This is a genomic window from Streptococcus sp. HMSC057G03 (genome assembly GCF_001808745.1).
GTDB classification, from domain to species: Bacteria; Bacillota; Bacilli; order Lactobacillales; family Streptococcaceae; genus Streptococcus; species Streptococcus parasanguinis_Z.
The window spans coordinates 121,126-178,261 of record NZ_KV794416.1; the positions used below are offsets into that span (position 1 = coordinate 121,126).

A 57,136-nucleotide genomic window follows, 5' to 3' on the forward strand; every position below is an offset into this window, starting at 1 on the left:
GATAGCTTTTTTGTTTTTCGTAATCAGAGATGTCTGGAAAGATTGCTCATAAAAAAATGTGGGGCAAATGATGGGGCAAATCAGTTATAGACAAGCAAAAAAGCCTTATAAATCAAGGCTTTTTCCTGTTGTATGTAGATGCCCCCTACAGGGCTCGAACCTGTGACCCATAGATTAAGAGTCTACTGCTCTACCAACTGAGCTAAGGAGGCAAATATAAAAAGCTGTATTGGTGCCGATACTTCACGATTTGTATTGAACCCGCGCAATTAAGCAGGTGGGCAACTCGCTCTGACTTAGCTGCTTCCGCGTGAAACGGCCTGCATACTGCCAGAAGTCTTTTGTTTCCCTAATAATACAAAAAATAGTCGGTCAACACTTAAGTGTGAAGTCGTACACCACAGCGTTTCTATATGTATATGATACCACATTTTGAAAATATTTCAAGGAAAAATCTCAATTTTTTGAAACCGATGTCACTTTTTCTTAAATTGATCAATCTTCTCCTTGGTGGCTCCGAGAGCACGCTCGTACTTGCCATTTTCATTGGGAATAAAGTAGGAAGCGTGTTTGAGCTTGTCTGGCAAGTAGTCCTGATTGACCCAGTTGCCAGGGTAGTTGTGAGGGTATTTATAGTTTTGCGCATTTCCCAGTTCCTTGCTTCCAGCATAATGACCATCGCGGAGGTGGCGAGGAATAGGAAGGTTGCCAGAACTTCTAAGATCAGCCAGCGCCTTGTCCATGGCAACGTAGGCTGAGTTGGATTTCGGCGAAAGGGCTAGATCGATGACGATGTTGGCGATGAGAATGCGGGCCTCAGGAAAGCCGATGCGCTCAGCTGCTTGTAACGCTGTCACGGTATGAATCTGCGCATCTGGATTGGCCAGACCGATATCCTCATAAGCGATGACAGTCAAGCGACGAGCTAGGCTGGGTAGATCTCCGGCTTCGATCAAACGAGCTGCATAGTGGAGACTAGCATCGACATCCGAACCACGGATAGATTTTTGCAGAGCAGAGAGCACGTCGTAGTGGCCGTCTCCATCTTTGTCCATGGTGATGTAGCTGCGCTGGAGACTGTTTTCCATGATCTCTAGCGTAATATGGCGAATTCCTTCTGCATTTTCAGAGGTCGACAGCACCGCCAGATCGAGAGAATTAAAGGCAGAGCGAAGATCTCCATTGGTTGAGGTAGCGATGAAATCCAAAGCGTCCTCATCGAGCACGACTGGAAAATCAAAGCCACGGTCGGGATCGTCCAGCGCCGTTTTTAGAGCTTGCTTGACCTCCTCCGTCGTCAACGGTTCCAGCTCAAAGATTTGTACGCGGCTACGAATAGCGGGTGTGACAGAGAAAAAGGGATTTTCAGTCGTTGCACCGATCATGATGACCAGACCACTTTCGAGCAAAGGCAGGAGAAAATCTTGTTTAGTTTTATCGAGGCGATGGATCTCGTCCAAGAGCAGGACCAAGCCACCAGAAAATTTGGCCTCCTCTGCGATTTCTTGTAGGCGTTTTTTACTGTCAACTGTTGCATTAAAGGTCCGAAAAGCATACTTGGTCGTTCCTGCGATCGCAGAAGCAATACTGGTCTTTCCGATCCCCGGAGGTCCATAGAGAATCATAGAGGACAGACGATTGGCCTCGACCATGCGACGAATGATTTTGCCTTCTCCAACCAGGTGCTGTTGACCGATGACTTGATCGATCGTTCGTGGTCGCATACGGAGTGCGAGATTGTCGGGCATTTCCTTCTCCTTTCTAGCTTTGTCTCCTTTCAAAGAGACGGTTTTTATGGTAAGATTGTAGTAACTATTGTATCATATTCCGCTCTAAGAGTGGGAAATTAGAAAGAGGACGCTATGTCTAAATACGGATTTTTGGATATTTTAGAAGAGGAGATGGACAAGGTTTTTCCTTTTGATTTTGAGATCAATTGGGATAAAAAAAACCATGCGGTAGAAGTGGCTTTTCTCTTGGAAGCACAGAATACGGGAGGGGTTGCACTGGTTGATGAAGCTGGCGAAGAATCTGACGAGGATATCTTCTTTGAAGAAGCCGTCATTTTCTACAATCCAGCCAAGTCTCATGTGGAAGAAGATGCCTATTTAACAGCGATTCCTTATGAGCCTAAAAAAGGATTGTCTCGTGAATTTCTAGCCTATTTTGCGACTTTCCTTCGGGATACAGCTGAGTTGGCCTTGGATGAGCTCATGGATTTTTTAGCAGACGAAGAGGCAGAGAGCTTTGAGATCGTCTGGAACCAAGAAGTTTTTGAAGAAGGCAAGGTTGGCCTAGAAGAAAGTACTTTTTACCCTTACCCGAGGTATTAGAAAAGATTCTAAGTGGACATTTTTAAATAATGAATTCAAGGAGAAGGGGGAGACTATGCTAGAAAAAGTCAAACAGTTTTTCAGGAGAAGGTCAGCTAAAACTGAGCCGTCAGTTGATATTCTTCCCCGCAATCGCTTTGCGGATCTAGATTTCGAGCGAATATTGAAGTCTGGAACTCGTCGCCTTGTCGATGAGGAGGGGCGCTATGCAGAAGATGGTACAGTCACAGAACTTGAATTTCCTGAAGACTTTGCGGAATTTGAATTTCTAGTTGGTTTTAATACGGAAGAGGAAGACCAGTTTAAGCAACTATTAGCTCGTTTAAATAGTATTGACAATGCTATTCAGTCCCATTTGGAAAGTGAGATGCAACAACCCATCCCTCAGTATGCCAAGGATCTCGGCTATACTCAGAAGAGGTGGGAGAAAACCTTTTACTTCCATCCTTGGATATTAAGCGGTGAGGAAAACCCGCCAAATCTTCGCTATGTTGCAGATTATGTAAACGATGAGTTTACGGTTTATTTTGCGAAAAAACATGGCAGATGGCAAGCATACTGGGATGCAGAGTGCCAAAAAGTAATCGAAGAAAGCTAGCTCGTATTTTCCTAGAGAGTAATTGTTATCATAGAAAAGAGTAAATATCATGGAATTATTGGATAGCAGAATGGATTTCCAAGGTTGCAAGATTGCCTTGATTTGTGGGGATAAGGTCTTGACTATCTTACGTGATGACAAGGATGATATCCCTTGTCCCAACATGTGGGAGTTGCCAGGTGGTGGTCGTGAAGGAAACGAAAGTCCTTTCGAGTGCGCAGCGCGTGAAGTTTATGAGGAACTGGGAATTCATTTAGATGAAGACTGTCTGCTTTGGAGCAAGATTTATCCTAGCGTAATCTTTAAAGACAAGCAATCGGTCTTTATGGTTGGTCAGCTAAGGCAAGAACAATTTGACAATATTACCTTTGGGGATGAAGGACAGGCCTATAAACTGATGCCTATTGAGGAGTTTTTGAAGTCTAAACAGGCAGTTCCTCAGCTACAGGGTAGATTGAGGGATTATTTGGAGGGAAGTTTATGATAAGACTTGAACGAGCAGGAGCAGAGGATTTAGAAACCATTATTGCCATTCAAAGAGCCAGTTTTAAAGCAGTCTATGACAAATACCAAGATGAATATGATCCCTATCTAGAAGATCGCGAGCGAATCAAATGGAAATTAGTTGAGCGGCCCAATAGCTATTACTACTTTGTGAAAGAAGACGAAGAGAAGATTGGTTTTTTACGAATTCATACCAATGAAGAGTTAACGGAAGCTTGGTTGGGGACCGCAGCGATTCTGCCTCCGTATCAGGGAAAAGGGTATGGATCTAAAGGTTTGAGCTTGCTGGAAAAAGAATTTCCAACCATCACACAATGGGATTTGTGTACGGTGTTACAAGATGCAGGCATGGTCGCCTTCTACGAGAAGAATGGCTACCATCAAACCCATATCGAGCCTGAAAAAGAAGGCATGGATATGGTCTACATGAAAAAATTGATAGAGAAATAGAAAGGACGGTTCGGTTAAATTTCTAAACTGAACCCGCCCTAAACACTATACCAAAAAGATAAAATTCTCATAGACACAAGTGTCTTCAGAGAGTTTCCTATTTTGGCTTTGTGTTTTACGGGCTTGGTATCTTAATGATGGAAACATGGCAAGAGTTAAAAGTTACAGTGAAGCGTGAAGGGGAGGAGCTGGTCTCCAACCTCTTGATCGAGTTAGGTGCCCAAGGGGTCGCAATCGAAGACAGCATGGACTATGTGGGGAATGTCGACCGTTTCGGGGAGATTTTTCCTGAGGTCGAGCAGCAAGAAGAAATCGTGGTGACGGCCTACTACCCGGAAACGGTTGATGTAGCAGCGGTTGAAGCGGATTTGCAGGCTCGCTTGGCAGAATTGACCGACTTTATGGATCTGGGTGAGGTCAAGATGGGTACGACTGCCTTGGCTGAGGAAGACTGGGCAGACAACTGGAAGAAATACTATGAACCAGCTCGTATCACTCATGACTTGACCATCGTGCCGTCATGGACGGACTATGAGGTGACAGCGGGAGAAAAGATTATCAAGCTGGATCCTGGTATGGCCTTCGGAACAGGAACCCACCCGACAACCAAGATGAGCCTCTTTGCCTTAGAGCAGGTTCTCCGTGGTGGCGAAACGGTGCTAGATGTAGGAACTGGTTCAGGTGTCCTTTCCATTGCTAGCTCCCTTCTTGGTGCCAAGGAAATCTTTGCCTATGACTTGGATGACGTAGCGGTTCGCGTCGCTCAGGAAAATATTGAACTCAACCCAGGCATGGAAAACATCCATGTAGCCCCAGGCGATTTGCTGAAAGGCGTGGAGATTGAGGCAGATGTCATCGTGGCCAACATCCTGGCGGATATCCTTATCCATCTGACAGATGATGCTTATCGCTTGGTCAAGGATGAAGGTTATCTCATCATGAGTGGCATTATCAAGGACAAGTGGGACATGGTGCGCGAGTCGGCTGAGTCAGCAGGATTCTTCCTTGAAACCCACATGATCCAAGGGGAATGGAATGCCTGCGTCTTCAAGAAGACCAAGGATGTCTCCGGTGTGATTGGAGGCTAGCATGCAGCAGTATTTTGTAAAAGGTTTGGCTAGCTCACCTGTCGCCATTGAGGACAAGGAAACCAGCAAGCACATGTTTCAGGTCATGCGCTTAAAAGAAGATGATGAGGTGACTTTAGTCTTTGATGATGGGATCAAGCGCTTGGCGCGCGTGGTCAATGTAGAAGCCCGTCAGTTGGAGCTGGTTGAGGAATTAGCTGACAATGTGGAACTGCCAGTCCAAGTGACCATCGCATCAGGCTTTCCCAAGGGAGACAAGCTGGAGTTCATCACTCAGAAAGTAACAGAACTGGGTGCTAGCCAAATCTGGGCCTTTCCTGCAGACTGGTCCGTTGCCAAGTGGGACGGCAAGAAGTTGGGTAAAAAGGTCGAAAAACTAGAAAAAATTGCCCTTGGAGCAGCCGAGCAAAGCAAGCGGAATTTGGTCCCAAGCATTACCCTTTTTGAGAAAAAGGCAGACTTTCTGGCTCAGTTAGAACAGTTTGATCGGATCGTGGTGGCTTATGAAGAGTCGGCTAAAGAAGGAGAGGCAGCAGCTTTACTTCAGTATCTGACCGGATTGGAAGCTGGAAGCAAATTGCTCTTTATCTTTGGGCCAGAGGGAGGCCTCTCCCCTGCAGAAATTGAAAGTTTTACAGTTAAAGGAGCCATTCTTGCAGGACTTGGTCCTCGCATCCTGCGAGCAGAAACAGCGCCACTCTACGCCCTCAGCGCCGTGAGTGTTGTCACAGAATTAATGAACTAACGAAGTGAAGGAATCGCTTCGTTAGTTTTTTTACAAGAATGATGAAAGCAAGGTGGATCCCAGAATGATCTTCGAGAAGTATCCGTATATTAAAGTAGCTTCATTGGTTCCCATCTGCTTCTAAAAGTGTTAAAATAGTATCCAAGAAACTGGAGAAAATACATGCCGAAAGAAGAGAATTTAACAGGGGACCAAGTCGTTGCCCTTACAAAAAAATATTTATCACCTGAAGATGTTGCTTTTGTGCAAAAGGCTTTGGTCTATGCGGTTGATTGCCATAATGGGCAATTCCGTCAGTCTGGCGAGCCTTATATCATCCACCCAATTCAAGTGGCAGGAATCCTTGCCAAGCTGAAACTGGATGCTGTGACGGTCGCCTGTGGCTTTTTGCATGATGTCGTGGAAGATACGGATGCGACTTTAGATGATTTAGAGCGCGAATTTGGTCATGATGTGCGCGTGATTGTCGATGGGGTGACCAAGCTCGGGAAGGTCAAGTACAAGTCCCACGAAGAGCAGTTGGCGGAAAACCACCGCAAGATGCTTATGGCCATGTCTCAAGATATCCGTGTGATTTTGGTTAAATTGGCTGACCGCTTGCATAATATGCGCACCCTCAAGCATTTGCGCAAGGATAAGCAAGAACGCATTTCTCGTGAAACTATGGAGATCTATGCGCCACTAGCCCATCGTCTCGGGATTTCCAGTGTCAAGTGGGAGCTTGAGGATTTGTCTTTCCGTTATTTGAATGAGACAGAATTCTACAAGATTTCTCATATGATGAAGGAAAAACGTCGCGAGCGAGAAGAGTTGGTCGAAGAGGTTGTCCACAAGATTGAGACCTATGCTGGGGAACGCCACTTACATGGGAAAATCTACGGTCGACCAAAGCATATCTACTCGATCTATCGCAAGATGCAGGATAAAAAGAAACGCTTTGATGAAATTTACGACTTGATTGCCATTCGCTGTATCCTGGATACTCCAAGCGATGTCTATGCCATGCTGGGATACATCCATGAGCTCTGGAAGCCAATGCCGGGGCGTTTTAAGGACTATATTGCCAACCGGAAGGCCAATGGCTACCAGTCCATCCATACGACTGTATATGGCCCTAAAGGACCGATTGAATTCCAGATCCGAACCAAGGAGATGCACGAGGTTGCCGAATACGGGGTTGCGGCTCACTGGGCTTACAAAAAAGGCATCAAAGGTCAAGTCAACAGTAAGGAATCTGCTATTGGGATGAACTGGATCAAGGAGATGATGGAACTCCAAGACCAGTCAGGCGATGCCAAGGAATTCGTGGAAAATGTAAAAGAAGACATCCTGGCAGAAGAGATTTACGTCTTCACTCCAGATGGAACTGTGCGCTCGCTTCCCAAAGATTCCGGACCGATCGATTTTGCCTATGAAATCCACACCAAAGTTGGGGAAAAAGCGATTGGTGCTAAGGTCAATGGCCGGATGGTGCCCCTCAATACCAAACTTCGGACGGGAGATCAGGTGGAGATTATCACCAATGCCAATTCCTTTGGTCCGAGTCGTGACTGGTTGACCCTTGTTAAAACTAGCAAGGCACGCAACAAGATCCGTCAATTCTTTAAAAATCAAGACAAGGAATTGTCTATTAACCGTGGCCGTGACCTCTTGATGGCCCAATTCCACGAGCATGACTTGGTAGCCAATAAGTTCATGGACAAAAAGCACATGGACAAAGTGCTACAAAAATCAAGCTATAAGACAGAAGAAGCCTTGTTTGCGGCGATTGGTTTTGGAGAGATTGGGGCTATTACCATCTTTAACCGCTTGACGGAGGATGAACGCCGAGAAGAAGAGCGGGCTAAGGCACGCGCAGAAGCAGAAGAGCTAGTCAAAGGTGGCGAGGTCAAGGTTGAAAATAAAAAAGACACCCTCAAGGTCCGTCACGAAGGTGGCGTGGTTATCCAAGGAGCTTCTGGCCTCTTGATTCGGATTGCTAAGTGCTGTAACCCAGTTCCAGGCGATGAAATCGTTGGCTACATCACCAAAGGACGCGGTGTTGCGATTCACCGTCAGGACTGTATGAATCTCCGAGCTCAAGACAACTACGAGCAACGTTTGATTGATGTGGAATGGGAAGATAACAACACGACCAAGGACTACATCGCTCACATCGATATTTACGGACTCAACCGTGCCGGACTTCTGAACGATGTACTACAAGTCCTCTCCAATACAGCTAAGATGGTCTCAACCGTCAATGCCCAACCAACCAAAGACATGAAATTTGCCAATATCCACATTTCCTTTGGAATTCCAAACCTGTCTATGTTGACAACGGTTGTGGATAAGATTAAGAGTGTGCCGGAGGTGTACTCTGTTAAGCGTACCAATGGCTAGTCGGCTGCTCAGTTATCTTTTATTGCTTCGTTAGCTCGCCTTGCCGTACTTCAGTACTGTCTTCGTCTCGCTGTCTCGCCCTAAAAGCAACTGAACAGCCTTTACTTTTCAGATAGTATGCCTGCGTCTCACTGCCTTGTCTGAGGTTGATGTTCTTTCAAGGTCAGCAGTGAATGCTCAATAGATTTATAAATAGGATAATAAAATGAAATTAGTGATTCAACGGGTCAAGAGTGCCTCGGTTTCCATTGATGGTCAAGTCTACAATGCGATCCAGCAAGGCTTGTTGCTCCTAGTGGGAGTGGGGCCTGAGGATGACCAGAAGGATTTGGATTATGCGGTTCGCAAGGTATCGCAGATGCGTATTTTCTCAGATGAGGAAGATAAGATGAATCTTTCGGTCAAAGATGTCCAAGGGGAAATCTTGTCGATCTCTCAATTTACCCTCTTTGCGGATACCAAAAAAGGCAACCGTCCTGCTTTTACAGGGGCTGCCAAGCCAGATATGGCCAGTCAGTTATATGATGCCTTTAATGATCAATTAGAAAAAGAAGTCCCTGTCAAACGAGGGATCTTTGGGGCCGATATGGCGATTGAATTGATCAATGATGGTCCAGTGACGATTTTGTTAGATACAAAAAATCCATAAGTAAGAAAACATGCAGTCGGATTAGACTGCATGTTTTTCAATATAGAGTTGTTGGGCGATCACTTGGTTGATAGAAAATTCTTGTCCATGGATGACTAAGTGATAGAGGCCTGTGTAGTCATCATATCGTTGAAACGCGATAGTATCCCCAATCTGGAGATGGATCTGGTCTAAGAATTTTAACAATTCATAGGTGTCATGGACCCTTTGCAGAATATACAGACCAGGTTGGGTCGCTTCACTGAGACGGTCTTGGTAGGCTTCGACAAGCCTTTCGCCTTTCTTTGGAATTGTCCCACCGTGAGGGCAGGTCTTAGGAGTTCCAAGCATGTGATCCAGCTGGTCAATGAAATGTTCAGAAACAGTATGCTCGAGAACTTCTGCCTCTTCATGGACTTCTTCAGTTGTGTAGCCAAGTTTTTCCAGCAGAAATACTTCGATCAAGCGGTGCTTGCGGTAGAGATCAGAGACCAATTGCGACCCCAGATCTGTTAGTAGATAACCATGGTTCTTATCTTTTACCAAGAGGCCCTCAGAGACCATGCGCTTAATCATCTCGGTCACAGCAGGCGGAGAGACCTGCATGCGACTGGCGATTTCCTTATTACTGATTTTTTCTACTTCTGTGCCAATTTCATAAATGCACTTGAGGTAATCTTCTTTGTTTGGTGTCATGCTTTCCTCTTTTCTTCGCTCACTTCTAGTATATCAAAAAAATCCTCAAAAACGCTAGTGGAGTAATGAGAATTGTCTCAAGCTCCAAAAGATGGTAGTATAGAAGCATAGAAAGGATGGCATCATGAACAGACGGGAATTAGCGAGACTAGGCTGGAGAGAAAATAGTTTAGCCTATCTAGAGAAGCACTTGCAGGGATACAAAGATCCACAAGCCTACCAAGAACAATACCAGTCTGTCTTTTTCTTTGCCAGTCCTCTGTTTCAAAACATGTGGTTTCAAGAGATCAAGGATCTAACGGAGACTGCTGCCCAAGACTTGCTGAGGGGCGTCATGAAAATTCTCCTAATGCCAAGTGACCTGTCTGGAACTTGTGAAGAAACAGCCTTTCTTCTGAGTAGAATGGCTCCAGATTGTCCACCAGGTTCCGACTTTTGGACGGCTTTTTCACGCGTCGTGCAGGTCGCCTTTGAAAGGGATCTCTTGGCGGATCAGTCGGGAGATCAGCTTTTGAAACGCCAGGTTCACCAGTTGCGTTACCTACTTTCAAGTTACCAGGCACAATGGATTCGGACGCATAATGCGAGAGCTGGACAGACTGACGAAGAGGCCTTACAAGCTTACCTACAGGAGGCTAGAGCTGTCACGGTGGATGCTTATGCGGCTGCTCGTCTTCACAACAAGGTCTCCCTAAGGCCAGATGGTCACCTTCATTATCCATCAGGGGCCTCCCAACAAGTCAATTTCAAGGTCTTGTTAAATTTTCATGCGGAGTATATTCTCGATCAAGCTGGGCATTTCCTCAATGAAGTCGATCCAGTAGAAGTTTCTGAAAATGGCATTGTCAATGGTGCCAGTTTTAACTACGGGCTGGCTAGGGGACGGACCCATAAGGACTTAGATATTGACCCCGTCAAAGCTTGGGATCCAGCCTTTCGCAAGCATGTCCTCTATCAGCAAGGTGTTCGCTATCTAGCCCCTAAAAATGATCGCAGTGTCGAAGGCTACTGGAGTCGAAAAGGGGTCTTTGCACAAGGAGGCAAGAGCTACAAGCAACAAGTGGCACAGCGCGTGCGGAGTTTCCTCAGAGGCATCCCTCGCTTACGCTGGCGCGTCCTCCTACAGAATGGACTTCATCGGATTTTATAGCAATGGAAAAGAGGTCGCAGACCTCTTTTTTCATTTATCCAAGCGCATTGACGGCTTCGATTGCAGCGTCGTAATTTGGTTCGCTGTTGATATTTTCTAGGTATTCAACGTAAGTAACCTTGTTATCCGCATCTAAGACCAAGACAGCACGCGCAAGTAGGTGCCATTCATTGATCAAGAGGCCGTATGCTTTCCCGAAGGAATGGTCGTAGTAGTCTGAGAGCATGATGGCATTGTCGAGCCCTTCAGCAGCGCACCATTTACCTTGAGCAAAAGGAAGGTCGACAGAGACCGTCAAGACGACAGTGTCTTCCATATCCGATAAGGTTTGATTGAAGTGACGTGTTTGAGTGGAACAGATACCAGTGTCAATAGATGGGATGATGCTGAGGACTTTTTTCTTGCCAGCGAAATCAGCTAAAGATTTCTTCTCAAGAGCTGGAGTGATCAATGAAAAATCATGGGCCATTTCCCCTACTTGAAGTTGAGATCCGGTAAAGGTCACAGGGTTTCCTAAAAATGTTGCCATAAAAAGACTCCTTTTTTGTTTTTATTGTACCGCAATACCGGTGGAGGGACCACTGATTTGTTTAGAAATCTGAATGGTCTACTGACTCAATCCTTCTGCGATCTTGTCTAAGTTCCACTTCATCATGCTGTAGTAGCTATCGCCCTTTTCTCCTTCTTTGGCAATCGAGTCAGTGAAGATCTTTGCATAGATCGGGATATTGGTATCCTTAGACACAGTTTTCATAGGACGCTCATCGACACTGGATTCGACAAAGAGGGCCGGTACTTTGGTTTGCCGGAGCTTTTCTACCAGCGTTTTGATTTGGTCAGGTGTCCCTTCTTCTTCCGTATTGATTTCCCAGATATAGGCAGATGGGACGCCGTAGGCTTTGGAGAAGTACTTGAAGCAGCCTTCACTGGTTACAATCATCTTCTTCTCTTCTGGGATATTGTTGAATTTTTGTTTGGCTTCTTGGTCGAGCTTACTAAGTTTTTCAGTATAGGCTGCTAGATTTTTTTCGTAGAAGTCCTTATTTTTGGGATCTTTTGCGATCAATTGTTTGGCAATGTTTTTAGCGTAGAGGATCCCGTTTTCGAGATTGAGCCAAGCGTGAGGGTCTTCTTTTCCAGCTTGGTTTTGGCCTTCCAAGTAGATGACGTCGACTCCGTCGCTAGCTGCGAAATAGTCTTTGTTTTCAACTTTATTGGCATTTTTGACCAATTTAGTAAACCAAGCATTGCCACCGGTTTCGAGGTTGATCCCGTTGTAGAAGATGAGGTCTGCTTGCGAAGTCTTTTTGACATCTTCTGGAAGCGGTTCGTACTCGTGAGGATCTTTGCCGACAGGAACGATACTGTGCAGCTCGATCTTATCCCCAGCTATATTTTTGGTGATATCTGCAAGGATGGAGTTGGTGGTGACCACTTTCAATTTACCAGAAGCTCCAGAAGAAGAGCCTTTGCTACAGGCCAACAGACCAAATAAGAGCGCCACAAAGAGGGCGAGGATAGAAGCGGTTTTTTTCATGTGTTTCTCCTTTAATGAGATGAAAGAGCGTGCTTATTCTTTCTCTGCTTAGGAGCGATAAAGAAGCTGATGAGAAAGAAGACAGCAGAAGTGAGGACAATACAAGACCCGACGGCGATGTTCAAACTATAGCCAATAAAGAGTCCCAGGATGGATGCAAGAGCACCTAATCCGGATGAAAGGAGCATCATGGACCAGAGACTATTGGTATAGAGATAGGCCGTCGCAGCGGGTGTAATGAGCATGGCGACGATGAGAATGGTTCCGACACTCTGCATAGCAGTGACAGAAACCAAGGTCAAGAGCACCATAAGGAGGTAGTGATAGACCTTGACCCGGACGCCCATGGATTGAGCCAGAACAGGATCAAAAGATGTGAGCAGTAAGGGTCGAAAGAGTAGGACAATCACCAGCAAGACCGCAGCACCAACACCGATGGTTATCCACATATCCCGGTCTTGGACGGCCAAGATATTCCCAAAGAGGATGTGGAAAAGGTCGGTGGAACTTTTAGCGACTCCAATCAGGATGACTCCTAAGGCGAGGAAAGAAGAAAAGGTAATCCCAATTGCAGTGTCGCTCTTGATGATGGAGTTGCTCTTGATATAGGTGATAAGGACGGACGCCAGGAGGCCAAAGACAATAGCGCCAATAAAGAAATTGATGCCCAGGATAAAGGAGAGAGCCACACCAGGAAGAACTGCGTGTGAGATAGCGTCTCCCATGAGAGACATGCCTCTTAAAATAATGAAGCATCCAACGGCTCCAGCGACAATCCCGATGGCGATGGCTGTGATCAGGGCATTCTGTAAGAAGTGGAATTGCTGTAATCCATCGATAAATTCTGTAATCATCCGACGCCACCTCCTATAAAGAGTTCATGCCCATAGGCTGCATGCAGATTTTCTTTGGTAAAGGTTTCCTCTGTTTTCCCAAATGCAATCAGTTTACGATGAAGGAGGAGGACTTGGTCAAAGTAAGCTGGGACCTTGCTGAGGTCGTGATGGACGATCAGGATGGTCTTGCCTTCTTTTTTCAAGGTTTTTAGTGTCTGCATAATGATGTCTTCGCTAACGGAGTCAATCCCTACAAAGGGCTCATCCAAAAAGATGACATCTGCTTCTTGGACCAAGCAGCGGGCGATCAGGACCCGTTGGAATTGCCCTCCTGAAAGTTGGCCAATCTGGCGATCCGCTAGATCAAGAAGATTGACAAGTTTCAAGGCATTTTCCACTTTTTGGAGATCCTCTTTGCTTTTTCGCTTGAAGATAGAAAGGTGGGGATAAAGACCCAGTGAGATACACTCTCTCACCGTGATGGGGAAGTGGAAATCAATAGCGGATTTCTGTTCGACGTAGGCCACCCGTTGAAGAACTTGGCTGAGATCTTTTTGATCGAGCTGGACTTTTCCCGAATGAGGGAGAAGTCCTAGCATGGCCTTGATCAGGGTTGATTTTCCTGCTCCATTGGGTCCAAGAATTCCTAGGATGGTTGGACCCTGGATGGTGAGGGAAAGATCCTCCAAGGCCAGTGTTTGCTGGTAAGCAACACTGAGATGTTCAATTTGAATCATGATTTTGCTCCTTTACTATTAATATACATGAATAAAAAAATTAAGTCAAGTTAATTTTTAAAATAATTATACATGAATAAAAAGTTAAGTCAAGTTAATTTTTAAAATAATTCAACTTAATTCTCTTGAAATCATTGAAAAAAGTTCCTATTTTTGATAAGGTTATTACAAAAGAATGAAAGCGAGAAGATCATGGTACGTTTACAAGATGATTTTTATGATTACGTCAATGGGGCATGGGCTGAGACAGCTGTGATTCCAGATGACAAACCGTCAACCGGTGGTTTTATGGACTTGATCCAAGATATCGAAAACTTGATGTTGGATATTACTGGAAAATGGCAAAGAGGAGAAGAATTGCCTGAAGATAGCATTCTGCAAAACTTTGTCAAATACCACAAAATGGTGGCAGATTTTGATGCACGGGAAGCAGCTGGTGTGGCTCCAGCTATGCCCTTGATCAACGAAATCAAGGCCTTATCTTCCTTTGAAGACTATACCAGCAAGTTGGGCACCTATGAGCTAGCTGGCAAACCAAATCTCTTGCCATTTAGCGTGTCACCAGACTTTATGAATGCCCAAATGAATGTCTTGTGGGGAGAAGCACTCGGTTTGATTTTGCCTGATACAACCTACTATGAAGAAGACAATGAAAAAGGACCAGAGTTATTAGCTGTTTGGCGTCAAATGGTTGAAAAACTCTTGGCAAAATTCGATTTCTCAGAGGAAGAAATCAAAGATATCCTAGATAAGGTCATTGCGGCTGATGCAGAATTGGCCAAATATGTCTTGTCAAACGAAGAAAAATCAGAGTACAACAAACTCTACCATCCTTATGAATGGGCAGATTTCAAGGCCTTGGTTCCAGAATTGCCACTCGATACTTTCTTTACAGAAGTGATCGGACAAACGCCAGATACTATCATCGTGCCAGAAGAGCGGTTCTGGAAGGAATTCGCACCAACATTCTACTCAGCAGCCAACTGGGAAACCCTTCATGCTAAATTGAAACTTGGTGCAGCTTTAGATTGGACGTCTTTCTTGACGGAAGAAATCCGTGTCTTGTCTGGTGAATATGGACGGATGATCACGGGGATTCCAGAAGCACGTCCGAAAGAAAAAGCCGCTCTGGCCTTGGCAGAAGGACCTTATAGCCAAGCACTTGGACTCTGGTATGCGGGCGAAAAATTCTCACCAGAAGCAAAAGCAGACGTAGAGCATAAAGTAGCGACCATGATTGACGTCTATAAGGAGCGCTTAGAAAAAGCAGACTGGCTCGCTCCTGAAACTCGTGAAAAAGCCATTGTCAAACTCAATGTCATCACACCACATATCGGCTACCCTGAAAAATTACCAGAAACATACGCCAAAAAGATCATCGACGAAAGCAAGACCTTGGTTGAAAATGCTCAAGCCCTTTACGAAATTTCCATTGCCCATACTTGGAGCAAGTGGAACCAACCGGTTGATCGAAGCGAATGGCACATGCCAGCCCACCTGGTCAATGCCTACTATGATCCGCAACAAAACCAAATCGTCTTCCCAGCAGCGATTTTACAAGCACCTTTCTATGACCTTCACCAATCATCATCAGCCAACTACGGCGGAATCGGTGCAGTCATTGCCCATGAAATCTCCCACGCCTTTGACACCAATGGTGCTTCCTTTGATGAGCACGGTAGCTTGAAAGACTGGTGGAAGCCAGAAGATTACGAAGCCTTTACCGCTCGGACTCAAAAAGTCATCGATCAGTTTGAAGGACAAGACTCTTACGGTGCCAAGATCAACGGGAAATTGACCGTTTCTGAAAACGTAGCAGACCTCGGTGGTATCGCTGCAGCCCTTGAAGCCGCTAAGAAAGAGGAAGATTTCTCAGCAGAAGAATTCTTCACCAACTTTGCTCGCATCTGGCGCATGAAAGCTCGGACAGAGTACATGCAACTCCTCGCAAGTGTCGATGTCCATGCACCAGGAAAACTTCGCACCAATGTCCAATTACCAAACTTTGACGAATTCTTTGAAACCTTTGATGTCAAAGAAGGCGACGGCATGTGGCGCGCACCAGAGGATCGTGTGATTATTTGGTAAACTAAGATAGGAGAGACGATTCGGTTTACCGAAACTTCCTGCAGAAAAATAGGAAATCAATGCCGCATTCCCTGAATGCCAATTGATTTATCTTTTTTCCAAAGGAAGTAGTCTCGACTTCAGTTAAGCAATTGATTGATTTTCTTGACCATGTGGGCCATGCCCACCAGGCAATCTCTCTTTTTCTCGACGCTTTTAGGGCGAGTTCAATTTCGTGATAGTAGTTTTGTTGATCAAAGGAAGTAGTCTCGACTTCAGTTAAGCCATTGATTGATTTTCTCAATACTTGTAAAAAAATAAAAATCCCCAAAGTCAAGTTTCAACCTACTGAAACTAGCTTTGGGGATTTTTGATAATAAGATTCATCAAATAAAAACGAAGCGCTTCCAATGACTGCGTGAACAGATAAATTTAATTGAGTGGAGCCTTGTATAATTCTTTGAATTTCATAGAAATAAATGCTACTATAGGTGTGAACTAAATAAATTTTAAAGGAGCAGACTATGAGAAATTTTGCAAGTCCGTCACGTTACATTCAAGGTGAGAATGCCTTATTTGAAAATGCGCAATCTATTTCAGAATTAGGGAATCACCCTGTTTTGCTATGTGATTCAGTGGTCTATGATATCGTAGGGAAGCGTTTTGAAGAATACCTTGGTCAAAATGGGCTCACGGTTTTGCCAGTCTTCTTCAATGGAGAAGCTTCTGACAACGAAATCAATCGTGTGGTTAGTCTGGCAGAAGAAAATGGCTGTGATTTGGTCATTGGACTTGGTGGAGGAAAGACCATCGATAGTGCAAAAGCTATTGCTGATCTTCTAAAATCACCAGTTGTGATTGCTCCGACCATCGCCTCTACAGATGCTCCCATTTCCGCCTTGTCGGTTATCTATACGGATGAGGGTGCCTTTGAGCGCTATATCTTCTATTCTAAGAACCCAGAATTGGTCTTGGTGGATAGCAAAGTGATCTCTCAAGCACCAAAACGCTTGCTCGCTTCTGGTATCGCAGATGGCCTAGCAACTTGGGTAGAAGCGCGTGCAGTGATGCAAGCGAATGGAAAAACCATGTTGGGTCAACGACAAACTTTAGCGGGTGTCGCCATTGCACAACGTTGTGAAGAAACCTTATTTGCAGACGGTCTTCAAGCCATGGCTGCTTGTGAAGCCAAAGTTGTAACACCTGCTCTTGAAAACATTATTGAAGCTAATACCCTTCTCAGTGGTATTGGATTTGAAAGTGGGGGATTAGCTGCTGCCCATGCCATCCATAATGGCTTTACAGCCCTTACTGGGGACATCCACCATTTAACTCACGGTGAAAAAGTAGCCTACGGAACGCTCGTTCAATTGTTCTTGGAAAACCGTCCGAAGGAAGAATTGAATAAATACATTCGTTTCTATCAACAAATCGGTATGCCAACAACTCTGAAAGAAATGCATCTTGAAACTGCAAGTTATGAAGATCTTCTCAAAGTTGGTCAACAAGCCACCATCGAAGGAGAAACCATCCATCAAATGCCATTTGAAGTGAAGGCTTCTGATATTGCCCAAGCCATCGTAGCAGTAGATGCCTACGTTCAAGGTTTAGACTAAATCAATATCTGTCATTCACAGATAATGTAGACAAACTGATTTTTTACATCAAACAAACTAATGGATGCCTAAAAAATTAAAATTAGATACTTTTTAAGGCTCATTAAAAAATGCTTAGGAACTTTCCGCCGTGAGAAAAGTGCTAGAAACACTATTGTTTCTAGCACTCGGGAGTTTTGGAACCTTAGGTCCAAAACTAAGTCATGGAACTTCTTCGAAGTTCGCTGACGTCCGTACTCACCTAAGGAAAGTTTCTAAGACGGCTTTGTCGACAAACCAAGAACTCCCATACCTTATGGTAATGGGAGTTCTTTTCCTATTTTCTTCTTTTTGGATCGGTTTGTTTAAAGATCAGGTATAAAATTCCGGCAGGCAGGAAGCAGAAGAGCCACATGACATCGAGTCCCTTGCTTTTACTGCTAGAGGTCGTTGTTTTAGACTCACTTACAGCCACTCCCGGTTTAATGCTTGGAGATACCTGTTGCAAGCCGTTCTGAACGACTAGGCGGTTGTCTTCCAGTTTTAGCGCTGGCTTCGTCCCCTTCTTAACGGTCGCATAGAAGTCTTGCTTCAAGTGAATGGTCTGCCCGTCGATGGTATGATCGCCTGCAGAAAGGATTTTTTTATACTGGTAGTCTGCGAACATTTTCTCAGCCAAGGTATTCCCGATTTGATTGCGGTAACTTTCGGCGATCTCGACATCGTAGTTTCCAACCCCCAAAATGACTTCGATAATCCGCTGTTTACCCCGCTTGGTTGTCGCGGTGTAGTTGTAGTCAGCAGTCGGGCTGGATCCAGTTTTGAGTCCATCTGTTCCTTTAAGGGCGAATTTTCCACCTTCGAGGGAAGTATTGTAGTTATCGTAGCTTTGCTCGTAGGGGGTTCCTTCCATGATCGTAGTGTGAGCTTGCTTGGTGTATTCCAACATTTCTGGCAGGTCGTTTACGATGTGATAAGCCAGAATAGACATGTCCCGCGCTGTGATTTCGTTATTGGCATTGACATCGTAGCGCTGAGGATTGTAGTAGCCCTGAAGGACCGAGATCATCGCCCCATTTGGATTGTGCCATTTGGTATGGCTCATCCCCATTTCTTGCGCGTACTGATTCATTAAGTCCAAAAACTTATCGGGATCATTGTCAGTGACGGCGTTGGCGAGCATAATCACGGCCGCACTGGAAGATGGAACAAAGAGCATCTTGATCAATTCAGATACTTTGTAGTCTACACCAGCTACAATAGGTGAGTTACTTAACAGATTGTTTTCTGAGATGGCTTGGTCTGCCTCTGTTGCTGTGACTACGGTATCGTACTTGATCTTGCCTTCTTTAAGAGCCCGAAAGACCACATAGGCACTCATGAGCTTGGCCATGCTTCCTGAGTCCCGGACCGTGTCGATATTGTCTCCGTACAATATAGCTCCAGTATTGGCGTCGATGACGATGTCAGCCTTGGGCTTGTAAAAATCGTCCAATACCAGTCCAGCGTCGGCTGCGATTTTCATGACATCTTCTTGCTGGTAGATGTCGTCCGCAAAAGCAGTGGAAATAGGGCCTAATGCCAAGACTCCTACAAGGAGGGACAAGAGGCTGTGTTTTAGTCGTTTGTGTAAATGTCTCCAATAATTCATAGATTCAATTATATCATACAGGCCAGGGATTCAACTTGAAAAAATTTTAGAAAAAGTAGAAATTGAAAAAATAAAGAAAAAATAGAATAATTTCGCAGTAAAAGCGTTTACATTTCCCTAGAAAGTGCTATAATTTAAATTGAGTATAACATTTTTTACAATGAGGTGATTTATATGAACAAAGGGAAGGTACTCTTAGCTACCAGCGCTCTGCTTTTATCAGCTGGTGTACTGGCAGCCTGCTCAGGAGGAAAATCTGGAAGTTCCGGCGATCAGACTTTTAGCTATGTCTATACCCAGGATCCGGATACTCTCGACTATTCGATTTCTAATAAAAAATCGACTTCCGAGTTTACAGGAAATGCGATAGATGGCTTGTTGGAAGTGGACAAGTACGGGAACTTGATCCCATCGCTTGCTAAAGACTGGACTGTTTCCAAGGATGGCTTGACCTATACTTATAAACTCCGTAAAGGGGTCAAATGGATGACTTCTGAAGGGGAAGAATACGGAGAAGTCAAGGCCAAAGACTTTGTCACAGGTCTCAAGCACGCAGCAGACAAGAAATCACAAGCGATTTACTTGGTCCAAAAATCTGTCAAAGGCTTGGATGACTATGTTTCAGGGAAAACATCTGATTTCTCAACCGTTGGTGTGAAAGCGATTGACGATTACACGGTTCAATATACCTTGAGCCAGCCAGAAAGCTTCTGGAATTCTAAGACTACGATGGGGATCTTGATGCCGGTTAACGAAGAGTTCCTGAAATCTAAAGGAGATGACTATGGTCAAGGAACTTCTCCATCTAGTATCCTATACTGCGGTCCTTATTTGATCAAATCTATCACTTCTAAATCTTCTGCGATATTGGAAAAGAACCCAACATACTGGGATGCGGATAATGTTAAGATCAGTAAAGTGAAGCTGACCTATTATGATGGACAAGACTCAGAATCCTTGATTCGTGGGTTTGATAACGGCGACTATACAGTTGCCCGTGTCTTCCCAAATGGTTCCAACTATAAGAGTGTAGAGAAGAAGCATAAGGACGACATTGTCTATACTGACCAAGGTTCCTCTACCTACAACCTTTCCTTCAACATTGACCGTCAGGCCTATGAAATCACAAAGAAGACCACGGATGCTCAAAAGACTTCAACTAAGAAAGCAATCTTAAATAAGGACTTCCGTCAAGCCATTATGTTTGCCTTCAACCGCAAGGCTTATGTAGCGCAAACTAACGGGGAAGCGGGTGCCAATAAGGTTATCCGTAATACCTTTACGCCACCAAACTTTGTCCAAATCGATGGCAAACAATTTGGTGATGCAGTAGAAAAAGACTTGGAAGCTTATGGGGATGAATGGAAAGGGGTCTCTGTCGCAGATGGAAAAGACACCCTCTACAATCCAACCAAGGCCAAAGAAGAGTTTGCCAAAGCCAAGGCAGATTTGCAAGCTCAAGGAGTTGAATTCCCAATTCATTTAGACCTTCCAACTTCTTCGACTTATACGGAAGGGATCAAACAAGCTCAATCCTTTAAACAGTCAGTTGAATCTACACTAGGAGCAGAAAATATTGTCATCGATTTGAATATGATTTCTGAAGATGATCTGCAACGGGTTACCTACTTTGCTGAAAGTGCTTCGCAACAAGACTGGGATTTGAACAATAACTTGGGTTGGGGACCAGACTATACGGACCCATCTTCTTACATCGACATCACTAGTGGTAAATCCGGCGAAAACGCCAATTCTTACTTTGGATTCGATGCTGGTACGGATAATGCAGCCGCAAAAGCAGCTGGTTTTGATGAATATGATCAATTGATCGAAGATGCGCACAATGAAACCAAAGATGTGAACAAGCGTTACGAAAAATATGCTGCCGCTCAAGCTTGGTTGACCGATAGTGCCCTCTTGATTCCGATCCATTCAGATGGAGCTTCTCCAGTCGTTCGTAAGACTGTACCATACTCTGCAGCCTTTGCTTGGACAGGCCACAAGGGTCAATCCTTCAACTATAAATATTTAGAAGTTCAAGACAAGGTCGTATCGGCTAAAGACTACGACAAAGCGCGTGATCAATGGAAGAAAGAAAAAGAAAAATCCAATAAAAAAGCGCAAGAAGAACTTGAAAAGCATGTGAAATAGACTTTTCTTGAAGAAAACAGGAGAGACAGGTCCCGTATGGGACCTGTCTTTTTCTTTGTCTGAACCTTTAAAAATCGCCTAAAAATGGTATAATAGGAGCATCACGAAAATTGGAGAGACGCTATGAGTTTTTACAATCATAAAGAAATCGAGCCTAAGTGGCAAAAATACTGGGCTGACCATCACACCTTTAAGACAGGAACAGATGCTTCAAAACCTAAGTTTTATGCATTGGACATGTTCCCTTACCCATCTGGAGCGGGTCTTCACGTAGGGCACCCAGAAGGCTACACAGCGACTGATATCCTTAGCCGTTTCAAACGTGCCCAAGGCTACAATGTCCTTCACCCAATGGGCTGGGATGCCTTTGGTTTGCCTGCAGAGCAATACGCTATGGATACAGGGAATGACCCAGCGGAATTCACAGCAGAAAACATTGCCAACTTTAAACGTCAAATCAATGCGCTTGGCTTCTCTTACGACTGGGACCGTGAAGTCAATACGACAGATCCGAACTACTACAAGTGGACGCAATGGATTTTCACCAGGCTTTACGAAAAAGGCTTGGCTTATGAAGCTGAAGTGCCAGTAAACTGGGTTGAGGAACTAGGAACAGCTATCGCCAACGAAGAAGTTCTTCCAGATGGAACCTCTGAGCGTGGGGGCTATCCAGTTGTCCGCAAACCAATGCGCCAATGGATGCTTAAAATCACTGCCTATGCGGAACGTTTGCTCAATGACTTGGACGACCTTGATTGGCCAGAGTCTATCAAGGACATGCAACGCAACTGGATTGGGAAATCAACTGGTGCCAATGTCACCTTCAAAGTGAAAGGAACAGACAAGGAATTCACCGTCTTTACCACTCGCCCTGACACCCTTTTTGGTGCGACCTTCACTGTTTTGGCTCCTGAGCATGACTTGGTAGATGCTATCACAAGTCCTGAACAAGCTGAGGCTGTGGCGGACTACAAACACCAAGCTAGCCTTAAATCAGACTTGGCTCGTACAGACCTTGCCAAGGAAAAGACAGGGGTTTGGACTGGTGCTTATGCCATCAACCCTGTCAATGGTAAAGAAATCCCAATCTGGATTGCCGACTACGTTCTTGCTAGTTACGGAACAGGTGCCGTCATGGCCGTACCTGCCCACGATGAACGTGACTGGGAATTTGCTAAACAGTTTGGCCTTCCAATCGTAGAAGTGTTGGAAGGTGGAAATGTAGCAGAAGCTGCTTACACAGAAGATGGCCTTCACGTCAACTCAGACTTCTTGAACGGTCTTAACAAAGAAGAAGCAATTGCTAAGATTGTGGCTTGGTTAGAAGAAAAAGGTTGTGGCCAAGAGAAGGTGACTTACCGCCTTCGCGACTGGCTCTTTAGCCGTCAACGTTACTGGGGTGAACCAATCCCAATCATTCATTGGGAAGATGGCACTTCAACAGCCGTTCCAGAAAGTGACCTCCCACTTGTCTTGCCAGTCACCAAGGATATCCGCCCTTCAGGTACTGGGGAAAGCCCACTAGCTAACTTGACAGACTGGCTGGAAGTGACTCGTGAAGATGGCGTCAAAGGTCGTCGTGAGACCAATACGATGCCACAATGGGCAGGTTCAAGCTGGTACTACCTCCGCTATATCGATCCACATAACACAGAAAAATTGGCTGATGAGGACCTCCTCAAACAATGGTTGCCAGTGGATATCTATGTGGGTGGTGCAGAACATGCCGTACTTCACTTGCTTTACGCTCGTTTCTGGCATAAATTCCTCTATGACCTTGGTGTTGTACCGACTAAAGAGCCATTCCAAAAACTCTTTAACCAAGGAATGATCTTGGGAACCAGCTACCGTGACCACCGTGGTGCTCTTGTGGCGACTGACAAGGTTGAAAAACGTGATGGTTCCTTCTTCCATGTGGAAACAGGAGAAGAATTGGAGCAAGCACCAGCTAAGATGTCGAAATCCCTCAAGAACGTGGTGAACCCAGACGATGTGGTGGAACAATACGGTGCAGATACCCTTCGTGTCTATGAAATGTTCATGGGACCACTTGATGCTTCTATCGCTTGGTCAGAAGAAGGATTGGAAGGAAGCCGTAAATTCCTAGACCGTGTTTACCGTTTGATCACAAGTAAAGAAATCGTTGCGGAAAACAATGGCGCTCTAGACAAGGTCTATAACGAAACTGTTAAGGCTGTCACTGAGCAAATCGAGTCGATGAAATTCAACACAGCCATTGCTCAGCTCATGGTCTTTGTCAATGCGGCTAACAAGGAAGACAAACTCTATGTGGACTATGCCAAAGGCTTTATCCAATTGATTGCCCCATTTGCGCCTCACTTGGCAGAAGAACTCTGGCAAACTGTGGTAGAAACAGGTGAGTCTATCTCTTATGTAGCTTGGCCAACATGGGACGAAAGCAAATTGGTTGAAGACGAAATTGAAATTGTCGTTCAAATCAAAGGAAAAGTCCGTGCTAAACTCATGGTCGCAAAAGACCTGTCACGCGAAGAATTGCAAGAAGTCGCTCTGGCTGACGAAAAAGTCAAGGCAGAGATTGATGGCAAAGAAATCGTGAAAGTGATTGCGGTACCAAATAAATTGGTTAATATTGTTGTAAAATAACCAATTTATTTGCTGATTTCCAACCTCAAACAGTTTCCCAAACTGTTTGAGCCAACCAAGCTTGTAAATATCGTAACGAAATAAATTTAAAAGTCCTTCAGAGTTCAGCTCTGGAGGATTTTTGTATTGCTATATGCTATAATAGTTCCAACTAAGATAAAAACACAGTTCTGGTTGGTAGTCCAGACGTAGGCAAGCCTATCAGTAACCTTCCTCCGGTTGTCCATTCTTAGGGATAGATTTAAGGAGGTGCTGTCGTGGAAACAATTTCAATTGGATTGACAGTTTATTTTGAAGATGGATTTTGGCATGGTTTGTTCGAACAAGTGTATCGAGAAACTTATCAAGTTTGTCGTGTGACATTTGGTCAGGAGCCAAAAGATGATGAAATTCTAGAGATGTTACAGACTCAGTTTACTCATTTATCTTTTAGTCCAGAAGCTACAGTTAAGCAACCTGTAAAAATCAAGAATCCTAAACGATTACAGCGAGCTGTGAAGAAACAAGTAAAGAAGAAAATTTCTTCCAAGTCGAAAGAACTATTGCAGTTGCAGTATGAGGAAAGGAAAAAGATTTCAAAACATCAATCTAGTGTCCAAAAGCAATTGCTCAAACAAGAGAAATTCGAACGCAAACAGCAAAAACGAAGAGACAAGCATAAAGGACATTAACCCTTATCTCTTTCATCAAAAAAGCTTCGGTAGGAAGAAACCTACCGAGGCTTTTTAACATGTCGAAAACGATTGTTGAATATCTGGATGATGTTCCCAATCAGCTCGATCGTAGCTTCCTGTAATGGTGTGTTCCTCTGAAAAGAGCAGAACCCGTTCCACAATCGGAGCGATTTGGTCGAAATGGTGGGAAGAAATCACAATTGTTTTTCCTGCTGTCTTGAGATCTTGAAGTAAGACGGCGATCAGTTTTTGGTATTTGGGGGAGAGGCCGTTAAAGGGCTCATCAAATAGCAAGAGACTAGGATTCATAGTGAGGACACTGGCGATAGCGACTAGCTTCTTCTCCCCTCCGGAAAGATGATAGGGAATGCGATCTCTCAGGTGTTCAATCTCTAAAAGAGCGAGTGTGTCATTGACGCGTTGGTCGATTTCAACTGCAGCTAAGCCGAGTTGACGTGGGCCAAAAGCGAGTTCATCATAGACACTTGTGTTGAAGAGTTGCGTATCGCTATTTTGAAAAATGAGTCCCACCTGTTGAAATAGCTGACCAGCACGATGGGGATCTTTTAAGAAAGTGTCATCTATCGTCCAATCCTTAAAGTGGTAGTGACCAGAAGACAGGGGTAAAAGTCCCACCAGAATTTTGAAAAGTGTGGATTTTCCTGCTCCATTTGGTCCCATCAAAGCGATCGTTTCTCCTTGCTTGATCTGTAGTTGGATATCGTGGATTCCAATATCATCTGTGTAGTGGTAATTTCCATCTTGAATGGTAATCATAGGCTATCCTTTCTAACGGAGTAGAGTGGTGACGGCAATAAGGAAGACTAATTCCAGTAGTAAAAGTCCATCTTCTTTTTTCCAACAGAAGGGCTCTTTTTGTTTCCTGTCTATGCCATATCCTCTCAGCAACATGGCCTCGTAGACCTCTTTGGTATGGTTCTTCGTTGAGAGATACAAGAGACCCAGCAGAGAGCCAAAAAGATGGAGGCTCACTTTTTGACCAACGGTCCTAAGTTGCACACACTCAATTTGTTGGTGAAGGTGTTTTCCCAAAATATAACTATATTTTAGCGTAATATCAATGGTCTGGACAAAGGTATTGGGGACATGCAACTGCCTTAGGGCCTCCACCAGTTGGATGCTTGTGGTAGTGGCTAAAAAGAGGGAAATATTGAGGACAATGATCCCTGCACGCAACAAAAAGAGTCCACCATTTTGAAATCCTTGAAATAAGATACTCGGTAAAATCACAATTGTGGAAATGAACAGCACCTTGAACAGGACCTTAAAGAGGTGGAGTAGGACCTCTCCAGGAAGCATGGCAATGTGAAGTAGTAAGAGGATACCGAGGATCCAGAGCTGGATCGTATGGTGGGCTGTTGTAATGAGAATGGCTAGGGTTAAAAAGTAAACAAGCCGCATCCAAGAGGAAGTTTTGGCCTTGAATGCGGGCGTCGTTTGTTTCATTTTGCCAAGAAAGTGGCGCAATGTTTGAAGATTCATTTGTAAATAGTGATGGCTTTTGGATGCTTCAAGAGTCGCTTGCTCTTGATGAAGCCAGTCAGGGAGTTTACGCATGAGAAGTCTTTTCTCCGTTCATTGATCGAATGATTTTACTGATGATATAGAAAATGAGAACAGCTGTAATGGCTGATAGAATATAGCCGATCGCAATTTTCGTTCCAGGAATGGTGTAATCACTAAACAAGGCTTCAAAAGAGAATCCATTTTTGATCCCTGTTGGGACTTTGCCATGAAGCAGGCTACCCAATTCTTCAGTAGACCATTCACCAAAGGCTGTCCCATCTGCGAGAAGTCCAAGTGGGCTGAGGACGATCAAAGCAAGGAGCACCCAGCGAATTTTTTTAACGAATGAAGTTGTATTGACTGAACTTGGTGTGTACAACTCTGTAGGAGCGACTTGTTTGACAAAACGGTAAATCACAAAGGTGAAGAAGGCTTCGACCCAACCTGCTACAAGGAGGTGAGCTCCCAACATGGCAGGTACGGTAATACTCAATCCATAAGGGTTATAGAGCGGCTGACCAGCTTCTGAAGCGATGAGTGGTTGCAAGCCCAATTCAACACCAGCTAAGAAGGCTGCAGCATTGATCGAAAGATAAGAGCCGACAATGACGCCAAGCGTTTCCTGATGGTGCTTGCGGAACAAGCTATAAATAGCATAACCAACGAAAGGCATCACAATGGCCATGTTGAAAATATTGGCCCCAAGAGCGAGAATACCTCCATCCCCAAATAAGAAGGCCTGTAGCAGTAAGGCGACTGTCAGCGCCAGAGAGGCTGCATAGGGACCTATGAGAATGGCAAGAAGGGTTCCTCCGACAGCGTGAGCGGTCGTTCCGCCAGGGACAGGAACATTAAACATCATTAATAAGAAGGACAAAGAAGCAGCGATCCCAAGCATCGGAGCCAGCTCTTTATTTTCTTTTAATTGCACCTTGACTTTTTTGACAGATAAGACAATAACAGGTGCAGCAGCAACCGCTAAAACCGCACAACTTGCAGGACTAAGGTAATTATCTGGTATATGCATAACAAATTCTCCGTTAGTATGAATTATTTTCGTTAACAGATTACCACATTATAAAATCAGGTGTCGTTACAAAACGAGTCCAACATTTGTTACACATGCTAGAAAGAGGGCTATCTTGCTAAAAGAAATTAGTAGAAAGAAGAAGAAAAAACTAGTTTGAAGGGCTAGAAAGGCTTTTTTAAGGTGAATTTGGATAAAATTATTGGTTCCATATCGAAATAGTTGACAGATGTAACAAGCAGTGGTAGAATGATTTTGATATTTCGATATAGAAATAAAAAGGAGACAAAATGGACAAGATGTTAGGGGGCTACCAAGCTTTACAGATACGCTTATTAGACGGGCGACTTTTTCAAAAACTCTTGAGCAAGGAACCAGATGCCCAATACCGAAGTGAACAGGGGAAAATTTTAACGATTTTGTGGAAGCAAGACTTGGGGTGCGCTACTGCGACCGATATCGCTCTTGCGACGGGCCTAGCCAATAATACATTGACCAGCATGGTTAAGAAACTGGAAGAACAAGGCTTGGTTACGATTCAACCTTGTACGCAGGATAAAAGGAAAAAATATATTTCTTTGACAGACCTCGGTTGGGCACAAAAGGAAATTGGGGATCGTGTTAGTAAGGAACTGGGTGAGATTTTCTATCAAGGATTTTCGGATCAAGAAATTCGAGAATTTGAAGCCTATCAAGAGCGGATAATCTCAAATCTAAAAGCTAAAGAGAATGACATCTAGGGAAAGGAGGCAACAGTTATGATTGGAATTACAGGGGTAACAGGGAAATTAGGTTCTTATGTGGCTAATCTTGTCGATAAAAAAGGAATTGCTTCTATCCATCTGGCAAGAAGTCCAGAGCGGGCAATAGTCTACGCGTCAGCGGAAATTCGTAAGATGGTGTATGCCAATACTCCAGAGGTGGTTGAGGCCTTAAAGGGTATCGATGTCTTATTGATGGTCTCTGCTCGGGAAAATCCAGAGCGTGTTGAGGAACACACGAGTTTTTTAAATGCCGCAAAGCTAGCGGGGGTGCAGCATATCGTCTATACCTCCTTTTACGGAGCAGATGAAAAAGCAACCTTTACCTTGTCTCGAGATCATGCCCAGACGGAAGCCTATATCAAGGAGTTAGGATTCACCTATACATTTTTGAGAGATAATTTTTACTTGGACTTCTTGATAGATATTGCTCTTGAAAATGGAGAGATTCGTGGTCCAGCAGGAAGTGGGAAGGTTTCAGCAGTTGCCCGTAAGGACACATCTAGTGTTGCAGCAGAGATTCTTTTACATGCTAAGAAATGGGAAAATCAAACCTTGAATCTAACAGGACCAGAGGAACTTTCCATGGAAGAGATCGTAGCGCTTCTCTCAAAAGAGACCGGTAAGACCATCGCGTATGTGGATGAATCAGTAGAAGAAGCCTATGAGTCACGGAAAAAATGGCCAGCACAAACTTGGGAGTATGATGCCTGGGTCAGTACCTATACAGCGATTAAAGCTGGAGAACAAGCTGGAGTTTCAGCAGATGTCGAAAAAGTCCTAGGGCATCCAGCAAGTAGCTTATTGGATATTCTTAGAGACAGAAAACTTATTGAGGAAAAATATGATTGAATACAAACATGTAGCCTTGCGCTACACGGAAAAGGACATTTTGAAAGATGTCAATCTCCGCATTGAAAATGGAGAATTCATGGTGCTAGTGGGTCCTTCAGGATCTGGTAAGACCACCATGATCAAGATGATTAACCGTCTTTTGGAGCCGACAGATGGCAATATCTATATGGATGGGAAACGTATCAAGGACTATGATGAACGGGAGTTACGTCTCAGTACCGGCTATGTCCTTCAAGCCATTGCCTTATTTCCTAACTTGACCGTTGCTGAAAATATAGCATTGATTCCTGAGATGAAGGGCTGGACTAAAGAACAAATCACTTCTAAGACAGAAGAACTCTTGGATAAGGTGGGTCTCCCTGCTGCAGAGTATGCAAATCGCATGCCTAGTGAATTATCTGGTGGGGAGCAACAGCGGATTGGCATTGTGCGCGCTATCATTGGAGAACCAAAAATTCTATTGATGGACGAACCTTTTTCAGCCTTGGATGCCATCTCTCGCAAGCAGTTGCAGGCTCTTACAAAAGATTTACATAAAGAATTCGGCATGACGACCATCTTCGTAACCCATGATACGGATGAGGCCTTAAAATTAGGGGATCGCATTGCGGTGCTACAGGAAGGAGAAATTCGTCAGGTGGCAGACCCTGAAACAATTTTACAAGCGCCTGCGACAGACTTTGTCGCAGATTTGTTTGGAGGTGCTCACCATGTCTAAACTACTTACAACTTTTCAAGAACGTTTTGGGGACTGGCTTACAGCCCTTGGACAACACTTACAATTGTCTCTCTTGACCTTATTGGTCGCTATTTTTCTGACGATTCCGCTGGCAGTTTATCTAAATAGCCATAAAAAAGCAGCGAACTGGGTGTTACAAGTTGCGGGTATCTTCCAGACCATTCCCTCAATGGCTTTGTTGGGGCTCTTTATTCCTTTCATGGGGATTGGAACCTTACCGGCCCTTACAGCTCTAGTCATTTATGCTATTTTCCCGATTTTGGAAAATACAATCACAGCCTTGAACGGCATTGATCCTAGTCTTGAGGAGGCAGGGATTGCTTTTGGAATGACCAAGTGGGAGCGACTCAAGAAGTTTGAAATTCCACTGGCCATGCCTGTTATTGTATCAGGGGTTCGTACAGCAACCGTTATGATCATTGGGACAGCGACTTTAGCCGCTCTTGTTGGAGCTGGTGGATTGGGCTCCTTTATCCTTTTGGGGATTGATCGTCGAAATGCTAGTCTCATTTTAATCGGCGCAATCTCATCAGCCATTTTGGCCATTCTATTTAATGTTATTCTCAAATGGTTGGAAAAGGCCAAGTTGCGTACGATTGTTGCGGCCTTTGCGGTGATGCTCCTTGGTTTGGGAGCGAGTTATGCTCCAAGCATGATTCCTCAGAAAGAAAAAGAAAACCTAGTCATAGCTGGGAAATTGGGGCCTGAGCCTGAAATTCTCATGAATATGTACAAACTTCTCATTGAGGAAAATAGTGACATGACGGTGACCGTTAAGCCTAACTTTGGGAAGACAGATTTCCTTTATCAAGCGCTTAAAAAGGGTGATATCGATATCTATCCAGAATTTACAGGGACCATTACAAGCTCTCTCTTGCAACCAGCTCCTAAAGTCAGCAACGACTCCAAAGAAGTTTTCGAGGTTGCGCGTGATGGTATAAAGAAACAAGATCATCTAGCCTTGCTCAAACCCATGGCTTATCAAAACACCTATGCGATTGCTGTTCCGAAAAGTATTGCGAAAGAGTATAATCTGAAGACGATTTCTGATCTCAAGAAAGTTCAGGACAAGCTCAAAGCTGGTTTCACGTTGGAATTTAACGACCGTGAGGACGGAAACAAAGGGCTTCAATCAGTTTATGGACTAAATTTTAATGTAGCTACCATGGAGCCGGCCCTTCGCTATGAGGCAATCCAACAAGGCAATATCCAAATAACAGATGCCTATTCAACAGACCCAGAAATTGCTCAATATGATCTAGTTGTTCTAGAGGATGACCAACACCTCTTCCCACCTTACCAAGGAGCACCCCTCATGAAAGAAGCTCTTCTTAAGAAACATCCAGAATTGGAAGGTATTCTTAATAAGTTATCTGGTAAAATCACAGAGAGCCAAATGAGTCAAATGAACTACCAAGTGGGAGTAGAAGGAAAACCTGCTGCCAAAGTAGCGCGTGACTTTTTGGTCAAACAGGGATTATTGAAGAAATGATGCAGCAAGAGGAAATACAAGAGACTCTTTTGCGACTCTGTGAGCACTATGGAGAACAAAATTGGTGGCAATCGGAGAACAAACTGGAAGATCTGGTATCGACTATTTTGATCCAACGGACAACAGAGAAGAATGCTAAGTTGGCTTTAGCTGGTTTGATGGATGTCATGACAGTAGAGAGGATCCTGGCTTTACCGCTAGAAGAGTTACAGGAACGTATTCGGCCTGCCGGATTTTTTAAGCAAAAATCTCAAACGATTAGGGGACTTCTGATATGGTTAAGAGAAGTTGGTGGTTTTGAGGTTCTGTCCAAGATTGGAACAGAAGATTTACGGAAGCAACTGTTGGAGTTAAAAGGGATTGGACCAGAGACTGCAGATGCACTTTTACTTTATCTTTTTGATCGTCCAGTTTTTATTTCGGATGAATATGCGAGAAGACTTTTTCGACGCTTAGGATTTGGAAACTATGATACCTATAATGACATGCATGCTGTTTATGGTAACGTCTTGGAAGGGCTCGCTCTCAAACAATGCCAGGAGATCCATGCTGTCATTGATGAACATGGGAAAGCTTTTCGCAAAAGTAAAGGCCAGTTAGACGAAAGTTGGTTACGATAAAAAAGAGCCCGGGACAGTCGTTCCCTGACTCCACAAAAGCAACGGATTTGCCGTTGCTTTTTGCATGGTTTCGATAGCCTTAGTAAAATAGAATTGGTCAATAAGTCATTTAGAAAATCGATCTCATGCATATGAAAAAGTGATGAATACAGTAGAGAATAGTCACTTCTACACTCTCTATCATCACTTTGGCTGCCCTTTTTAACCCCTAAAATGCTTTCAGCAAGCTTTTGGGTTAGAAGGGGAGACCTTCTCTTCAAAAAAAACTCCATTGAGTCTGGCTTAAAATTATGTTACAATAAGCCTTGAAAATGAATGAAAGTATATGGAAAAAAGTATGAAAAAACGACCAGTAATTGGAATTACAGGAAATGAAAGACCCTTCCCGGATGATCCAGACGCGAATATGAGCTATGCGGCGACTGGTTTTGTCGAAGCGGTCAAAGAGGCAGGAGGGATTCCCTTGATCTTGCCAATTGGAGATGCAGCCTTAGCCAAAGACTACATATCGATGATTGATAAGCTCATCATTACCGGTGGACAAAATGTCTTGCCCAAGTTTTACGGAGAAGAAATCACCATCGACAGTGATGACTACCTCTTGAAACGCGATCTCTTTGAGTTGGCCTTGATTGAAGAAGCGCGTGCGGCTAAAAAAGCGATCTTTACCGTTTGCCGTGGGACCCAGCTCTATAATGTCGCTCTAGGGGGAACTCTGTATCAAGACATTGAACACCACTGGCAGGACAATCCAGGTCAGTACACCAGCCAAGAGTTGGTGACCAAGGATCAGACGATCCTGCAAGAGATCTATGGTAAGACCAGTCGCATCAATTCTTTCCATCATCAAAGTATTAAAGACTTGGCAGATGGTTTAGAAGTGATCGCGCGGGATCCTAAAGATGACATCATAGAAGCCGTTCAATCCACAGATGAGAGTCGTTTCCTCGGCGTTCAGTGGCATCCGGAATTTCGTTTTGACAAGAGCCCAGCAGATCGCAAGCTCTTTGAATATGTCGTGACTCAATTGTAAAGAGGACCAGCTTCCTTAGGAATTTTTCCTAAGGGGCTTTTTCTTTAATCTGCGTAAGAAAGACTGTAAATTGTGCCTAGGTTTTGGGGGAGGATTCGCTACAATAGAGCTAGTAGAATGAGGAGGATTAGGACATGTATCAATTTCCAAAGGATTTTTTATGGGGGAGTTCGACCTCGGGCCCTCAAACAGAAGGGCGTTTCGCCCAGGATGGAAAGGGAGACAATCTCTGGGATTACTGGTATAAGATCGAGCCCAACCGCTTTTATCAAGGGCAAGGACCAGAGAAAACATCGACTTTTTATGAACACTGGGAAGAAGATTTGGACCTCTTGTTAGAAACTGGCCACACGGCCTTTCGGACCTCTATTCAGTGGTCACGTATTTTCCCAGAAGGACGAGGAGAGATCAATCAAGCAGGCGTTGATTTCTACCGTCGTGTCTTTGAAAAGATAAAGGAGAAAGGGATTCACCTCTTGGTCAACCTCTATCATTTTGATTTACCGATGGCTCTTCAAGAGCAAGGGGATGGTTGGGAAAATAAAGAAACTGCCTATGCTTACCAAGAATATGCGCGTTTTTGTTTCAAGACCTATGGAGATCTGGTCGATCAGTGGATCACCTTTAATGAACCCATTGTCCCTGTGGAGTTTGGTTATTTTTATGATGCCCATTTTCCTCATAAGGTAGACGCAGTAGCAGCAGTTAAAGTAGCCTACCACACCCAGTTAGCAAGCTCTCTAGCAGTGAAGGCCTGTCACGAGGTGGATCCTAATTTCCGTATCGGAATTGTGCTCAATTTGACACCAGCCTATCCTCGGAGCCAGCATCCAGAAGATGTGAAAGCCGCGCGCATTGCCGAGCTCTTTCAAGCCAAATCCTTCTTAGATCCATCTGTTCTTGGTCATTATCCTGAAGAATTAGTGGAGATCCTACGGGAGCGTGATCTCTTACCGGATTATGATCCCTTTGAATTGCGCTTGATCGAGGAAAATACGGTGGATTACCTAGGGGTTAACTATTACCAACCACTCCGTGTGGCAGCTCCTCGTTATGCTCCAAATCCAGCATCTCCCCTACTCTTTGAACAATTTTATGAACCTTATGTTATGCCAGGCCGCAAGATCAATCCCCACCGTGGTTGGGAAATCTATGAGCAAGGCTTGTATGACATTGCCCAAAATATCAAGGAAAACTATGGCAATATCGAGTGGATCCTGACCGAAAATGGGATGGGGGTTGAAGGAGAGGAAAAATTCCGCAAGGATGGCGTGATCCAAGACGACTACCGGATTGACTTTGTCAAAGACCATCTTCGTGAGCTCCACCGGGCTATTCAAGATGGTGCTAACTGTAAAGGTTATTTGATCTGGACCTTTATTGACTGTTGGTCATGGCTCAATGGCTACAAGAACCGCTATGGCTTGGTTGAATTGGATCTCGAGAGTCAAAAACGTACCCTCAAAAAATCCGGCCATTGGTTTAAAGAACTAAGCCAAGCCAATGGATTTGAAGACTAAATCAAAATCCGCAGCCTGTGTTCAATTCGTATGGAGACTCCTCAAATCGTCATATTAAAGCTTGGAGTCAAATAGTTCCCCGGACGATTTGACTCTCAATCATTCCGAATGTCTGAAACCATTATGTTTCAGGCATTTTTCTTACAGTGGAAATTTTCTCAAATGACTTCGTCTTCAATCTTAACGCTAACTTAACTAGACCAATTTTCTTGAATTTCCTAGTTGACAAACTAGAAGAAGCATTGTATACTGACTCCGCTGGTTGCTTTTTGGTCAAATTAGACTAGACCAATTTTAAAGTAGCTGAGAAATCGACCATGGGTCGTTTGACTAAGTAAAGGGGAAAGTATAGCAAGGCTATATCGTAAAAATTATGTGCGGAATCGTTGGTGTTGTAGGAAATACAAATGCTACAGATATTTTGATTCAAGGACTTGAAAAACTCGAATACCGAGGCTATGACTCTGCGGGTGTTTTCCTGGCTAGTGAAGGCAAGAGCCAATTGGTAAAGGCAGTTGGCCGCATTGCAGAATTGTCGTCTAAGGCAGAAGGTGTCGAAGGAACAGCTGGGATCGGACATACCCGCTGGGCCACTCACGGAAAACCAACTGAGGACAATGCTCACCCACACCGCTCGGAAACAGGTCGCTTTGTTTTGGTCCACAATGGGGTCATTGAAAATTACCTTGAAATCAAGGAAGAATACCTAGCAGGTCACCATTTCAAGGGGCAAACAGATACAGAAATTGCTGCCCACTTGATCGGAAAATTTGCTGAAGAAGATGGCTTGTCTACGCTCGAAGCCTTCAAAAAAGCCCTCCACATCATCCGTGGGGCCTATGCTTTTGCTTTGATGGATGCGGAAGATCCAAGCACCATCTATGTGGCAAAAAATAAATCACCACTCCTGATCGGTCTTGGTGATGGCTACAATATGGTCTGTTCTGATGCCATGGCCATGATTCGTGAAACTAACCAATATATGGAAATCCATGACCAAGAGTTGGTCATTGTCAAGGCTGACAGCGTTGAAGTGCAAGACTATGATGGCAACGTCAAAGAACGGGATAGCTACACGGCTGAACTCGACCTTTCTGATATTGGAAAAGGGACTTACCCATACTACATGCTCAAGGAAATCGATGAGCAACCAACTGTCATGCGTAAGTTGATCCAAGCCTATACAGATGAATCTGGACAAGTAGTGGTAGATCCAGCTATTATCAAGGCTGTTCAAGAAGCAGATCGAATCTATATCCTTGCGGCTGGTACCTCTTACCATGCTGGATTTGCGTCTAAAAAAATGTTGGAAGAGTTGACAGATACTCCAGTAGAACTCGGTATTTCATCTGAGTGGGGCTATGGTATGCCACTTCTCAGCAAGAAACCACTCTTCATCTTTATCAGCCAATCTGGTGAAACAGCCGATAGCCGCCAAGTATTGGTCAAAGCTAATGAAATGGGCATCCCAAGCTTGACAGTGACCAATATCCCAGGTTCAACTCTTTCACGTGAAGCAGACATGACTATGTTGCTCCATGCTGGTCCTGAAATTGCGGTAGCTTCTACTAAGGCTTATACGGCTCAAATCGCAGCCCTTGCCTTTCTGGCTAAAGCTGTTGGGGAAGCCAATGGCAATGAGAAGGCCAAAGCCTTTGATTTGGTGCACGAATTGTCTATCGTTGCCCAATCGATCGAATCAACCCTTTCAGAAAAAGAAGTCATCGATGAAAAAGTTCGTGGCTTGTTGGAAACAACCCGCAATGCTTTCTATATCGGACGTGGTCAAGATTACTATGTTGCCATGGAAGCCAGTTTGAAACTAAAAGAAATTTCTTACATCCAATGTGAAGGCTTTGCAGCGGGTGAGTTGAAACACGGGACCATCGCTCTGATCGAAGAGGGTACACCGGTCATCGCCCTCTTGTCTGACCCAGTCTTAGCCAGCCACACACGTGGAAACATCCAAGAAGTGGCAGCACGTGGGGCTCATGTTTTAACCATTGCAGAAGAAAATGTCGCTAAAGAGACAGATGATTTGGTCTTGACAGCGGTTCACCCTTACCTCTCTCCAATCTCAATGGTGGTGCCAACCCAATTGATTGCCTACTTTGCAACCCTTCATCGTGGGCTCGATGTCGACAAACCACGGAACCTTGCTAAGTCTGTAACCGTTGAATAAACTTGTCTATATAGAAAAAACATCCTCGTTAGGTTTTTCCTAACGAGGATATTTGTTTTATTTGTCAAAACCTTGCAAGGCTTTGAGGCGTTCTTCTGTTTGTCCCTTGGCGTCTAGTTTTTTACCTTGGTAAACAGCTGATTCCCATGATCCGTACATTGGATTTGGGAAGATGATGAATTTTTCACCAAATTCTTTTTGCAATTCGTCCAATTTCTTGTCGCGATCAGCTTCAGAGGTCTTAGAGAAGTCTGCAAAGTCGACCAGGTTGTCCCCGAAGAGCAAGACAAGGTTGGTCTTTTCTTGTACAGCTTGGCGACGGCCTTCTTTTGATTTGACGCCATCTTCTAAGAACATGAGGTGGTCACGTCCTTGAACAGGAATGCCTTCTTTTTCAAGGTTTTTGATGGTATCATCTACTTGAGAGGTTGTACGGTCAGAAATGTAGTAGATTTGAACCCCGTTTTGATCCGCATATTGAAGGAAATCTTTGGCACCTGGCACCGCTTTTGCGGCTGCTTTTTTCACCCAAACATCCCAATCTTTAGGATTGAAGGCCGTACCATCTTTGACGTTTTGAACTTGGTAAGGGCTGTTGTCTAAAACAGTTTCGTCCAAATCCAAGACGATGGAATAAGGCTTATCAGAAGGAGTTTGGAGGATCTCTTTCAAACGGTCAGTAGCGACATTGTAGCCTTGTAAATACAAAGCCTTAGTTTCTGCTGCCTTTTGGTACCAGAGAACAGACATGGTATTTTCTTGTGAGCGCTGCTGATCATAGGTCATCGTCACCTGATTTTTAGTGCTACTTGCTTTTGTCTCTTGCGTTTTGTTGGTGTTGCTTCCACAACTCGTCAGTAAAATGACAGAAGCAAGAGCAGAAACGATGGTAAAGGTGGTTTTTGTTGTTTTCATAAACCGTACACTCCTTAAAATTATTCTATAAAAATTATACTCCTTTCAATCTTGCCTGACAAGAAAGAGAAGAAGGTGTCTAGGAATCGGTGAAAAGAAAAAGAAGGAAAAACGCTGCTATGAAAGGTTTCTTCGCCTCAACATATGCTATTTTTTCCTTTAAAAGAAGGGATATAGTTTTCTGCTATAACCGGATCAAGAAAAGATCAAAGCATCCCTTTTCTTCTAAAATGAAACAATAAAGAAAGATACTCGCAAGTCCCTATTTTCAAGCACTTGCGTTTTTTTGATGCCTTTCTCAATAAAGAAATTTTAAGGCCTTGATAGGGAAAATATATTAGTCAGCTACTTTTTGAGGTGATATCATGGTTACAAATTCCAGAAGGAAAGCAGTCAGTCTTTCTGTTGGAGAAATATTGAGGAGGATGTACAGTATGAGTAAAAAAGAATTGGTTCTTCGTGCCATTCGAGGCGAAACAGTAGAGCGAATCCCTGTAGGATTTTGGCTCCATTATGTGACCCAAGAAGAAAAAGAATTGGGTCTAGACAATCCGGCTGTAGTAGAAAAAAGTATTAAGGGCCACCAACACTATGTTGAAGAAATTTCACCTGATTTTGTCAAGATCATGAGCGATGGCTTCTTCCGCTATCCGAGTGCTCTTTATTCGAGAGAGATCAGATCGATCCGAGAATTGAAGGATATTCAACCGATTGGAGAGCATCATCCATGGATTGAAAAACAAATCGAAGTGGTCAAGGAAATTTGTTCTCATTTTCATGAAGAGATAGCTTCTTTCTACAATATCTTCTCGCCCATTTCTTATTTGAAACGCTGGTTCCGTACGGATCAATCCCGTGGAGATCAAATGATTGCAGACTTTATCAAGGAAGATCCAGAAACTTTAGCTCATGTCCTTGACGTGATTGCAGGAGACATCGCTACTTTAAGTCGCCGCTTGATCCAAGAAGCAGGTATTGAAGGGATTTACTTTTCAACCCAGCAAATTCAAGACGAGCGTGTGACAGATGAAGAATACTGCAAGTTCATTGAGCCTAGCAGCATCGCTGTCCTAGAAGCAGCCAATGAAGCTGGAGGCATCAATATCCTTCATATCTGTGGTTTTGAAGGGGCCAGCAATGAAGTGGAACTCTTCAAGGATTATCCAGCTCAAGTCATTAACTGGGCAACCCATCATGAAGGCCTTAGCCTAGCCGCAGGTCGCAAACTTTTCGGCGATCGTGCCGTTTTGGGTGGCTTTGTCAATGGCAAAAAAGGCTTGCTCTATCAAGGGGAACGAGAAGCTATTGAGCAAGAAACGCGCCGCTTGGTGGCTGAAGCCGGAAGTCGTGGTTTGATCCTTGGAGCAGACTGTACCGTGCCAGATGATTTCCAATTGGAACGCTTAGATTGGGTGCGTCAAGCAGCTGTATTGTAAGAAGAAAGGAGAGGGAGATGAAAAAGATCAATGTATGGTGTATCCTGGTAACCGTTTTGTTTTTGCTTTTAGGGCTTAGTAAAGTTGCTCTAGCAAGCAGTCATGGGATTGTACGGAAAGATCCGGACATCGAAAAATTGGAGAAAATTCCAGCCCATAGTCTCTCTCTCCTTCGCCCCTCTGATATAGCGGGAATTTTACTTCTTGAAGATCAGTGATAAAAAAAGATGAAGAGCTTGATAAAAAATATATATTAGTCAAAGCATAATTGAAGTGATAAGATAACAAACAAGAAAAGATGGAACGAGGTAAGAACATGTCAGCAAAAAGAGAATTAGTGTTAAAAGCTTTTAAAGGAGAAGCAGTTGATCGTGTGCCAGTTGGATTTTGGCACCATTTCACGACAGAAGAAGAGTGGCTAAAAGGATTTTCAAATCCTGAAATTATTGAAAAAAACCTCAATGGCCATAAAAACTTCCTTCACAAGGTCAAACCAGACTTTGTCAAACTCATGAGTGATGGTTACTTTGCTTATCCAAATCCAGCCATTCACAAAGGCCTTGAAAACATCTCTGACTTAGCAGGGATTGAACCACTCGGAGCAGATCATCCATGGATCACAGAGCAAGTAGAGCTCGTTAAAAAAATCCGTGCCGGTTTTGAAGAAGACATTGTGGCTATCTACAATATCTTTGCTCCAGTGACCTACTTCAAATGGTTGGTCGGAGAAGTTTCAGGAGGAGATGACTTGATCGCCAACTTTATCGATCAAGATGCAGCAACTCTTAAAAAAGTATTGGATACAATTGGCCAAGATATTGCAAGTTTGAGCCAACGAATCATCAAAGAAGCAGGGGCAGACGGGATCTACCTCAGTGTTCAAAGTATCCAGGATGCGCGGGTTACACAAGAAGTTTATAAAAACATTATTGCACCGAGTGAACTCCATGTCTTAGAGGCAGCCAATGAAGCTGGTGGCGTAAATATTCTTCATATCTGTGGCTACGAAGGAGCTCGCAATGATATCCATCTCTTCACAGACTACCCAGCCCAAGTCATTAACTGGGCAGTCGGGCCAGAAGGAATCAGCCTAGCAGAAGGACGCGAAATCTTCGGTGGACGCACGGTTCTTGGTGGCTTTGAAAATGGAAAAAATGGACTTCTTTACACAGGAGATAAGGCTGCGATCCAAGCAGAAACCAAACGCATCATCGCAGAAACTGGAACCACAGGCTTGGTCATTGGTGCCGATTGTACCATCCCAAGTGACATTGATGAAGAACGAATCGAATGGGTTCGTGAAGCTGCAGCAGAATAAGGAAAATAGAAAGAGGGAGAACAGAGTATGAGTAAAAAAACATGGATTATCGGTGGGGTGGCCGTTCTTGCCCTTGCAGGTGCAACCATTCTTGGTCGAAGCTTGAACCACGCAAACGAAAGCAAAGGATCAACAGGATCTAATAAAGTAACAACCTTGAAAGTAGCCCACACTCAAAACTATGTGCCTTACGATTTCGTCGATGAAAAAGGGGAATCAGATGGTTATGAAGTAGCCGTGCTCAAAGCCATTGACGAAAAACTACCAGACTACAAGTTTGAGTACACTGGAACAAGTGATGACGATCTCTTGATCGGTCTAGAATCTGGTAAATACGATATCGGAACCAAAGGAGCTTGGTATACCGAAGAACGTGCCAAGAAATTTATCATTCCAAAAGAACCAATCGGAGCAAGTATCATCGGATTTACCGTTCGGAAAGAAGATGCGAATAAATACAAGAATATCGATGACTTCGCTAAAGAAAAAGGAAAATTGGTTCCAATTTCACCACAAAATGCGCAGTGGAATGTTATTAAAGAATACAATGAAAAGCATAAGGACCAACAAATCGAATTAACAGCTGCCGAATCTTTCAAAGTCGCAGATGCCTATGCTTGGGTTCTTGAAGGACGTTACGATGCCTTCTTTGACATCAAACTTTCCTTTGAAAAAGCTGTCACAGATAAAGATGGTTCTTACCACCAATATGCGGACAAACTGAGCTGGTTTGCCTACAAAGGAATTCCAACTTACCCATTGATCCATAAGGATAAGAAAAACGAAAAATTTGCGGAAGCATACAGCAAGGCCATCAAAGAATTAGAAAAAGATGGCACACTTGCTAAATTGTCGAAAAAATATTTCGGTGAAGATGTCTTCAGTTATGTAGATAAAGAGAAATAAGATGGAACTGGGTGCGCATAGCCCCAGCTTCCTTATTTCTATACGGATACAGAAAGGAAAAGAAACATGGTCTCATACGACATTTCCAAGGTCTGGTCATTTCTTCCAACCTTGGTCCAAGCTCTGCCAGCGACCCTAGCTTTGATGTTTTTAACGACGGTTCTCGGTTCTGCATTTGGCTTGGTTTTGACCTGGGCACAAGTATCAGAAGATAAGGTAGGAGCAGGTCTGGCAAAAGGCTATGTCTTTACTTTGCGTTGTACCCCTCCGATTGTCTTGCTCTTTTTGGTCTTTTATGGGCTCCCCCAATTTTTGAACTGGTGGTTGGGCATTGACATTGACCACTGGTCCAAGTTTGTCTTTGTCCTTGTTGCCATGTTTCTTCTCTTTGCTGCTATGATCTCTGAGGTCTTCAAGGCAGCCTATTTGGCCATTCCAAAAGGTCAGATGGAAGCGGGCTTGAGTATTGGCTTGACGCCAGCTCAAACCATTTGGCGGATTGTCCTTCCCCAAGCCTTTCGCGTGGCTCTTCCCAATATGACGACTGCCATCTTGAACCTCATGCGCGATGCCGCTTTGGCTTATACCATTGGCTTTATCGATATCATGGGAGCAGGTAACAACTTGATCAGCCGCAATCTTGGGAATTATTCCCTCGAGACCTATACAGCCGTCGCAGTGATCTACTGGGGAATTGCCCTTGTGATCTCCTTCTCCGCTCAACTCCTTGAGAAACGACTCAGTGTAACAGAAAGGTAGCTTATGGATTTCAATTTTATTAGTAAAGCATTTCTAGCCACCTTAGGTGGTGTTCCAGTGACCCTTCTGATCATGGTCGTATCGATTCTTTTGAGTTTCTTTCCAGCCCTCTTTTTGGCACTCGGTCAGATTTATAAGGTCAAAGGTGTTCGCAGTTTCTCAGTGGTTTACTTAGCCTTTATCCGCGCGACGCCTCCGATTCTCTTGATTCTCTTCTTTTATAGTCTCTTTCCCAGCCTCTTAAATAGCTTTTTTAAGAGTATTGGCAGTCACTTTAATGTCTTTGAGATCAATCCCATTTACTATGCCTTTATCATCTTTAGCTTGATGACAACGGGGAGTCTTGCTGAAATTCTACGGTCAGCCATTCTGACTGTGGATAAGGGTCAGCTAGAAGCAGCGCAAGCCATTGGTTTGACCAATCGCCAAGCCTATATCCGCATTGTTTTTCCACAAGCTCTGCGTTCAGCCCTACCCAATCTGTGTAACCTGGTCATCAACTTGGTCAAAGGAACCTCCCTTGTCTTTGTCATGACCATCAAGGATATCACCGCCATTGCCAAGGTCGAAGCCTCTTATGGTTATCAATATTTTGAATCCTATCTCGTGATTTTTATTCTTTATATTGTCATTTGTGGGGTGATTCAGTGGGGATTCAATCTCTTAGAAAAACGCCTGACACTCGCATAGAAGAAGGAGAAATAAGAAGATGTTAGAAGTAGAACACGTATCGAAAAAATTTAAGGACCACCAAGTCCTGGTAGATGTTAATCTCAAGGTCAACCAAGGGGATGTCGTCGTTATTTTGGGTCCATCTGGATCAGGAAAAACAACTTTCCTTCGTTGCCTCAACCACTTGGAAAAGGCGGATACAGGTCACTTAACCCTAGGTGGAAAAGCATATGACCTCTCAAAACTCAGCAAAAAGGAAATTTTAGAAATTCGTCAAAAGACAGCCTTTGTCTTCCAGCATTACAATCTATTTGCCAACAAAACAGCACTTGAAAATATCTTAGAAGGCCTGGTTGTAGCTCGTAAGATTCCAAAAGAAGAAGCCATCCAACGGGCGGAATCCGCCCTTGAAAAAGTCGGTCTCCTCGCTTACAAGGATTACTATCCTTCTCAATTATCAGGTGGTCAGCAGCAACGGATCGGAATCGCACGTGCCATTGCAGTGAAACCAGATGTGATCTTGCTGGACGAACCGACTTCAGCGCTAGACCCAGAATTGGTTGGGGATGTCTTAGATGTCATGAAACAGCTAGCCCAAGAAGGAGTGACCATGGTTGTCGTAACGCATGAGATGGGCTTTGCGCGTGATGTGGCCAACCACGTTATCTTTATGGATGGCGGACACATCATCGAAGAAAATGAACCCCATGAATTCTTTAATAGTCCAAAGGAAGAGCGAACCAAACAATTCCTTTCACGGATTTTATCCGACGCCACTTATAGTGTCGAATACATGATTTAACAAGAGGCACACCTATATAGGGTGTGTTTTTTGGATTCTGGAAAAAATTTAAAAATTAGCTCATTTTTTAAAAATCATTACGAATAATATAAGTGAGAGGGAAATATGACTGATAAAAAACAACGATTTGTACTACTATTCTTACTGACTTTGTTTCTAGGAGGTTGCAGTCTTTTTACGGATAAAGCTGCTGAGAGAAGAGAAATGATTCAGATTGCAGAAAGCACGAAAATGGAGCGAGCGATAAGACACTTGTTAATCAGTATCGATCCGAAAGCTTTCACTTCAGAAGGAGTCATTCACTCCTATACCCTGATAAAAGGTGAATTGGAATACAATCCAATGGGAGGGATGAATGTTTATCTCGTGATCAATGGCGATAAAAAGTTAACGATCGATACGACTATTCAAATGGAAGATTCAGGACAGTTCGAAGCAGGTAGTTACGGTATTTCAGCAAAATTAGATGATCTGTTAAGTAAAGCAGAAGAGACTGGGAAATAAATTCATAGTGGAGTCATTCATGGAAGCATCAAAGGAAAATATGAGAACTAAAATAATAGGGACGTTATGGTTATTGCTAACCACTTTGTGCCTAGGAGGATGTAGTCTTACTACCGGACGATCAGAGCAACGAAGAGAAATGCTAGAGATTGCAGAGAGTAAGCAATCAAAAAGAGTTCTCGAAAATATATTGAGACAAGAAGATCCCAATGCCTTGACAGCGGAGGGGATTGTGAAGTCATATAAAATTAATATCCACCGGCTGAGATCTCATCCCATGGGAGGTTTGACGATAGAAATGATGGTTAATGAGGATGAGAATTTAACCATTACGACAACCTTAACCCAAGAGTCTGATGGTCATATGGAACAGAATGGAGTAGTCATTTCAGGGGAATTATCCAAGAAATTAGTAAACGATAAATAAGGAATTGCAAGAGAATGAAAAAAAGATACAGTATGACCGTAATCATGATTCTGTCAGGGCTATTTCTAGGAGGATGCAGTCTTATTACCGGACAAGCTACAAAGAAACAAGAAATGATTCAGATCGCAGAGAGCAAGAAGATGAAAGTGGCGATTGAGAATATGTTAAAAAAATTAGATCCAAAAGCACTTACACCAGAAGGAAAAATTAAAACGTATAAAATTTCTAAAGATGATTTAGATTATAATCCAATGGGAGGACTATTAGTAAAAATAGTCATAAATAATGATGATAAGTTAGTTTTGAGCACAACTATACAAGAAGATGCTACTACAGGGAAATATGAAGAGACCTATTTTGGGAAAACAGAGGAGTTAAGTGATTTATTAACCAACAATTAAAATAGGTAACCAGAAACATTTTCTGAATCAAAGCTGGTATGTTACATCAATAGTTAGTGCTTGTAACCTTTTGGCAATGTTTTTTAACAAAAGTAACATTTCAGACGTTGATGGAATTTTGTATAATAAATTTTAAGAAAACTAGAAAAAGAAACGGGAAGAAATGAAAAAAAGTAAATTTATTGTGTTGATAATGGTAGTATTTAGCCTGAGCTTAGGAGGCTGTAGCTTTTTTAATGGACAATCTGCAAAAAAACAAGAAATGATTCAAATCGCAGAGAGTAAGCAAATGAAAGTGGCGATTGAAAAATATTTAAAAAAACAGGATCCAGAGGCATTAACTCCAAATGGGAAAATAAAGACTTATAGGATTTTAAAAGACAAATTAAAATATAACCCAATGGGAGGACTGATTCTAGAGGTAGTCATTAACAATGATGATACATTAATAATCAATATGACAGTTCAAGAGGAAGATTCTGGGGAATATACCGTTGCAGCGTCTGGGATGCCAAAAAAGTTAACGAGACTAATAAGAGGAGAAAGTGATGGTCATTAATTCTAATTTTTCGGATCTTCAACATCAGAAAACATCCTTATTGGAATATCAACCGTTAGAAATGGGTCAAGATTATTCTATTAACGATGGAGATGATTATATTGGTAACTTAGCTCACATCTATGATAGTGTAAATGGCAATGAAGAACAGGTCTTTGTACTAACGGATAGTGGCAAGGGGGTTGAACAAGATCCAGTCCCCTATTCTGCTTCTGATGAAGATCGCGCCCAAATCCATGATGTGACAGTTTTGATGAAGGGATCTGAAACTGAAATAAGTACACAAAAATTACTCCATGATACATTTACAGATTGGGTAGGGACAGATTTGCCAGCAGCTTCCAATATTTTGAACCCTGGTGGTGCAAGCGAGTATGCAACAGAATATGCGAAGAATTATGCGCGAGATAAGGCTAAAAATGGTTTTAACAATGCTGTAGAAGCTTTTGAAGATGCAATTATTCCTACATCTGTTAATCTTCCACCGGAGGCCACTCCCTTAGGTAGGTTCATACAAAAAGCGATGGACAATCCTGTCAGCAATTTCATACAGGAAAAAGCATCAGATGCGGTCGGCTTTTTTGCAGAAAGAACAGCCGAAGAACAGGTTAAATTTCCTGCTTTAATGGGAGCTGCTTTTTTAAAAAAATACAATGATGAAAACGGTACTTTCCCGCCTCCGCAGTTTAAAGATGCTGCAGCTCATTTGAAAGAGGTGATCCGAAAATACCCCAATGCCAAGATCGATCTATACGGTCACTCTCTGGGGTCTATGAATATTCAGTATGCGCTTGCCTGTTTGACGGAAGAGGAAGCTTCTCATATTGGGACTGTCCATCTATACAATGGCCCTAATGCCTATCCTATTTTAACACCCGAGCAAAAAGCGCGTATAGATTCGCTGAAGTACAAAATTTACAACCACATTGACCATAAAGATTTGGTTAGCTTGGGCTATCAGGATTCTGGAAGCAAGGAATCCAGTGGGATTGTCAAGCACCTCAAAACTAAAAATTTGATAAATACTGGCCTGCAGCACATGATGCATGGTTATATCTATGATAAGGATGGGAATTTGGTTCTTGAAAAGGGAACGGAAGCCATCACTCGCAAGGAAATCATTGAAGAGCGGATGAAGGTTTACTATCGCCTAAAGGATAAATTACAAAAAACAGGTGGTGGACTGAGTTCAAGTGAACAAATCTATCTCGATGCCTTGCAGGCACGCTTGGCTTCTGATGAGCTGATTCGAGTAGTGGATGAAGGGCTGGAGCAAGCTCAGAAATCTAAGGCACGACTGGATACAGATTTAGAAGCTTTGGAGAAAGTATTACAGACCGTTCCGAAAGGCTTCATTCTCAATCTTTCCGAAGTAGAAGAGGCCTATGCACAGGCTGGTGCAACAAGGCAAACAGTTGTCACTCAAGTAAGAGAAAGGTTCGACAATCGTTTGGCTGCATATCAGTCCTTATCGAATGAATTTCATGCTTTAAACGAGCAAGTGAATACAGGAATTGAGCTCTTAAAAGCAAAAGATCAAAAAATAGCAGGAGAAATGAACCAGTGGGAACAACTAGCTTATTAATTTCATCTACTCTTTCAAAAAAGGAAAAGAAACTAGATCACTTGGAAAGAGAGTTCCAAAAAGCGCGCTTGGAGCTAGATGAAAAGCGTTGCCTAGTGGAAAGAAAACAGCAGCTCTTCACCCAGATGCTGGAAGAAGAGTATGCGATGGCAGCTTCCTTTTTACAACAGCAGGAGATTGATAGCAGTTGTGAATGGGAGTCCCTCCATCGCTGTATCGAAGAGTATGATCTCGAAGCTAGAGAAGCTGCACAAGTAGCCTTAAAACAGATCGAAATCGAGGAAGAGAATTTATGGCAATCCTACCGGAAAGATAGACGCCAACTGGAAGAGGAGTTTGCACAAGATAAAGTTTCATAGTATAGAAGAGGAGGAAGTATGGGTGATAGTCCAGTCAAAGATTTCTTTGATTTAGATATGAAAGATAAGATGAGGATCATCGAAAGCCGAAAGAAACTTGAAAAAGATTTAATCCGTGTTGTCTATGCGCCCATTTTATTGGCCTGCAAGGCAGGAGTTGAGAAACGTTACAATGATGGATTGACTGCGATTACAACAGTAGCTGAAGAAGACGTCCAGGTAGTTGGAAAACAACTGGATCAGTCCATGGTGGGTCAATTTGCTAAAAACGTACAGACGGTTATTCAAGAAAAAGCTGGTAAATTTAAATCTATCTAGCCAAGAACTTCTATTTAAATATAGAATCTGGAGTGACTCCAGATTTTTTTAATAAATTTAAAAAATTATGTAAAAAAGTGTTGACAAAGAATTCAGTCTGCGTTATAATAATTTATGTAAACAAAAAGAGGTTGAAAAACCTACTGGTTTACAAGATCAATAGTGGAAAGGAGATGGTGATATGCTATTTCCAGAATTAAGACAACTAATTGATAAAAGGAAAAATAGAAACTGTTAGCCTGTAGGGCTATTATTATATAAATGAATTTAAATTATGTAAACAATCAAACAGCAGCCAATTGGTCTGCTAATTTTCAAGAATGAATTAAAATTATGTAAATTAGAGGTATACAATATGAACAACAACTTTAACAATATGGATGATCTTTTCAATCAACTAATGGGAAACATGGGTGGTTTTCGTTCTGAAAGCCGTCGCTACATGATCAACGGTCGTGAAGTGACACCAGAAGAATTCGCTATTTACCGCCAAACTGGTCAACTTCCAAATGAAGGAAGCGAGCAAGTGCAACACCATCAAGGTAAAGGAATGAAACAAGATGGGATCCTTGCAAAACTTGGTCGCAACTTGACCGAAGAAGCTCGTGAAGGAAAATTGGATCCGGTCATCGGACGTAATAAAGAAATTCAAGAAACTGCTGAAATCTTGTCTCGTCGTACCAAGAACAACCCTGTCCTTGTAGGGGATGCCGGTGTTGGTAAAACAGCAGTTGTAGAAGGTTTGGCACAAGCTATTGTGAACGGGGATGTTCCAGCTGCTATCAAGAATAAAGAAATCATCTCGATTGATATTTCTGGTCTAGAAGCTGGTACGCAATACCGTGGTAGCTTTGAAGAAAATATTCAAAATCTGATCCAAGAAGTCAAAGCTATGGGAAATGTTATTCTCTTCTTTGATGAAATCCATCAAATCCTTGGTGCAGGTAGCACAGGTGATGGTCAAGGCTCTAAAGGTCTTGCGGATATCATCAAACCTGCTCTTTCACGTGGGGAATTGACAGTCATTGGTGCAACGACTCAAGATGAATACCGTAACACTATCTTGAAGAATGCAGCTCTTGCTCGTCGTTTCAACGAAGTGAAAGTCAATGCTCCATCAGCTGAAGATACTTTCAAGATTCTCCAAGGGATCCGTGATCTTTATGAAAAACACCACAATGTCATCTTGCCAGATGAAGTTTTGAAAGCAGCAGTTGATTATTCTATCCAATACATTCCACAACGTAGCTTGCCTGATAAGGCCATTGACTTGGTCGATGTAACAGCTGCTCACTTGGCGGCTCAACATCCAGTAACAGATGTCCATGCTGTGGAACATGAAATTGAAGAAGAAAAAACCAAACAAGAAGAAGCTGCGGCTAAAGAAGATTACGAAGCAGCTTTGAAAGCAAAAGTTCGTATCGAAGAGCTTGAAAAGAAAATTGAAAACCATACAGAAGACCATAAGGTAACTGCAACAATCAACGATGTGGCTGAATCAGTAGAACGGATGACGGGTATCCCAGTGTCTCAAATGGGTGCAACTGATATCGAACGTTTGAAAGATATGGGTCACCGTTTGCAAACCAAGGTTATCGGTCAAGATAAAGCCGTTGAAGCAGTGGCACGTGCCATCCGTCGTAACCGTGCAGGATTTGACGAAGGGAACCGTCCAATCGGTAGCTTCCTCTTTGTAGGTCCTACTGGTGTCGGTAAGACTGAATTGGCTAAACAATTGGCTCTTGATATGTTCGGAACCAAAGATGCGATCATCCGTTTGGACATGTCAGAATATAGCGACCGCACAGCCGTTTCTAAATTGATTGGTACAACTGCTGGTTATGTTGGTTACGATGACAATAGCAATACTTTGACAGAACGTGTTCGCCGTAACCCTTACTCAATCGTCCTTCTCGATGAAATTGAAAAGGCAGATCCTCAAGTGATCACCCTTCTCCTTCAAGTCTTGGATGATGGTCGTTTGACAGATGGTCAAGGGAACACGGTCAACTTCAAGAACACTGTGATTATCGCCACTTCAAACGCTGGCTTTGGTTACGAAGCTAACTTGACAGAAGATGCGGATAAACCAGAACTCATGGATCGTTTGAAACCTTACTTCCGTCCAGAATTCTTGAACCGTTTCAACGCTGTCATTGAATTCTCACACTTGAGCAAGGAAGACCTTTCTAAGATTGTTGATTTGATGTTGGTAGATGTCAATAAGACCCTTTCTAAGAAAGAAATCGACTTGGCAGTGAGCGATGCAGCTAAAGAATATATGACTGAAGAAGGTTATGATGAAGTGATGGGTGTTCGTCCACTCCGTCGGGTAGTTGAACAACAAATCCGTGACAAAGTCACAGACTTCCACTTGGATAACTTGGATGCCAAACATCTCGAAGCAGACATGGAAGATGGTGTCCTTGTGATCAGAGAAAAAGACACAAAGAAGGAAGAAAACACTGATAAACAAGCAGACTAAGGCGAATTAGTTTGTGAAAAATAGAGACTGCTATCATATAGCAGTCTTTATTTTTTCTTCCCACCTGGGGGAAATTATTCGCCGTATGAGGCGAAAAATACCCTATTTGGGCTAAAAAAACATCAATAATTAGTGAAATTAATCCAATTTGAGCAAAATTATTAATAAATAAAGAAAATAAGTATATAATCTATACAAGAATAAAATTTGAGGAATGGAAGTAAGATGAGCAATACAATTGATATCTACTCAACTCCCGAATACAGAAAAGTGGAAGCCGTTGTTCAACTGATGGTTGACGGTCGCTTGACGAGCTATCGTGTCGCAACTGAAACAAACATCAGCAAAATGAGCCTAGCGACTTTGACGAAGGGAACGAGTAAAATCAAAAATATTACCTATCAAACGGCTTTGGCCTTGATTGATTGGTATGATGAGAATCATGAAAAGTATGGCATTACGATTGACTAGTCAGTAGCCCACTTTTCGTGGTTTTTTTCTTTTTCATCAAAACTTGCCTCCTCTCTGAGACTGAGGTCTGATTTTGCTTGAAGAGGATGGGGAAACTTGAAAAGACGGGCGAAATTTGATATAGTATAGCATATATGAAAATTAAAGGAGAAACATATGCAAGGCGGAAGTTTGCTAATTATGCTCGTTCTTATGGTCGGTTTGATGTACTTCATGAGCCGTAGCCAAAAGAAACAGTACCAAAAACGGATGGAAAGTTTGAATAAACTTCAAAAAGGAAATGAAGTCATCACGATTGGTGGCTTGTACGGAACCATCGATGAAGTCGATACAGATCGCAAGACCGTTGTCTTGGATGTTGATGGTGTCTACCTGACCTTTGAATTGGGAGCGATCAAAACAGTTCTTCCTGTATCAGAAGGAATCTCAGCTACTGCTACAGAAGGCGCTAGCTCAGATGCCGATTCAGCCATCGAAGAATAATCATCAAAGAAGAGGCAAAGGCCTCTTTTTTGGTGGGCAAATAGGACGATGTGATGAAGGAAAGCCTTGCTGGTTCAAAAAAGAGGCCAGAGTCCCTATTTTATGGGGATTTATGGTATAATGAAGCGATAAATATTGAAATAGGTAGAAAAACATGTTTCGTTTTAAGAAAAAAGAAAAAATCGAGATACCTTTAGAAGTCCCGAAACACATTGGGATCATTATGGATGGCAATGGTCGCTGGGCGAAAAAGCGGATGCAACCGCGCGTCTTCGGTCATAAGGCGGGGATGGAAGCTCTCCAAGAAGTGACGATTGCAGCAAAAAATATGGGGGTTCAGGTCTTGACGGTCTATGCCTTTTCTACGGAAAACTGGACACGCCCTGAAGATGAAGTCAAGTTCATTATGCACTTGCCGGTCGAGTTTTATGATCATTTCGTCCCCGAATTGCATCGCAACAATGTCAAGATTCAAATGATCGGTGATACCAAGAAATTACCAAAAGAAACGCTGGAGGCTTTGGAAAGAGCAGAAGCAATGACCCATCTCAATACAGGCTTGATCCTGAATTTCGCACTCAATTATGGTGGACGTGCTGAGATCACTCAGGCCGTGAAGCAGATCGCCCAAGAAGTCTTGGATGCGAAGTTCAGTCCAGAAGATATCACAGAAGAGATGATCGCAGATTCTCTCTATACCGAGAGTTTGCCACGCGTCCTAAGGGATCCAGATTTGATTATTCGTACCAGCGGAGAGATCCGTTTGAGTAATTTCCTTCCTTGGCAGGCTGCTTATAGTGAGTTGTATTTCACAGATGTGATGTGGCCAGATTTTGGAGAGGAAGCACTACGAAGTGCCATAGTAGAATATAGCCATCGCCATCGGAGATTTGGTGGTGTTTAGGAGAAGATGATGACGAAAGATTTACAAAAACGTGTGATTTTTGGAGGAATTGCCCTGCTCTTTTTCATTCCAACAGTAATGGTTGGAGGGGTGTTCTTCCAGATTGTGATTGGCTTGATCGCCATGCTAGGGGTTCATGAATTGCTCAAGATGAAGGGACTTGAGACAGCGACCTTTGAAGGAGCGCTAGCCATGTTAGCGGCCTTCGTCCTGACTTTGCCGATTGAGGACTACCTCCCTTACCTTCCAGCAGATGGCAATATGATTGCCTATGGTTTGGTTGTCTTGATTCTCATGGGGACAACTGTTCTTGCTCAGAATTACAATTATGAAGATGTAGTCTATCCCATTGCGTCTAGCTTTTATGTTGGACTTGGTTTCCATTCCTTAGTAGATGCGCGTATCGCTGGAATCGACAAAGTTCTGCTAGCTCTCTTTATTGTCTGGGCTACAGATTCAGGTGCTTACCTGGTCGGAAGTCAATTTGGGAAACGCAAGCTCATGCCTGCAGTCTCGCCGAATAAAACGATAGAAGGCAGTCTTGGCGGAATCTTGTCTGCAGTTGCGGTAACCGTGATCTTTATGATTGTGGATCGCTCTGTGGCAGGTGGACATGGTTTTCTTGCTATGATTTTCTTCACCATCCTCTTTAGTATTGCAGGTCAGTTTGGAGATCTGGTAGAGAGTGCGATTAAACGCCACTTCGGTGTAAAAGATTCTGGAAAATTTATTCCAGGACACGGCGGTGTCCTAGACCGCTTTGATAGTTTGATTTTTGTCTTTCCCTTGATGCATTTCTTGGGCTTGTTCTAAGACAGAAGAGATAGAAAGGAAACCACATATAGAACGATGCAGTTTATTGCCTTTATTGTTATTTTTGGAGTGATCGTTCTCGTTCACGAGTTTGGTCATTTCTATTTTGCAAAAAAATCGGGCATCCTGGTGCGAGAATTCTCGATCGGGATGGGTCCAAAGATCTTTGCCCATATTGGTAAAGATGGAACAGCTTATACCATTCGCATCCTGCCTTTAGGTGGCTATGTGCGTATGGCTGGCTGGGGTGAGGATACAACTGAGATTAAAACCGGAACGCCTGTCAGCTTGACGCTAAATGAGGCTGGGAAGGTCGTCCGGATTAATCTTTCAGGAAAGAATCTGGATCAGACAGCCCTTCCCATGAATGTGACCCAGTTTGACTTCGAAGACAAACTGGAGATTACGGGCTTGGTTCTCGATGAGACAAAGACCTATAGTGTCGATCATGATGCGACTATTGTTGAGGAAGATGGGACAGAAGTGCGGATTGCACCGAGAGATGTTCAGTATCAGAATGCCAGCATTTGGGGACGGTTGATCACCAACTTTGCGGGTCCTATGAACAACTTTATCCTTAGTATTGTCGTCTACTCACTTTTAGCCTTTATGCGCGGTGGTGCGATTGACTACTACAGCAACAACGTTCAGGTGGCACCCGATGGGGCGCTGGCTAAGGTTGGTGTTAAAAGTAATGTTCAGATCCTTCAAGTTAACAACGATACCGTCAGCAACTGGGATGAGTTGACAGATGCTGTCGAAAAAGCAACCAAGGATAGCAAGACAGCTCCTGAATTGACCCTGAAGGTCAAAGCAGACGGCCAAGAAAAAGAAGTCAAAGTGAAGCCAACCAAGTCAGGGAATCGTTATTATCTGGGTGTGACAAACGGCCTCAAGACGGGATTTGTGGATAAACTCTTGTCTGGTTTTACAGATACCTGGAATACAGCGACACGGATTTTGGGAGCTTTGAAAGATATCATTTTCCACTTTAGTCTCAATAAACTGGGTGGTCCGGTCGCTATCTACAATGCCAGCTCACAAGCTGCTCAATTAGGGATTCCGGCAGTCTTGTCTCTTATGGCCATGCTCTCTATTAATATTGGGATCTTCAATCTAATCCCGATTCCGGCTTTGGATGGCGGGAAAATCTTGATCAATTTGATCGAGGTCGTCCGGAGAAAGCCACTGAAACAAGAAGTAGAAACCTATATGACGCTTGCAGGTGTAGCTGTAATGGTTATTTTGATGATTGCTGTCACCTGGAATGATATTATGAAATTATTTTTGAAATAGAAAAGGATATTGTCCATGAAACAAAGTAAAATGTTGATTCCAACGCTTCGCGAAATGCCAAGCGATGCTCAAGTCATTAGCCATGCTTTGATGTTGCGTGCAGGTTATGTTCGCCAAGTCTCAGCTGGTGTCTATTCTTATCTGCCATTAGCAAATCGAGTGATTGAAAAAGCAAAAGGCATCATGCGCCAAGAATTTGAAAAAATTGGAGCAGTAGAAATGCTAGCTCCAGCCCTTTTGAGTGCGGATCTCTGGCGTGAATCTGGTCGTTACGAAACTTACGGGGAAGACCTTTATAAGTTGAAAAACCGTGAAGGCTCTGACTTTATCTTGGGTCCAACTCACGAAGAAACCTTTACCGCTATTGTGCGCGACTCAGTAAAATCTTACAAACAATTGCCGTTGAATCTCTACCAAATTCAACCAAAATACCGCGATGAAAAACGCCCACGGAACGGTCTTCTTCGGACCCGTGAATTCATCATGAAAGATGGTTACAGTTTCCATGCCAACTACGATAGCTTGGACGTTACTTATGATGAATACAAGGCAGCTTATGAGCGGATCTTCACACGCAGTGGCATCGACTACAAAGCCATCATCGGTGATGGTGGTGCCATGGGTGGAAAAGATAGCCAAGAGTTTATGGCTGTTACGCCTGCTCGTACGGACTTGGACCGTTGGGTTGTTTTAGACAAATCAGTAGCTTCCTTTGATGAGATCCCAGCAGAAGTTCAAGAAGAAATCAAAGCAGAATTGCTCAAATGGATGGTTTCTGGGGAAGATACTATTGCCTATTCAAGTGAATCAACCTATGCTGCGAACTTGGAAATGGCTACTAACGAATACAAGCCTAGTAACCGTGTCGTAGCAGAAGAAGAAGTGAAACGCGTGGAAACACCAGGTGTCAAATCGATTGATGAAGTAGCTGCATTCTTGGATGTTCCAGAAGAAGCTACTATCAAGACTTTAGTTTACATCGCAGATGGTGAGCCAGTTGTAGCCCTTCTTGTAGGTAATGATCAGCTCAATGAAGTGAAGTTGAAAAACCACCTCGGCGCAGACTTCTTTGAACCTGCAACCGAAGTGGAAGTGAAAGAATTATTAGGAGCTGATTTTGGCTCTCTCGGTCCAGTTGATCTTCCTGAAAATGTTAAGATTATCGCAGACCGCAAGGTCCAAGACAGCCGCAATGCAGTAGTCGGTGCCAATGAAACAGGCTACCACTTGACTGGTGTCAACCCAGGACGTGACTTTACTGCAGAATACGTCGATATCCGTGAAGTTCGTGAAGGCGAAATCTCACCAGATGGGAAAGGGGTCTTGAACTTTGCACGTGGGATCGAAATCGGTCACATTTTCAAACTCGGCACACGCTACTCCGCTAGCATGGGAGCAGATGTCTTGGACGAAAACGGTCGTGCAGTTCCAATCATCATGGGCTGCTACGGAATCGGTGTCAGCCGTCTTCTTTCAGCCGTTATGGAGCAACATGCTCGCCTCTTTGTCAATAAGACTCCAAAAGGGGAGTACCGTTACGCTTGGGGAATTAACTTCCCTAAAGAATTGGCGCCATTTGATGTGCATTTGATTCCAGTCAATGTCAAAGATGAAGCAAGCCTTGCTTTGACCGATCGGATCGAAGAAGCCTTGGTGAATAAAGGCTACGAAGTCTTGGTGGATGACCGAAATGAACGCGCTGGTGTCAAATTCAGCGATAGTGATTTGATTGGGCTTCCAATCCGCGTAACAGTTGGTAAAAAAGCAGCTGAAGGCATCGTAGAAGTGAAAATCAAAGCGACAGGAGATACCATCGAAGTTCATGCGGACAATCTCCTTGAAACCCTTTCAATCTTGAACAAATAAGAAAAAGCTTTCTGAGCTCTCACCAGTGTGGTGATGAAACTCAGGAAGCTCTTTTTATTTTTCTTCTTTGAGGCCTTGATCTTTGAAATAGGTAAAGAGATCTTGAGGTTTGCCTTTGAGGTATTTCAACATGGTAGTGTTGGTTTCTTCCCCTTGATCAGCCAGTAATTTCACAAAATCTTCCTTTTTCATTTGAGTAAAATCAACATGCATAACGTTTGTATAGGTCTGTTTATCATCAGCGATTTTGATGCTTGTGTTGATTCCAGCTTGTCCGTTAACACCGTGTTTGGAATTTGCTTTATCAGCTTCTTCTTGATAGACTTCCTTCAATTCAGCGACATCTGATTTTTGCATATCTTCCGGTATTGGTGCAACTCCCATGATGGTCATGGAAACAATCTCATCATTCTTGTAGCCAATTTGAATTTTGTTTTGGTGGTGATCGCCGAGGTCGCTAACAAAGGTCTTGGTTTGGACTTGCTCCTTTTTGGTTTGAGTGGCTTCTTGCTTGGAAGAAGCGGCAGTAGTTCCTTTGCCTTGTTGGCCTTGGCTACAAGCGGTAAGAGCTAGTAGACAGACAGAGGCAAGTAGAAATTTTTTCATATATACTCCTTATAGGTTAATGGTGTTCGATCTTGTATGAAACAAGTTTTGAACAGGTTTCATTATACCATAAAAGTTTTAAAAATGAAAAAATATACAAAAATCTTCAAAATTTGCTTTTAAAAACACCTAAAATCAACAATTTTTATCTATGTGTTGAGTTAATATAAAAGGACAGAGTGTCTTCTTTTCTTCTCAGAAATAATACTAGTTGGAGACTACTGGGGCAAGGAATTCAGAAAATATATTACATATTTATGACAAAATGTTACACAATTGTAACAAAGTTACAATATTTTATCAGTTAGCCCTCTAAACTTGACATTCTGGCAATATTTCATTAAGATATTTTTAAGTAAATAATACAAACAGGGAGAAAAAGGTAAAATATACAGTTATCTGGCATTTTACTAATTCGTACTAAAATGTATTGTTTATGAAAAAAATATAAGGGTATCAGCCCAAAAGGAGAAAAATATGGCTCAAATTAAATTAACTCCAGAAGACCTACGTGCTTCAGCACAACGTTATGCACAAGGTTCTCAAGAAATCGATCAAATCCTTACTACTTTGACTCATGAACAACAAGTCATCGACGCAAACTGGGATGGATCTGCATTTGATAGCTTTGAAGCACAATTCAACGAATTGTCTCCAAAAATCAAACAATTCGCTCAATTGTTGGAAGACATCAACGGTCAATTGATCAAAGTTGCTGATATCGTTGAACAAACTGACCAAGATATCGCTGCACAAATCCACTAAGATAGTCTTGGAGGTGATCTTACTTCTTGTAGGTAGATCACCCTTTTGTCTTTTGATATATAGAAAATAGGGGTTAGATTCTTAATTCCTAACCCCTATTTTGTATCTATGAATTAGAAAAAGGAAAAGGTATGGAAGTTAAAAATAAAAAATGGTTAAAATACATCGGTCAGAGTGCGGTTGTGCTCCTTTTGATGGGATCTGTCGTGGGTCTTTATACGACGGTTCAAAAGGACCAAAAGCAAAACGAAGCCAAGACCGTGCAAACGACAGAAAACACCAA

The 57,136-nt window shown here is 43.2% G+C and carries 57 protein-coding genes, 1 tRNA gene and 1 other RNA gene (1 of these 59 cut by a window edge); 45 read left to right on the forward strand and 14 right to left on the reverse strand.

Annotated features, from left to right (window positions below; translation table 11 throughout):
- Positions 1-139: 139 nt before the first annotated feature.
- The 3 genes from HMPREF2686_RS01165 to HMPREF2686_RS01175 all read right to left on the reverse strand — a co-directional run bounded on the left by HMPREF2686_RS01165 (position 140) and on the right by HMPREF2686_RS01175 (position 1,748).
- A tRNA-Lys gene (locus tag HMPREF2686_RS01165) sits at positions 140-212 on the reverse strand.
- Positions 213-217: 5 nt separating this feature from the next.
- Positions 218-410: non-coding RNA, 6S RNA (gene ssrS / locus HMPREF2686_RS01170), on the reverse strand.
- Positions 411-476: 66 nt separating this feature from the next.
- Complete coding sequence (locus tag HMPREF2686_RS01175; protein ID WP_037608262.1) at positions 477-1,748, reverse strand: replication-associated recombination protein A; 1,272 nt, start codon at positions 1,746-1,748, stop codon at positions 477-479.
- A 114-nt stretch (positions 1,749-1,862) separates the two neighbouring features.
- On the opposite strand from HMPREF2686_RS01175, the gene HMPREF2686_RS01180 reads away from it, so the two are divergent.
- The 8 genes from HMPREF2686_RS01180 (at position 1,863) to dtd (ending at position 8,749) form a co-directional block, all read left to right on the forward strand.
- Complete coding sequence (locus tag HMPREF2686_RS01180) at positions 1,863-2,333, forward strand: DUF3013 family protein (protein ID WP_049473933.1); 471 nt, start codon at positions 1,863-1,865, stop codon at positions 2,331-2,333.
- Between the two features lie 55 nt (positions 2,334-2,388).
- Entirely contained in the window at positions 2,389-2,931 is a 543-nt protein-coding gene (locus HMPREF2686_RS01185) for a hypothetical protein (RefSeq protein ID WP_049473932.1), read from the forward strand.
- A gap of 49 nt (positions 2,932-2,980) precedes the next feature.
- Positions 2,981-3,415 carry an NUDIX hydrolase gene (locus HMPREF2686_RS01190; RefSeq protein ID WP_049473931.1) on the forward strand — a complete coding sequence of 145 codons (435 nt, stop codon included), beginning with the start codon at positions 2,981-2,983 and terminating at the stop codon, positions 3,413-3,415.
- On the forward strand, positions 3,412-3,885 hold the full coding sequence (locus tag HMPREF2686_RS01195) for a GNAT family N-acetyltransferase (protein ID WP_049473930.1): 474 nt from the start codon (positions 3,412-3,414) through the stop codon (positions 3,883-3,885). The genes HMPREF2686_RS01190 and HMPREF2686_RS01195 overlap by 4 nt, the downstream gene beginning before the upstream one ends.
- A 137-nt stretch (positions 3,886-4,022) precedes the next feature.
- Positions 4,023-4,973 (forward strand): 50S ribosomal protein L11 methyltransferase, encoded by a 951-nt coding sequence (gene prmA, locus HMPREF2686_RS01200; RefSeq protein WP_125826758.1) that lies wholly within the window; start codon positions 4,023-4,025, stop codon positions 4,971-4,973.
- A 1-nt stretch (position 4,974) separates the two neighbouring features.
- A complete protein-coding gene (locus HMPREF2686_RS01205) occupies positions 4,975-5,718 on the forward strand; it encodes a 16S rRNA (uracil(1498)-N(3))-methyltransferase (RefSeq protein ID WP_070448916.1) in 744 nt (247 codons plus the stop codon).
- 162 nt (positions 5,719-5,880) lie between these two features.
- Positions 5,881-8,100, forward strand: coding sequence for a RelA/SpoT family protein (locus tag HMPREF2686_RS01210; protein ID WP_049506398.1), 2,220 nt, complete (start codon positions 5,881-5,883; stop codon positions 8,098-8,100).
- A 205-nt stretch (positions 8,101-8,305) separates the two neighbouring features.
- Positions 8,306-8,749 carry a D-aminoacyl-tRNA deacylase gene (gene dtd / locus HMPREF2686_RS01215; protein ID WP_003004672.1) on the forward strand — a complete coding sequence of 148 codons (444 nt, stop codon included), beginning with the start codon at positions 8,306-8,308 and terminating at the stop codon, positions 8,747-8,749.
- 21 nt (positions 8,750-8,770) lie between these two features.
- Here the strand turns inward: dtd and HMPREF2686_RS01220 are convergent, their stop codons facing one another.
- Entirely contained in the window at positions 8,771-9,424 is a 654-nt protein-coding gene (locus HMPREF2686_RS01220) for a metal-dependent transcriptional regulator (protein WP_070448918.1), read from the reverse strand.
- A 124-nt stretch (positions 9,425-9,548) separates the two neighbouring features.
- Here HMPREF2686_RS01220 and HMPREF2686_RS01225 point away from each other — a divergent pair, with 124 nt between their 5' ends.
- Positions 9,549-10,574 (forward strand): DUF3114 domain-containing protein, encoded by a 1,026-nt coding sequence (locus HMPREF2686_RS01225; RefSeq protein ID WP_070448920.1) that lies wholly within the window; start codon positions 9,549-9,551, stop codon positions 10,572-10,574.
- A 34-nt stretch (positions 10,575-10,608) separates the two neighbouring features.
- Here the strand turns inward: HMPREF2686_RS01225 and tpx are convergent, their stop codons facing one another.
- The 4 genes from tpx to HMPREF2686_RS01245 all read right to left on the reverse strand — a co-directional run bounded on the left by tpx (position 10,609) and on the right by HMPREF2686_RS01245 (position 13,684).
- The gene (tpx, locus tag HMPREF2686_RS01230) at positions 10,609-11,103 is read right to left on the reverse strand and encodes a thiol peroxidase (protein WP_049491046.1); all 495 of its coding nucleotides are present in this window, start codon (positions 11,101-11,103) and stop codon (positions 10,609-10,611) included.
- A gap of 78 nt (positions 11,104-11,181) precedes the next feature.
- The gene (gene fimA, locus HMPREF2686_RS01235; RefSeq protein ID WP_070448922.1) at positions 11,182-12,111 is read right to left on the reverse strand and encodes a metal ABC transporter substrate-binding lipoprotein/fibrin-binding adhesin FimA; all 930 of its coding nucleotides are present in this window, start codon (positions 12,109-12,111) and stop codon (positions 11,182-11,184) included.
- Positions 12,112-12,122: 11 nt separating this feature from the next.
- Positions 12,123-12,965, reverse strand: coding sequence for a metal ABC transporter permease (locus HMPREF2686_RS01240; protein ID WP_003004302.1), 843 nt, complete (start codon positions 12,963-12,965; stop codon positions 12,123-12,125).
- A complete protein-coding gene (locus HMPREF2686_RS01245; RefSeq protein ID WP_003004103.1) occupies positions 12,962-13,684 on the reverse strand; it encodes a metal ABC transporter ATP-binding protein in 723 nt (240 codons plus the stop codon). The genes HMPREF2686_RS01240 and HMPREF2686_RS01245 overlap by 4 nt, the downstream gene beginning before the upstream one ends.
- A gap of 192 nt (positions 13,685-13,876) precedes the next feature.
- Here HMPREF2686_RS01245 and HMPREF2686_RS01250 point away from each other — a divergent pair, with 192 nt between their 5' ends.
- Positions 13,877-15,772 carry a M13 family metallopeptidase gene (locus HMPREF2686_RS01250; RefSeq protein WP_070448923.1) on the forward strand — a complete coding sequence of 632 codons (1,896 nt, stop codon included), beginning with the start codon at positions 13,877-13,879 and terminating at the stop codon, positions 15,770-15,772.
- A 503-nt stretch (positions 15,773-16,275) separates the two neighbouring features.
- Positions 16,276-17,367: a glycerol dehydrogenase gene (locus HMPREF2686_RS01255; RefSeq protein ID WP_070448925.1), complete on the forward strand. Its 1,092-nt coding sequence runs from the start codon at positions 16,276-16,278 to the stop codon at positions 17,365-17,367.
- A gap of 316 nt (positions 17,368-17,683) precedes the next feature.
- Here HMPREF2686_RS01255 and HMPREF2686_RS01260 read toward each other — a convergent pair whose 3' ends face one another.
- Positions 17,684-18,997 (reverse strand): DUF1958 domain-containing protein, encoded by a 1,314-nt coding sequence (locus tag HMPREF2686_RS01260; RefSeq protein ID WP_070448927.1) that lies wholly within the window; start codon positions 18,995-18,997, stop codon positions 17,684-17,686.
- A gap of 174 nt (positions 18,998-19,171) precedes the next feature.
- Between HMPREF2686_RS01260 and HMPREF2686_RS01265 the strand changes: the two genes are divergently transcribed.
- The 3 genes from HMPREF2686_RS01265 to HMPREF2686_RS01275 all read left to right on the forward strand — a co-directional run bounded on the left by HMPREF2686_RS01265 (position 19,172) and on the right by HMPREF2686_RS01275 (position 24,444).
- On the forward strand, positions 19,172-21,148 hold the full coding sequence (locus HMPREF2686_RS01265) for a peptide ABC transporter substrate-binding protein (RefSeq protein WP_070448929.1): 1,977 nt from the start codon (positions 19,172-19,174) through the stop codon (positions 21,146-21,148).
- A gap of 123 nt (positions 21,149-21,271) precedes the next feature.
- Entirely contained in the window at positions 21,272-23,773 is a 2,502-nt protein-coding gene (gene leuS, locus HMPREF2686_RS01270) for a leucine--tRNA ligase (protein ID WP_070448931.1), read from the forward strand.
- 257 nt (positions 23,774-24,030) lie between these two features.
- Complete coding sequence (locus HMPREF2686_RS01275) at positions 24,031-24,444, forward strand: YjdF family protein (protein WP_049485676.1); 414 nt, start codon at positions 24,031-24,033, stop codon at positions 24,442-24,444.
- 54 nt (positions 24,445-24,498) lie between these two features.
- Here HMPREF2686_RS01275 and HMPREF2686_RS01280 read toward each other — a convergent pair whose 3' ends face one another.
- Genes HMPREF2686_RS01280 through cbiM form a run of 3 tightly spaced genes read right to left on the reverse strand, consistent with a single transcriptional unit; the run spans position 24,499 to position 27,001 of the window.
- Positions 24,499-25,224, reverse strand: a complete 726-nt coding sequence (locus tag HMPREF2686_RS01280) for an energy-coupling factor ABC transporter ATP-binding protein (protein WP_049485677.1) — start codon at positions 25,222-25,224, stop codon at positions 24,499-24,501.
- 12 nt (positions 25,225-25,236) lie between these two features.
- A complete protein-coding gene (locus tag HMPREF2686_RS01285; RefSeq protein WP_049485678.1) occupies positions 25,237-26,025 on the reverse strand; it encodes an energy-coupling factor transporter transmembrane component T in 789 nt (262 codons plus the stop codon).
- Positions 26,018-27,001, reverse strand: a complete 984-nt coding sequence (gene cbiM, locus HMPREF2686_RS01290) for a cobalt transporter CbiM (RefSeq protein ID WP_049485679.1) — start codon at positions 26,999-27,001, stop codon at positions 26,018-26,020. Before cbiM ends, HMPREF2686_RS01285 begins: the two co-directional genes overlap by 8 nt.
- Before the next feature lie 290 nt (positions 27,002-27,291).
- Here cbiM and HMPREF2686_RS01295 point away from each other — a divergent pair, with 290 nt between their 5' ends.
- The 8 genes from HMPREF2686_RS01295 to glmS all read left to right on the forward strand — a co-directional run bounded on the left by HMPREF2686_RS01295 (position 27,292) and on the right by glmS (position 36,203).
- Positions 27,292-27,741, forward strand: coding sequence for a MarR family winged helix-turn-helix transcriptional regulator (locus tag HMPREF2686_RS01295; RefSeq protein WP_070448933.1), 450 nt, complete (start codon positions 27,292-27,294; stop codon positions 27,739-27,741).
- An 18-nt stretch (positions 27,742-27,759) separates the two neighbouring features.
- A complete protein-coding gene (locus HMPREF2686_RS01300) occupies positions 27,760-28,614 on the forward strand; it encodes an SDR family oxidoreductase (protein ID WP_070448934.1) in 855 nt (284 codons plus the stop codon).
- Positions 28,607-29,335, forward strand: a complete 729-nt coding sequence (locus HMPREF2686_RS01305; RefSeq protein ID WP_023919561.1) for an ATP-binding cassette domain-containing protein — start codon at positions 28,607-28,609, stop codon at positions 29,333-29,335. Before HMPREF2686_RS01300 ends, HMPREF2686_RS01305 begins: the two co-directional genes overlap by 8 nt.
- Positions 29,328-30,848, forward strand: coding sequence for an ABC transporter permease/substrate-binding protein (locus HMPREF2686_RS01310; protein WP_070448936.1), 1,521 nt, complete (start codon positions 29,328-29,330; stop codon positions 30,846-30,848). The genes HMPREF2686_RS01305 and HMPREF2686_RS01310 overlap by 8 nt, the downstream gene beginning before the upstream one ends.
- Positions 30,845-31,468: an endonuclease III domain-containing protein gene (locus tag HMPREF2686_RS01315; protein WP_070448938.1), complete on the forward strand. Its 624-nt coding sequence runs from the start codon at positions 30,845-30,847 to the stop codon at positions 31,466-31,468. The genes HMPREF2686_RS01310 and HMPREF2686_RS01315 overlap by 4 nt, the downstream gene beginning before the upstream one ends.
- 337 nt (positions 31,469-31,805) lie before the next feature.
- Positions 31,806-32,501, forward strand: a complete 696-nt coding sequence (locus tag HMPREF2686_RS01320) for a gamma-glutamyl-gamma-aminobutyrate hydrolase family protein (protein ID WP_024056210.1) — start codon at positions 31,806-31,808, stop codon at positions 32,499-32,501.
- A 134-nt stretch (positions 32,502-32,635) separates the two neighbouring features.
- A complete protein-coding gene (locus HMPREF2686_RS01325) occupies positions 32,636-34,021 on the forward strand; it encodes a glycoside hydrolase family 1 protein (protein ID WP_024056211.1) in 1,386 nt (461 codons plus the stop codon).
- A 373-nt stretch (positions 34,022-34,394) separates the two neighbouring features.
- Positions 34,395-36,203, forward strand: coding sequence for a glutamine--fructose-6-phosphate transaminase (isomerizing) (gene glmS / locus HMPREF2686_RS01330; RefSeq protein WP_070448939.1), 1,809 nt, complete (start codon positions 34,395-34,397; stop codon positions 36,201-36,203).
- 57 nt (positions 36,204-36,260) lie between these two features.
- Here glmS and HMPREF2686_RS01335 read toward each other — a convergent pair whose 3' ends face one another.
- Positions 36,261-37,118 (reverse strand): 5'-nucleotidase, lipoprotein e(P4) family, encoded by an 858-nt coding sequence (locus HMPREF2686_RS01335; protein WP_070448942.1) that lies wholly within the window; start codon positions 37,116-37,118, stop codon positions 36,261-36,263.
- Between the two features lie 434 nt (positions 37,119-37,552).
- On the opposite strand from HMPREF2686_RS01335, the gene HMPREF2686_RS01340 reads away from it, so the two are divergent.
- From HMPREF2686_RS01340 to HMPREF2686_RS01440, 21 genes are all read left to right on the forward strand, one after another.
- Positions 37,553-38,554, forward strand: a complete 1,002-nt coding sequence (locus tag HMPREF2686_RS01340; RefSeq protein ID WP_070448944.1) for a uroporphyrinogen decarboxylase family protein — start codon at positions 37,553-37,555, stop codon at positions 38,552-38,554.
- Between the two features lie 17 nt (positions 38,555-38,571).
- Positions 38,572-38,772, forward strand: a complete 201-nt coding sequence (locus HMPREF2686_RS01345; RefSeq protein WP_049482364.1) for a hypothetical protein — start codon at positions 38,572-38,574, stop codon at positions 38,770-38,772.
- Positions 38,773-38,870: 98 nt separating this feature from the next.
- Positions 38,871-39,872, forward strand: coding sequence for a uroporphyrinogen decarboxylase family protein (locus HMPREF2686_RS01350; protein WP_003016091.1), 1,002 nt, complete (start codon positions 38,871-38,873; stop codon positions 39,870-39,872).
- 27 nt (positions 39,873-39,899) lie between these two features.
- Positions 39,900-40,778: a transporter substrate-binding domain-containing protein gene (locus HMPREF2686_RS01355; protein WP_045759046.1), complete on the forward strand. Its 879-nt coding sequence runs from the start codon at positions 39,900-39,902 to the stop codon at positions 40,776-40,778.
- Between the two features lie 66 nt (positions 40,779-40,844).
- A complete protein-coding gene (locus tag HMPREF2686_RS01360) occupies positions 40,845-41,537 on the forward strand; it encodes an amino acid ABC transporter permease (protein ID WP_013904551.1) in 693 nt (230 codons plus the stop codon).
- A 3-nt stretch (positions 41,538-41,540) separates the two neighbouring features.
- Positions 41,541-42,227 carry an amino acid ABC transporter permease gene (locus tag HMPREF2686_RS01365; protein WP_049474426.1) on the forward strand — a complete coding sequence of 229 codons (687 nt, stop codon included), beginning with the start codon at positions 41,541-41,543 and terminating at the stop codon, positions 42,225-42,227.
- A gap of 19 nt (positions 42,228-42,246) precedes the next feature.
- The gene (locus tag HMPREF2686_RS01370; protein ID WP_070448946.1) at positions 42,247-43,011 is read left to right on the forward strand and encodes an amino acid ABC transporter ATP-binding protein; all 765 of its coding nucleotides are present in this window, start codon (positions 42,247-42,249) and stop codon (positions 43,009-43,011) included.
- Positions 43,012-43,116: 105 nt separating this feature from the next.
- On the forward strand, positions 43,117-43,515 hold the full coding sequence (locus HMPREF2686_RS01375; RefSeq protein WP_070448947.1) for a DUF1310 family protein: 399 nt from the start codon (positions 43,117-43,119) through the stop codon (positions 43,513-43,515).
- A gap of 19 nt (positions 43,516-43,534) precedes the next feature.
- A complete protein-coding gene (locus HMPREF2686_RS01380; protein WP_024056359.1) occupies positions 43,535-43,942 on the forward strand; it encodes a DUF1310 family protein in 408 nt (135 codons plus the stop codon).
- Positions 43,943-43,956: 14 nt separating this feature from the next.
- The gene (locus tag HMPREF2686_RS01385; RefSeq protein WP_024056358.1) at positions 43,957-44,343 is read left to right on the forward strand and encodes a DUF1310 family protein; all 387 of its coding nucleotides are present in this window, start codon (positions 43,957-43,959) and stop codon (positions 44,341-44,343) included.
- 163 nt (positions 44,344-44,506) lie between these two features.
- Positions 44,507-44,902, forward strand: coding sequence for a DUF1310 family protein (locus tag HMPREF2686_RS01390; RefSeq protein WP_024056357.1), 396 nt, complete (start codon positions 44,507-44,509; stop codon positions 44,900-44,902).
- A complete protein-coding gene (locus HMPREF2686_RS01395) occupies positions 44,892-46,487 on the forward strand; it encodes an alpha/beta hydrolase family protein (protein ID WP_070448949.1) in 1,596 nt (531 codons plus the stop codon). The genes HMPREF2686_RS01390 and HMPREF2686_RS01395 overlap by 11 nt, the downstream gene beginning before the upstream one ends.
- Entirely contained in the window at positions 46,466-46,846 is a 381-nt protein-coding gene (locus tag HMPREF2686_RS01400) for a hypothetical protein (protein ID WP_024056354.1), read from the forward strand. The genes HMPREF2686_RS01395 and HMPREF2686_RS01400 overlap by 22 nt, the downstream gene beginning before the upstream one ends.
- A gap of 18 nt (positions 46,847-46,864) precedes the next feature.
- Positions 46,865-47,164, forward strand: a complete 300-nt coding sequence (locus HMPREF2686_RS01405) for a hypothetical protein (RefSeq protein ID WP_024056353.1) — start codon at positions 46,865-46,867, stop codon at positions 47,162-47,164.
- A gap of 355 nt (positions 47,165-47,519) precedes the next feature.
- The gene (locus HMPREF2686_RS01410; RefSeq protein WP_023919529.1) at positions 47,520-49,649 is read left to right on the forward strand and encodes an AAA family ATPase; all 2,130 of its coding nucleotides are present in this window, start codon (positions 47,520-47,522) and stop codon (positions 49,647-49,649) included.
- 225 nt (positions 49,650-49,874) lie between these two features.
- Positions 49,875-50,120: a hypothetical protein gene (locus HMPREF2686_RS01415; protein ID WP_003009969.1), complete on the forward strand. Its 246-nt coding sequence runs from the start codon at positions 49,875-49,877 to the stop codon at positions 50,118-50,120.
- Positions 50,121-50,276: 156 nt separating this feature from the next.
- Positions 50,277-50,603: a preprotein translocase subunit YajC gene (yajC, locus tag HMPREF2686_RS01420; protein ID WP_003004444.1), complete on the forward strand. Its 327-nt coding sequence runs from the start codon at positions 50,277-50,279 to the stop codon at positions 50,601-50,603.
- 154 nt (positions 50,604-50,757) lie between these two features.
- The gene (locus HMPREF2686_RS01425) at positions 50,758-51,507 is read left to right on the forward strand and encodes an isoprenyl transferase (RefSeq protein ID WP_024054624.1); all 750 of its coding nucleotides are present in this window, start codon (positions 50,758-50,760) and stop codon (positions 51,505-51,507) included.
- Positions 51,508-51,516: 9 nt separating this feature from the next.
- Positions 51,517-52,320, forward strand: a complete 804-nt coding sequence (locus HMPREF2686_RS01430; protein ID WP_024054625.1) for a phosphatidate cytidylyltransferase — start codon at positions 51,517-51,519, stop codon at positions 52,318-52,320.
- Positions 52,321-52,356: 36 nt separating this feature from the next.
- A complete protein-coding gene (rseP, locus tag HMPREF2686_RS01435; protein ID WP_024054626.1) occupies positions 52,357-53,616 on the forward strand; it encodes an RIP metalloprotease RseP in 1,260 nt (419 codons plus the stop codon).
- Positions 53,617-53,631: 15 nt separating this feature from the next.
- Positions 53,632-55,482: a proline--tRNA ligase gene (locus tag HMPREF2686_RS01440; protein ID WP_021154372.1), complete on the forward strand. Its 1,851-nt coding sequence runs from the start codon at positions 53,632-53,634 to the stop codon at positions 55,480-55,482.
- A gap of 54 nt (positions 55,483-55,536) precedes the next feature.
- Here the strand turns inward: HMPREF2686_RS01440 and HMPREF2686_RS01445 are convergent, their stop codons facing one another.
- A complete protein-coding gene (locus HMPREF2686_RS01445; RefSeq protein ID WP_061455703.1) occupies positions 55,537-56,088 on the reverse strand; it encodes a hypothetical protein in 552 nt (183 codons plus the stop codon).
- Positions 56,089-56,565: 477 nt separating this feature from the next.
- On the opposite strand from HMPREF2686_RS01445, the gene HMPREF2686_RS01450 reads away from it, so the two are divergent.
- Together HMPREF2686_RS01450 and esaA are read left to right on the forward strand one after the other, a co-directional pair.
- Positions 56,566-56,853, forward strand: a complete 288-nt coding sequence (locus HMPREF2686_RS01450; RefSeq protein WP_003016069.1) for a WXG100 family type VII secretion target — start codon at positions 56,566-56,568, stop codon at positions 56,851-56,853.
- 131 nt (positions 56,854-56,984) lie between these two features.
- Positions 56,985-57,136, forward strand: partial view of a type VII secretion protein EsaA gene (esaA, locus tag HMPREF2686_RS01455; protein WP_070448951.1) — the 5' portion only. 2,872 nt of this gene lie beyond the right edge of the window; the window shows 152 of its 3,024 coding nt (coding positions 1-152); the start codon lies at positions 56,985-56,987; its stop codon lies off the right edge, out of view.

Coding starts and splice junctions, on each gene's coding strand:
- HMPREF2686_RS01450 (WP_003016069.1), top strand. CDS start 56,566: ATGGCTCAAATTAAATTAACTCCAGAAGACCTACGTGCTTCAGCACAA.
- HMPREF2686_RS01265 (WP_070448929.1), top strand. CDS start 19,172: ATGAACAAAGGGAAGGTACTCTTAGCTACCAGCGCTCTGCTTTTATCA.
- yajC (WP_003004444.1), top strand. CDS start 50,277: ATGCAAGGCGGAAGTTTGCTAATTATGCTCGTTCTTATGGTCGGTTTG.
- HMPREF2686_RS01195 (WP_049473930.1), top strand. CDS start 3,412: ATGATAAGACTTGAACGAGCAGGAGCAGAGGATTTAGAAACCATTATT.
- prmA (WP_125826758.1), top strand. CDS start 4,023: ATGGAAACATGGCAAGAGTTAAAAGTTACAGTGAAGCGTGAAGGGGAG.
- HMPREF2686_RS01445 (WP_061455703.1), bottom strand. CDS start 56,088: ATGAAAAAATTTCTACTTGCCTCTGTCTGTCTACTAGCTCTTACCGCT.
- HMPREF2686_RS01255 (WP_070448925.1), top strand. CDS start 16,276: ATGAGAAATTTTGCAAGTCCGTCACGTTACATTCAAGGTGAGAATGCC.
- HMPREF2686_RS01385 (WP_024056358.1), top strand. CDS start 43,957: ATGAAAAAAAGATACAGTATGACCGTAATCATGATTCTGTCAGGGCTA.
- HMPREF2686_RS01295 (WP_070448933.1), top strand. CDS start 27,292: ATGGACAAGATGTTAGGGGGCTACCAAGCTTTACAGATACGCTTATTA.
- HMPREF2686_RS01340 (WP_070448944.1), top strand. CDS start 37,553: ATGAGTAAAAAAGAATTGGTTCTTCGTGCCATTCGAGGCGAAACAGTA.
- HMPREF2686_RS01225 (WP_070448920.1), top strand. CDS start 9,549: ATGAACAGACGGGAATTAGCGAGACTAGGCTGGAGAGAAAATAGTTTA.
- dtd (WP_003004672.1), top strand. CDS start 8,306: ATGAAATTAGTGATTCAACGGGTCAAGAGTGCCTCGGTTTCCATTGAT.
- HMPREF2686_RS01345 (WP_049482364.1), top strand. CDS start 38,572: ATGAAAAAGATCAATGTATGGTGTATCCTGGTAACCGTTTTGTTTTTG.
- HMPREF2686_RS01440 (WP_021154372.1), top strand. CDS start 53,632: ATGAAACAAAGTAAAATGTTGATTCCAACGCTTCGCGAAATGCCAAGC.
- glmS (WP_070448939.1), top strand. CDS start 34,395: ATGTGCGGAATCGTTGGTGTTGTAGGAAATACAAATGCTACAGATATT.
- HMPREF2686_RS01285 (WP_049485678.1), bottom strand. CDS start 26,025: ATGCGTAAACTCCCTGACTGGCTTCATCAAGAGCAAGCGACTCTTGAA.
- HMPREF2686_RS01430 (WP_024054625.1), top strand. CDS start 51,517: ATGACGAAAGATTTACAAAAACGTGTGATTTTTGGAGGAATTGCCCTG.
- tpx (WP_049491046.1), bottom strand. CDS start 11,103: ATGGCAACATTTTTAGGAAACCCTGTGACCTTTACCGGATCTCAACTT.
- HMPREF2686_RS01360 (WP_013904551.1), top strand. CDS start 40,845: ATGGTCTCATACGACATTTCCAAGGTCTGGTCATTTCTTCCAACCTTG.
- HMPREF2686_RS01180 (WP_049473933.1), top strand. CDS start 1,863: ATGTCTAAATACGGATTTTTGGATATTTTAGAAGAGGAGATGGACAAG.
- HMPREF2686_RS01310 (WP_070448936.1), top strand. CDS start 29,328: ATGTCTAAACTACTTACAACTTTTCAAGAACGTTTTGGGGACTGGCTT.
- HMPREF2686_RS01380 (WP_024056359.1), top strand. CDS start 43,535: ATGGAAGCATCAAAGGAAAATATGAGAACTAAAATAATAGGGACGTTA.
- leuS (WP_070448931.1), top strand. CDS start 21,272: ATGAGTTTTTACAATCATAAAGAAATCGAGCCTAAGTGGCAAAAATAC.
- HMPREF2686_RS01365 (WP_049474426.1), top strand. CDS start 41,541: ATGGATTTCAATTTTATTAGTAAAGCATTTCTAGCCACCTTAGGTGGT.
- HMPREF2686_RS01395 (WP_070448949.1), top strand. CDS start 44,892: ATGGTCATTAATTCTAATTTTTCGGATCTTCAACATCAGAAAACATCC.
- HMPREF2686_RS01315 (WP_070448938.1), top strand. CDS start 30,845: ATGATGCAGCAAGAGGAAATACAAGAGACTCTTTTGCGACTCTGTGAG.
- HMPREF2686_RS01185 (WP_049473932.1), top strand. CDS start 2,389: ATGCTAGAAAAAGTCAAACAGTTTTTCAGGAGAAGGTCAGCTAAAACT.
- HMPREF2686_RS01370 (WP_070448946.1), top strand. CDS start 42,247: ATGTTAGAAGTAGAACACGTATCGAAAAAATTTAAGGACCACCAAGTC.
- cbiM (WP_049485679.1), bottom strand. CDS start 27,001: ATGCATATACCAGATAATTACCTTAGTCCTGCAAGTTGTGCGGTTTTA.
- HMPREF2686_RS01305 (WP_023919561.1), top strand. CDS start 28,607: ATGATTGAATACAAACATGTAGCCTTGCGCTACACGGAAAAGGACATT.
- HMPREF2686_RS01280 (WP_049485677.1), bottom strand. CDS start 25,224: ATGATTACCATTCAAGATGGAAATTACCACTACACAGATGATATTGGA.
- HMPREF2686_RS01335 (WP_070448942.1), bottom strand. CDS start 37,118: ATGAAAACAACAAAAACCACCTTTACCATCGTTTCTGCTCTTGCTTCT.
- HMPREF2686_RS01390 (WP_024056357.1), top strand. CDS start 44,507: ATGAAAAAAAGTAAATTTATTGTGTTGATAATGGTAGTATTTAGCCTG.
- HMPREF2686_RS01205 (WP_070448916.1), top strand. CDS start 4,975: ATGCAGCAGTATTTTGTAAAAGGTTTGGCTAGCTCACCTGTCGCCATT.
- HMPREF2686_RS01410 (WP_023919529.1), top strand. CDS start 47,520: ATGAACAACAACTTTAACAATATGGATGATCTTTTCAATCAACTAATG.
- HMPREF2686_RS01350 (WP_003016091.1), top strand. CDS start 38,871: ATGTCAGCAAAAAGAGAATTAGTGTTAAAAGCTTTTAAAGGAGAAGCA.
- HMPREF2686_RS01300 (WP_070448934.1), top strand. CDS start 27,760: ATGATTGGAATTACAGGGGTAACAGGGAAATTAGGTTCTTATGTGGCT.
- HMPREF2686_RS01245 (WP_003004103.1), bottom strand. CDS start 13,684: ATGATTCAAATTGAACATCTCAGTGTTGCTTACCAGCAAACACTGGCC.
- HMPREF2686_RS01210 (WP_049506398.1), top strand. CDS start 5,881: ATGCCGAAAGAAGAGAATTTAACAGGGGACCAAGTCGTTGCCCTTACA.
- HMPREF2686_RS01415 (WP_003009969.1), top strand. CDS start 49,875: ATGAGCAATACAATTGATATCTACTCAACTCCCGAATACAGAAAAGTG.
- rseP (WP_024054626.1), top strand. CDS start 52,357: ATGCAGTTTATTGCCTTTATTGTTATTTTTGGAGTGATCGTTCTCGTT.
- HMPREF2686_RS01355 (WP_045759046.1), top strand. CDS start 39,900: ATGAGTAAAAAAACATGGATTATCGGTGGGGTGGCCGTTCTTGCCCTT.
- HMPREF2686_RS01250 (WP_070448923.1), top strand. CDS start 13,877: ATGGTACGTTTACAAGATGATTTTTATGATTACGTCAATGGGGCATGG.
- HMPREF2686_RS01425 (WP_024054624.1), top strand. CDS start 50,758: ATGTTTCGTTTTAAGAAAAAAGAAAAAATCGAGATACCTTTAGAAGTC.
- HMPREF2686_RS01405 (WP_024056353.1), top strand. CDS start 46,865: ATGGGTGATAGTCCAGTCAAAGATTTCTTTGATTTAGATATGAAAGAT.
- HMPREF2686_RS01175 (WP_037608262.1), bottom strand. CDS start 1,748: ATGCCCGACAATCTCGCACTCCGTATGCGACCACGAACGATCGATCAA.
- HMPREF2686_RS01320 (WP_024056210.1), top strand. CDS start 31,806: ATGAAAAAACGACCAGTAATTGGAATTACAGGAAATGAAAGACCCTTC.
- HMPREF2686_RS01190 (WP_049473931.1), top strand. CDS start 2,981: ATGGAATTATTGGATAGCAGAATGGATTTCCAAGGTTGCAAGATTGCC.
- HMPREF2686_RS01240 (WP_003004302.1), bottom strand. CDS start 12,965: ATGATTACAGAATTTATCGATGGATTACAGCAATTCCACTTCTTACAG.
- fimA (WP_070448922.1), bottom strand. CDS start 12,111: ATGAAAAAAACCGCTTCTATCCTCGCCCTCTTTGTGGCGCTCTTATTT.
- HMPREF2686_RS01260 (WP_070448927.1), bottom strand. CDS start 18,997: ATGAATTATTGGAGACATTTACACAAACGACTAAAACACAGCCTCTTG.
- HMPREF2686_RS01220 (WP_070448918.1), bottom strand. CDS start 9,424: ATGACACCAAACAAAGAAGATTACCTCAAGTGCATTTATGAAATTGGC.
- HMPREF2686_RS01325 (WP_024056211.1), top strand. CDS start 32,636: ATGTATCAATTTCCAAAGGATTTTTTATGGGGGAGTTCGACCTCGGGC.
- HMPREF2686_RS01375 (WP_070448947.1), top strand. CDS start 43,117: ATGACTGATAAAAAACAACGATTTGTACTACTATTCTTACTGACTTTG.